Source organism: Acidovorax sp. (assembly GCF_046339755.1).
Classification (GTDB): Bacteria; Pseudomonadota; Gammaproteobacteria; order Burkholderiales; family Burkholderiaceae_C; genus Acidovorax.
The window spans coordinates 1-56152 of the sequence record NZ_JBKDTZ010000235.1; the positions used below are offsets into that span (position 1 = coordinate 1).

Annotated in this window: 50 protein-coding genes (1 of these 50 cut by a window edge); 20 read left to right on the top strand and 30 right to left on the bottom strand. The window is 69.3% G+C overall.

The annotated features are described in order from the left end of the window. The 3 genes from ACK59X_RS19820 to ACK59X_RS19830 all read left to right on the top strand — a co-directional run. Positions 1 to 830: LysR family transcriptional regulator (locus tag ACK59X_RS19820; protein WP_409960016.1), on the top strand; the 830-nt coding region annotated here is incomplete at its 5' end. A 371-nt stretch (positions 831 to 1201) separates the two neighbouring features. Continuing rightward, complete coding sequence (locus ACK59X_RS19825) at positions 1202 to 1663, top strand: Fur family transcriptional regulator (RefSeq protein WP_409960018.1); 462 nt, start codon at positions 1202 to 1204, stop codon at positions 1661 to 1663. Positions 1664 to 2226: 563 nt separating this feature from the next. After that, positions 2227 to 2952, top strand: a complete 726-nt coding sequence (locus ACK59X_RS19830) for a hypothetical protein (RefSeq protein WP_409960020.1) — start codon at positions 2227 to 2229, stop codon at positions 2950 to 2952. Positions 2953 to 3063: 111 nt separating this feature from the next. Here the strand turns inward: ACK59X_RS19830 and ACK59X_RS19835 are convergent, their stop codons facing one another. Next, entirely contained in the window at positions 3064 to 3546 is a 483-nt protein-coding gene (locus tag ACK59X_RS19835) for an HU family DNA-binding protein (RefSeq protein ID WP_409960022.1), read from the bottom strand. A gap of 170 nt (positions 3547 to 3716) precedes the next feature. After that, on the bottom strand, positions 3717 to 4481 hold the full coding sequence (locus tag ACK59X_RS19840) for an AraC family transcriptional regulator (RefSeq protein WP_409960024.1): 765 nt from the start codon (positions 4479 to 4481) through the stop codon (positions 3717 to 3719). A 110-nt stretch (positions 4482 to 4591) separates the two neighbouring features. On the opposite strand from ACK59X_RS19840, the gene ACK59X_RS19845 reads away from it, so the two are divergent. Further along, positions 4592 to 5422, top strand: coding sequence for a sulfite exporter TauE/SafE family protein (locus ACK59X_RS19845; RefSeq protein ID WP_409960026.1), 831 nt, complete (start codon positions 4592 to 4594; stop codon positions 5420 to 5422). Here the strand turns inward: ACK59X_RS19845 and ACK59X_RS19850 are convergent. From ACK59X_RS19850 to ACK59X_RS19865, 4 genes are read right to left on the bottom strand one after another with little or no spacing between them, the layout of a single operon-like run. Next, entirely contained in the window at positions 5412 to 7214 is a 1803-nt protein-coding gene (locus tag ACK59X_RS19850; protein ID WP_409960028.1) for a feruloyl-CoA synthase, read from the bottom strand. The two genes, ACK59X_RS19845 and ACK59X_RS19850, sit on opposite strands and share 11 nt — an antisense overlap. Positions 7215 to 7235: 21 nt before the next feature. Beyond that, on the bottom strand, positions 7236 to 8177 hold the full coding sequence (locus ACK59X_RS19855) for a 3-hydroxyacyl-CoA dehydrogenase NAD-binding domain-containing protein (protein ID WP_409960030.1): 942 nt from the start codon (positions 8175 to 8177) through the stop codon (positions 7236 to 7238). A 14-nt stretch (positions 8178 to 8191) separates the two neighbouring features. Next, positions 8192 to 9199 (bottom strand): Bug family tripartite tricarboxylate transporter substrate binding protein, encoded by a 1008-nt coding sequence (locus ACK59X_RS19860; protein ID WP_409960032.1) that lies wholly within the window; start codon positions 9197 to 9199, stop codon positions 8192 to 8194. A gap of 54 nt (positions 9200 to 9253) precedes the next feature. After that, positions 9254 to 10177, bottom strand: coding sequence for a 3-keto-5-aminohexanoate cleavage protein (locus tag ACK59X_RS19865; RefSeq protein WP_409960034.1), 924 nt, complete (start codon positions 10175 to 10177; stop codon positions 9254 to 9256). 130 nt (positions 10178 to 10307) lie between these two features. On the opposite strand from ACK59X_RS19865, the gene ACK59X_RS19870 reads away from it, so the two are divergent. Continuing rightward, the gene (locus tag ACK59X_RS19870) at positions 10308 to 11009 is read left to right on the top strand and encodes a Crp/Fnr family transcriptional regulator (RefSeq protein ID WP_409960036.1); all 702 of its coding nucleotides are present in this window, start codon (positions 10308 to 10310) and stop codon (positions 11007 to 11009) included. On the opposite strand, the gene ACK59X_RS19875 is transcribed toward ACK59X_RS19870, so the two are convergent. From ACK59X_RS19875 to ACK59X_RS19890, 4 genes are all read right to left on the bottom strand, one after another. Then, entirely contained in the window at positions 10990 to 11793 is an 804-nt protein-coding gene (locus ACK59X_RS19875; RefSeq protein WP_409960037.1) for an alpha/beta fold hydrolase, read from the bottom strand. The genes ACK59X_RS19870 and ACK59X_RS19875 overlap by 20 nt on opposite strands. Further along, positions 11790 to 13337: a benzoate-CoA ligase family protein gene (locus ACK59X_RS19880; protein ID WP_409960039.1), complete on the bottom strand. Its 1548-nt coding sequence runs from the start codon at positions 13335 to 13337 to the stop codon at positions 11790 to 11792. Before ACK59X_RS19880 ends, ACK59X_RS19875 begins: the two co-directional genes overlap by 4 nt. 69 nt (positions 13338 to 13406) lie before the next feature. Continuing rightward, positions 13407 to 14957, bottom strand: coding sequence for a 3,4-dehydroadipyl-CoA semialdehyde dehydrogenase (locus ACK59X_RS19885; RefSeq protein ID WP_409960041.1), 1551 nt, complete (start codon positions 14955 to 14957; stop codon positions 13407 to 13409). A 25-nt stretch (positions 14958 to 14982) separates the two neighbouring features. Beyond that, positions 14983 to 15471: a DUF4863 family protein gene (locus tag ACK59X_RS19890; protein ID WP_409960043.1), complete on the bottom strand. Its 489-nt coding sequence runs from the start codon at positions 15469 to 15471 to the stop codon at positions 14983 to 14985. A 205-nt stretch (positions 15472 to 15676) separates the two neighbouring features. On the opposite strand from ACK59X_RS19890, the gene ACK59X_RS19895 reads away from it, so the two are divergent. The 4 genes from ACK59X_RS19895 (at position 15677) to boxA (ending at position 21320) form a co-directional block, all read left to right on the top strand. Beyond that, positions 15677 to 16615: a helix-turn-helix transcriptional regulator gene (locus tag ACK59X_RS19895; protein WP_409960045.1), complete on the top strand. Its 939-nt coding sequence runs from the start codon at positions 15677 to 15679 to the stop codon at positions 16613 to 16615. Between the two features lie 178 nt (positions 16616 to 16793). Next, entirely contained in the window at positions 16794 to 18467 is a 1674-nt protein-coding gene (boxC, locus tag ACK59X_RS19900) for a 2,3-epoxybenzoyl-CoA dihydrolase (protein ID WP_409960047.1), read from the top strand. A 32-nt stretch (positions 18468 to 18499) separates the two neighbouring features. Beyond that, positions 18500 to 19927 (top strand): benzoyl-CoA 2,3-epoxidase subunit BoxB, encoded by a 1428-nt coding sequence (boxB, locus tag ACK59X_RS19905; protein WP_409960049.1) that lies wholly within the window; start codon positions 18500 to 18502, stop codon positions 19925 to 19927. Between the two features lie 118 nt (positions 19928 to 20045). Continuing rightward, complete coding sequence (boxA, locus tag ACK59X_RS19910; RefSeq protein WP_409960052.1) at positions 20046 to 21320, top strand: benzoyl-CoA 2,3-epoxidase subunit BoxA; 1275 nt, start codon at positions 20046 to 20048, stop codon at positions 21318 to 21320. Between the two features lie 3 nt (positions 21321 to 21323). On the opposite strand, the gene ACK59X_RS19915 is transcribed toward boxA, so the two are convergent. The 3 genes from ACK59X_RS19915 to ACK59X_RS19925 all read right to left on the bottom strand — a co-directional run bounded on the left by ACK59X_RS19915 (position 21324) and on the right by ACK59X_RS19925 (position 24682). Beyond that, a complete protein-coding gene (locus ACK59X_RS19915; RefSeq protein ID WP_409960054.1) occupies positions 21324 to 22079 on the bottom strand; it encodes an SGNH/GDSL hydrolase family protein in 756 nt (251 codons plus the stop codon). 124 nt (positions 22080 to 22203) lie between these two features. Next, positions 22204 to 23607 (bottom strand): SPOR domain-containing protein, encoded by a 1404-nt coding sequence (locus ACK59X_RS19920; protein ID WP_409960056.1) that lies wholly within the window; start codon positions 23605 to 23607, stop codon positions 22204 to 22206. A 73-nt stretch (positions 23608 to 23680) separates the two neighbouring features. Then, positions 23681 to 24682: a YcjF family protein gene (locus tag ACK59X_RS19925; RefSeq protein WP_409960058.1), complete on the bottom strand. Its 1002-nt coding sequence runs from the start codon at positions 24680 to 24682 to the stop codon at positions 23681 to 23683. A gap of 175 nt (positions 24683 to 24857) precedes the next feature. Here ACK59X_RS19925 and ACK59X_RS19930 point away from each other — a divergent pair, with 175 nt between their 5' ends. Further along, positions 24858 to 25511: a DsbA family oxidoreductase gene (locus tag ACK59X_RS19930; RefSeq protein ID WP_409960060.1), complete on the top strand. Its 654-nt coding sequence runs from the start codon at positions 24858 to 24860 to the stop codon at positions 25509 to 25511. Positions 25512 to 25542: 31 nt separating this feature from the next. Here the strand turns inward: ACK59X_RS19930 and ACK59X_RS19935 are convergent, their stop codons facing one another. The 3 genes from ACK59X_RS19935 to cphA (ACK59X_RS19945) form a co-directional block, all read right to left on the bottom strand. Beyond that, positions 25543 to 26031: a CreA family protein gene (locus ACK59X_RS19935; protein WP_409960062.1), complete on the bottom strand. Its 489-nt coding sequence runs from the start codon at positions 26029 to 26031 to the stop codon at positions 25543 to 25545. Continuing rightward, entirely contained in the window at positions 26028 to 28607 is a 2580-nt protein-coding gene (cphA, locus tag ACK59X_RS19940) for a cyanophycin synthetase (RefSeq protein ID WP_409960064.1), read from the bottom strand. The genes ACK59X_RS19935 and cphA (ACK59X_RS19940) overlap by 4 nt, the downstream gene beginning before the upstream one ends. Positions 28608 to 28687: 80 nt before the next feature. After that, positions 28688 to 30895: a cyanophycin synthetase gene (gene cphA, locus ACK59X_RS19945; protein ID WP_409960066.1), complete on the bottom strand. Its 2208-nt coding sequence runs from the start codon at positions 30893 to 30895 to the stop codon at positions 28688 to 28690. 231 nt (positions 30896 to 31126) lie between these two features. Between cphA (ACK59X_RS19945) and ACK59X_RS19950 the strand changes: the two genes are divergently transcribed. From ACK59X_RS19950 to ACK59X_RS19960, 3 genes are all read left to right on the top strand, one after another. Further along, complete coding sequence (locus tag ACK59X_RS19950; RefSeq protein ID WP_409960068.1) at positions 31127 to 33415, top strand: ABC transporter ATP-binding protein; 2289 nt, start codon at positions 31127 to 31129, stop codon at positions 33413 to 33415. Positions 33416 to 33436: 21 nt separating this feature from the next. Further along, positions 33437 to 33928, top strand: coding sequence for a DUF1854 domain-containing protein (locus tag ACK59X_RS19955; RefSeq protein WP_409960070.1), 492 nt, complete (start codon positions 33437 to 33439; stop codon positions 33926 to 33928). A gap of 202 nt (positions 33929 to 34130) precedes the next feature. Then, positions 34131 to 34562: a hypothetical protein gene (locus tag ACK59X_RS19960; protein WP_409960072.1), complete on the top strand. Its 432-nt coding sequence runs from the start codon at positions 34131 to 34133 to the stop codon at positions 34560 to 34562. A gap of 78 nt (positions 34563 to 34640) precedes the next feature. On the opposite strand, the gene ACK59X_RS19965 is transcribed toward ACK59X_RS19960, so the two are convergent. The 4 genes from ACK59X_RS19965 to ACK59X_RS19980 all read right to left on the bottom strand — a co-directional run bounded on the left by ACK59X_RS19965 (position 34641) and on the right by ACK59X_RS19980 (position 38452). Next, positions 34641 to 35000, bottom strand: a complete 360-nt coding sequence (locus tag ACK59X_RS19965; protein WP_409960073.1) for an EF-hand domain-containing protein — start codon at positions 34998 to 35000, stop codon at positions 34641 to 34643. Between the two features lie 128 nt (positions 35001 to 35128). After that, positions 35129 to 36046, bottom strand: a complete 918-nt coding sequence (locus tag ACK59X_RS19970; protein ID WP_409960075.1) for a 5'-nucleotidase — start codon at positions 36044 to 36046, stop codon at positions 35129 to 35131. A gap of 11 nt (positions 36047 to 36057) precedes the next feature. Continuing rightward, entirely contained in the window at positions 36058 to 37290 is a 1233-nt protein-coding gene (gspF, locus tag ACK59X_RS19975; RefSeq protein WP_409960077.1) for a type II secretion system inner membrane protein GspF, read from the bottom strand. 133 nt (positions 37291 to 37423) lie between these two features. After that, on the bottom strand, positions 37424 to 38452 hold the full coding sequence (locus tag ACK59X_RS19980) for an LLM class flavin-dependent oxidoreductase (protein WP_409960079.1): 1029 nt from the start codon (positions 38450 to 38452) through the stop codon (positions 37424 to 37426). Between the two features lie 201 nt (positions 38453 to 38653). Here ACK59X_RS19980 and ACK59X_RS19985 point away from each other — a divergent pair, with 201 nt between their 5' ends. Further along, on the top strand, positions 38654 to 39169 hold the full coding sequence (locus ACK59X_RS19985; RefSeq protein ID WP_409960081.1) for a CZB domain-containing protein: 516 nt from the start codon (positions 38654 to 38656) through the stop codon (positions 39167 to 39169). On the opposite strand, the gene ruvC is transcribed toward ACK59X_RS19985, so the two are convergent. Genes ruvC through ACK59X_RS20000 form a run of 3 tightly spaced genes read right to left on the bottom strand, consistent with a single transcriptional unit; the run spans position 39163 to position 41451 of the window. Beyond that, positions 39163 to 39711 carry a crossover junction endodeoxyribonuclease RuvC gene (ruvC, locus tag ACK59X_RS19990; RefSeq protein WP_409960083.1) on the bottom strand — a complete coding sequence of 183 codons (549 nt, stop codon included), beginning with the start codon at positions 39709 to 39711 and terminating at the stop codon, positions 39163 to 39165. The two genes, ACK59X_RS19985 and ruvC, sit on opposite strands and share 7 nt — an antisense overlap. Then, on the bottom strand, positions 39708 to 40700 hold the full coding sequence (locus tag ACK59X_RS19995) for a phosphatidate cytidylyltransferase (RefSeq protein ID WP_409960085.1): 993 nt from the start codon (positions 40698 to 40700) through the stop codon (positions 39708 to 39710). Before ACK59X_RS19995 ends, ruvC begins: the two co-directional genes overlap by 4 nt. A 1-nt stretch (position 40701) precedes the next feature. Next, positions 40702 to 41451 (bottom strand): lysophospholipid acyltransferase family protein, encoded by a 750-nt coding sequence (locus tag ACK59X_RS20000; RefSeq protein WP_409960087.1) that lies wholly within the window; start codon positions 41449 to 41451, stop codon positions 40702 to 40704. 94 nt (positions 41452 to 41545) lie between these two features. On the opposite strand from ACK59X_RS20000, the gene ACK59X_RS20005 reads away from it, so the two are divergent. The 3 genes from ACK59X_RS20005 (at position 41546) to ACK59X_RS20015 (ending at position 44954) form a co-directional block, all read left to right on the top strand. Continuing rightward, positions 41546 to 42547 carry a LacI family DNA-binding transcriptional regulator gene (locus ACK59X_RS20005; RefSeq protein WP_409960089.1) on the top strand — a complete coding sequence of 334 codons (1002 nt, stop codon included), beginning with the start codon at positions 41546 to 41548 and terminating at the stop codon, positions 42545 to 42547. A 356-nt stretch (positions 42548 to 42903) separates the two neighbouring features. After that, positions 42904 to 43764: an RNA ligase family protein gene (locus ACK59X_RS20010; protein ID WP_409960091.1), complete on the top strand. Its 861-nt coding sequence runs from the start codon at positions 42904 to 42906 to the stop codon at positions 43762 to 43764. 44 nt (positions 43765 to 43808) lie between these two features. Next, on the top strand, positions 43809 to 44954 hold the full coding sequence (locus ACK59X_RS20015) for an AAA family ATPase (RefSeq protein WP_409960126.1): 1146 nt from the start codon (positions 43809 to 43811) through the stop codon (positions 44952 to 44954). Here the strand turns inward: ACK59X_RS20015 and ACK59X_RS20020 are convergent. After that, positions 44936 to 45847, bottom strand: coding sequence for an AraC family transcriptional regulator (locus tag ACK59X_RS20020; protein ID WP_409960093.1), 912 nt, complete (start codon positions 45845 to 45847; stop codon positions 44936 to 44938). The genes ACK59X_RS20015 and ACK59X_RS20020 overlap by 19 nt on opposite strands. Positions 45848 to 45923: 76 nt before the next feature. Between ACK59X_RS20020 and ACK59X_RS20025 the strand changes: the two genes are divergently transcribed. Continuing rightward, positions 45924 to 47333 (top strand): cytochrome P450, encoded by a 1410-nt coding sequence (locus ACK59X_RS20025; protein WP_409960095.1) that lies wholly within the window; start codon positions 45924 to 45926, stop codon positions 47331 to 47333. A gap of 3 nt (positions 47334 to 47336) precedes the next feature. On the opposite strand, the gene mtgA is transcribed toward ACK59X_RS20025, so the two are convergent. The 5 genes from mtgA to ACK59X_RS20050 are packed head-to-tail and all read right to left on the bottom strand — an operon-like array spanning position 47337 to position 52630. Beyond that, positions 47337 to 48071, bottom strand: coding sequence for a monofunctional biosynthetic peptidoglycan transglycosylase (gene mtgA / locus ACK59X_RS20030; protein WP_409960097.1), 735 nt, complete (start codon positions 48069 to 48071; stop codon positions 47337 to 47339). A gap of 25 nt (positions 48072 to 48096) precedes the next feature. Continuing rightward, the gene (gene aroE, locus ACK59X_RS20035) at positions 48097 to 48951 is read right to left on the bottom strand and encodes a shikimate dehydrogenase (RefSeq protein ID WP_409960099.1); all 855 of its coding nucleotides are present in this window, start codon (positions 48949 to 48951) and stop codon (positions 48097 to 48099) included. A gap of 49 nt (positions 48952 to 49000) precedes the next feature. Further along, positions 49001 to 49861, bottom strand: coding sequence for an energy transducer TonB (locus ACK59X_RS20040; protein WP_409960101.1), 861 nt, complete (start codon positions 49859 to 49861; stop codon positions 49001 to 49003). Then, positions 49858 to 51930, bottom strand: a complete 2073-nt coding sequence (locus ACK59X_RS20045) for a ribonuclease catalytic domain-containing protein (RefSeq protein ID WP_409960103.1) — start codon at positions 51928 to 51930, stop codon at positions 49858 to 49860. The genes ACK59X_RS20040 and ACK59X_RS20045 overlap by 4 nt, the downstream gene beginning before the upstream one ends. A gap of 31 nt (positions 51931 to 51961) precedes the next feature. Beyond that, positions 51962 to 52630, bottom strand: a complete 669-nt coding sequence (locus ACK59X_RS20050) for a pilin (RefSeq protein WP_409960105.1) — start codon at positions 52628 to 52630, stop codon at positions 51962 to 51964. Positions 52631 to 52669: 39 nt separating this feature from the next. Here ACK59X_RS20050 and ACK59X_RS20055 point away from each other — a divergent pair, with 39 nt between their 5' ends. Continuing rightward, positions 52670 to 54256 carry a PglL family O-oligosaccharyltransferase gene (locus tag ACK59X_RS20055; protein ID WP_409960107.1) on the top strand — a complete coding sequence of 529 codons (1587 nt, stop codon included), beginning with the start codon at positions 52670 to 52672 and terminating at the stop codon, positions 54254 to 54256. Here the strand turns inward: ACK59X_RS20055 and ACK59X_RS20060 are convergent. Beyond that, positions 54239 to 54823, bottom strand: a complete 585-nt coding sequence (locus tag ACK59X_RS20060) for a YqiA/YcfP family alpha/beta fold hydrolase (protein WP_409960109.1) — start codon at positions 54821 to 54823, stop codon at positions 54239 to 54241. The genes ACK59X_RS20055 and ACK59X_RS20060 overlap by 18 nt on opposite strands. Before the next feature lie 125 nt (positions 54824 to 54948). Here ACK59X_RS20060 and ACK59X_RS20065 point away from each other — a divergent pair, with 125 nt between their 5' ends. Then, positions 54949 to 56152: the 5' portion of an HDOD domain-containing protein gene (locus ACK59X_RS20065; protein ID WP_409960110.1), read on the top strand. 1157 nt of this gene lie beyond the right edge of the window; 1204 of the gene's 2361 nt are visible here — the first part of the coding sequence; it begins with the start codon at positions 54949 to 54951; the stop codon falls past the right edge of the window.

Below are 56152 nucleotides of genomic sequence, written 5' to 3' on the forward strand. Positions count from 1 at the left end.
CCTTTGCCGAGGCCGCGCGCGTGCTGCACCTGGCCGCACCCACCGTGAGCCTGCACATGGCCGACCTGGAGGCCCAGGTGGGTGCGCCGCTGCTGCTGCGCAAGCGCGGCGAGGTGCGCGCCACGGGCGTGGGCGAGGCCCTGGTGGAGCGTGCGCGCCGCCTGCTGGCCGATGCCGACGAAACCCTGGCCGTGGTGCAGCGCCAGGTGCAAGGCCTGGCGGGGCGCGTGCGGCTGGGGGCGTCCACCGGCGCCATCGCCCACCTGCTGCCGCAGGCGCTTGAAGTGCTGGGCCAGCAGCACCCGGGCATCGACGTGCAGGTGGCGGTACTGACCTCGCAGGACACCATGGCGCGCCTGGCCGGCGGCACGCTGGACGTGGGCCTGGTGGCGCTGCCGCAGTCCGCCCGGCGGGGTGTACAGGTGGAGCCCTGGCGGCGCGACCCGGTCATGGCCTTTGTGCCCGCGCAGTGGCAGGCCCCGACGCGCGCCACGCCGCACTGGCTGGCGCGCCAGCCGCTCATCCTCAAAGACGAGTGCACCAGCCTGTCGCGCCTGACCGACGAATGGTTCGCAGCGGCAGGCGAGCAGCCCACGGCCCGCATCCAGCTCAACTACAACGACGCCATCAAGAGCCTGGTGGCCGCGGGCTACGGTGCCACGCTGCTGCCGCACGAGGCGGCGGGCAGCACGCCGCCCGACCCGCGCATCACCATGCTGGCACTGCGCCCCGCACTGTGGCGGCCCCTGGGCCTGGCCTACTGCACCGGGGCCCTTGAGAAAGCCACGCAGCACGTGCTGGAAGTCTTGCGAGAGCAGCGCCAGGCGTGAGTGCCCTTCGGCGGGCAGCGCTGGCATGCTTCGAGAGTAGAATTTGAAAGTACTACTGTGGGTGCCGGTATGTCGGAGGGCAAGAGGCGTTCAGGCATCGGAATCTGCTGCCGCAAGCCCCTCGATGGCGCGGAGTCGATGGCCCATGGTTAGGTTTGCCAACACCTGTCGATCTCTTTGCCGGGCCCATTCATGAACCTTGCCGCACCCCTTGCCATTGCCCTGCCCGAGCCTCTTGGCGCGGGAACCCGGGGGACTTGCGCGCCAGGCCGATGCCCCGATGGCGGGGGTGCCGGGGCTTGACTCCCACGACCCCACCCAAAGGCATTCCAGCCCGGACCCTGGGGGGCAGCGCAAGGCTGCGCAAGCCCTTGCACCCCGCTCCCGTGGCGCAGGCGGCCAATCCCCTGGAGGATGCGGCGGCAGAGCGGGCGCCGGTGCTGCAGCGCCTGCGCAAGGCGGGCCTGCGGCCCACGATCGCGCGCATCGGCATCTACCAGGTGATCGCCGGGGCCAAGCCCTTTGGCCTGTCGGCCGACGAGGTGTACCAACGGATGCTGCTGCGCGGCACCCATGCATCGGCGAGCACCGTCTACCGGGTGATCCGGGAGTTTGACGAGCATGGGCTCGTCTCCAGCGTGTGGGACGAGAGCAGAAAGGCCGTCTACCTGGTCAAGCCTGCCGAGCCCCAGTCCAGCGTGCTGCTCATCGGATGCTCGCGCACCGGCCAGTTGGTGGCCATCGATGACGCGGATCTCCATGCGCGCCTGGTTGCCGCTGCCCGGCGCTTCGGCCTGGAGATCGAAGGGCGCGAGCTGCTCGTGCGTGCGTGAGCAGCTGACCCGCTGGACCCTGTGCGATGCAGCACCGGGGAACCCGCCACAGCGTGTGAAGACGCTTACACCGGATTCGGCGCTGGCTGGACCCCGCTGGCAGGCAGGGCGCGCTGCTGGGCCAGGCACAGCAAGAGCCAGGCGGCTTCGGCCAGCACGGCGCCCAGCACATCCGGGGGGAGTGGACCCCCAAGTACACCCGGCTGGAGGCCACGCTGCACACCAGCGCCATGCCGCATGGCGCGTGCCCTGGAGCACGGCGTGCACCAACCATCCGGCCATCAAGGCGGCTGCGCCGGTGTGTCCGCCCGGGAATGGCGCTCTCGAGTTCGTCCAGGTCTCCATTGAATTCGTCAACGGCCCGGTCGATGATGGCCAGGAGATCCTTGTCGGTCATGGGGGGCAGGTCGGGGCGGGGTCGAGGGGCGCGCGGCGCCGTGTCGGCAGGCGGCTTGCGCAAGTGTCCCAATGGAACGCTGCAGGCAAGCGCCGATAATGAGACGCATCCTTAACCCCTACCGCCCGCCAGGCGTTCCATTCTTGTGTTCGATGCATTTGCGGTGATGCTCCGGGAGTCCGCCGAGCTGATTCTCATCCTGGCCTCGCTCGTGGCCTGCCTGCGCTCTGCCCGCGCCGGGCACCTGCTGCGCTGGACGGCGGCCGGTGCCGTGGCGGGCTGCACGCTCGGTGCCGGGCTCAGCCTGTGGCTCATTGCATCGGACATCGACGCGCGCTGGACTGCGGGCCTGACCTTCGTGCTGGCCGTTGGCGTGCTGCTGATGGTGAGCACCATGCTGGTCACCGCCACCTCCATTCGCTCGCGCACGCAGGCGCTGGTGGAGGTGTGGCTCGAACGTCCTTCGGCCCCGCTCGTGATCCTGGGCTTCGCCACCGTGGTGGCCTTTCGCGAGACGCTGGAGGTGGGGCTGTTCCTGCGATCGCAGTGGTTGCGCGCCGAGGGCTTGGACGTGCTCGCCGGCGCCGCGCTGGGCGTGCTCGGCGTGGTGTGCCTGGTCATCGCATCGCGCAAGATCAGCACCCGCATCGGCCTGCTGGCGGCCTTTCGGGTGTCGGCGCTGGTGCTGTCGCTGCTCTCCATCCAGATGATGCTCGGGGCACTGGCGGAGTTCGCGCATGAGTCGGTCGCCGCGGGCGCGGATGCACAACTGCTGGCCTGGGCCCAGCCGGCACTGCCCGAAGGCCGGTGGTACGGATGGATGTGCGCGGCGCTGATGTCCGTGCCCGTGGTCTGCGTGCTGCGCAGCTGGTGGCGAGAGACTTGCGCTTAGCGCAAAACGGAGCGGGCCGCTGCCCTCGCGGCCGTGCAGGCAGCGCGGCCAAAAATGAAACAGGGCCGGCGCTTGCGCGCACGGCCCTGTGTCAAGGGTGCAGGGTGGCGATCAGGCCGTTGCGTCCTTGAGCTTCTTCAGCGCGCGGGTCTTGATCTTCACGCTGGCGGGCTTGGCGGGGAACCAGCGCTCTTCACCGGTGAAGGGGTCCTTGCCGAAGCGCTTCTTCTTGGCGGCCACTTGCTGCAGGCCGATCTTCAACACGCCGGGCAGCGTGAATTCGCCGGAGCCCTTCTTGTGCACGGAGCCCAGGATGGCGGCTTCGAGCGCTGCCAGCACGGCCTTGGTTGCCTTGGGTTCCACGCCCGATTGCTCGGCCAGGTGGGCCACCAGGGTCGTCTTGTTGAAGGCGGCCTTGATGGGCTTGAGCGCTGCAGGCGTTGCTGCTGCGGCGGCGGGTGCAGCCTTCTTGGCTGCCGGTGCTGCGGCCTTCTTGGCAGCAGCAGGCGCTGCCTTCTTGGCCACGGGTGCTGCAGCCTTCTTCGCTGCGGGTGCTGCTGCCTTGGGCGCAGCGGTCTTCTTTGCAGTTGCCATGATGATGATTCTTTGTTTTCGAGAGTTGCAATGGGCCTCCTCGCATATGCAAGGAGGTGCGCGATTTTAGAAGCACTGCGCGCGCGAACGCTATAGGACAAGACCGCAAAACCCCAGCGGCCTTTGCTTGGCGTGATTTTTACAACGGCGGCAATGCGTTTTGTGCACTGTCAGGCGCGCAGAAATGCCGAAGGCGGAATGCCCAGGCGCTTCCTGAACATCGTGGAAAAAGCGCCAGGGCTTTCGTAGCCGAGGTCCAGCGCGACCGTGGTCACCGCATCGCCAAGCGACAGGCGCGACAGGGCCGCGAGCAGGCAGGCCTGCTGGCGCCACTCGCCGAACGACATGCCGGTCTGCAGGCGAAAGAAGCGCGTGAAGCCGCGCTCGCTCCTGTGCAGCTGTTGCGCCCAGTCGGCAGGTGACGCATGCACATCCGGCCGGTGCAGAAAGCGCGCGCACAGGGCCGCCAGCGCCGCGTCGCGCGGCATGGGCGCGAAGAAGGGCAGGGTCGGCGCACGCTGCAGTTCGTGCACGATGAGCTGCACCAGGGCGGCGTCGCGCCCCCGCCGCTCGTACTCGGCCGGCAGGCCGGCCGAGTCCAGCAGCAGCTGGCGCAGCAGGGGCGAGACCTGCCGCACCTCGCACTGCAGGGCCGCCCGCGGTGCGGCGCGCGGCTCGATGTACAGGCTGCGCGTGCTCACGCCCAGCATGCGCACGCGGTGCGGTTTGCCGGCCGGTATCCACACGCCGCAGCTCGGCGGCACGACCCAGGCGCCATCGTCCGTGCCGACTTCCATGCTGCCTGTGGCACCGTAGAGGAACTGCGCGCGCCGGTGGCTGTGCGTGTCGAGCAGGGTGCCCGCGGGGTAGTCGGTGGCAATGGCCAGCAGCGGCCGGTCCACGCCATCGACGGTGCTCAGGGGAATGTTGCGCATGGGCCTGGGCGAGTGGCTGAAATGCAAACATTATTGTCCTGGCTGCGAAAGCGGGCCAGGGCCTTGCGGGCTACGCTGGGGCCTGTGTCTTGTTGCCCTTGGATCTGCGCATGGAGTTCTACCTCGTCCTGGCCGTGTTCGGCACCCTGGCCGGTGTCACCACCGTGCTCTTCGGCTTTGGCGGTGGCTTCGTCGTCGTACCCGTGCTCTACCGCACCCTGGTGCATCTGCATGGTGCGGACAGTGCCGTCGGCCAGTCGGCCATGCAGGTCGCGGTGGCCACCTCCACCTGCGTGATGATCGTCGGCGCGGGCCTGGCCACGCGGCGCCACCACCGCGCCGGCAATGTGGACTGGGTGCAGGTGCGGCCGCTGCTGGCGGCCATTGCGGCGGGTGCGGTGGCGGGTGCAGCGGCCGCCACCGCGCTGCGCAGCGACTGGGTGCGCTGGGCCTTCGTTGCCTACCTGGCGCTCACCATCCTTGACGGCCTGCTGCGCCCGGGCTTCATCCGGCCGCGCGTTGCTGCAGCGGACCAGGCCGCCAAGCCACGGCCCTCCGGCCCGCTGACTGCCGTTCTGGGGCTGGTCATCGGTGCGGTGGCCGCGTTCCTGGGCGTGGGGGGCAGCGTGATGACGGTGCCGCTGATGCGCCGGCGCGGCGCGCCCATGGTGCAGGCCACGGCGGCGGCCAATCCCCTGTCGCTGCCGGTGGCACTGGCCGGCACCGCCACCTACGTGTTGCTGGCCTGGAACCAGTCCGTGCCGCTGGGCGCCTGGCATGCGGGCTTCGTGGACCTCAGGGCCTTTGCGGTGCTGGTCGTGGGCTCGTGGCTCGGCATCCGCCTGGGCGGGCGCTTCGTGGGGCGCCTGCCCGATGGCCTGCACGCCAAGGTCTACCTGGCGCTGCTGACCCTGGTGCTGCTGGCCATGCTCATGCGCTGACGATCACGTCCGCGCGCCGCGGGCTGGCGTGCAGGGCGTGTACGTCCTCCTCGCGGTGGGCGAGCACGGCGCTTTGGTTGATGTAACCCTTGTCGGTGATCTCGCCCGCATCTGCATCGGGCGGCGTGCGCAGCACCAGCGCCCGCGTGGGGCATTGCGACGAGCCCGCGCCTGCCTCGCGCCGCGCACGCATCACGCTGCGCAGGGCCTCTTCCAGCCGCGGCGCATCGCCCGCGCCAGCGGCCGAGGGAAAGACCAGCATGCCCACTTCGTCGCGGTTGTGCCCGGTGAGCACGATGTCCTGCACCAGCGGCGCCAGCTGCGAGACCAGCTCCACCCGCAGCGTGCCCACCGAGACCCAGCTGCCGGTGGACAGCTTGAAATCCTCGGCCACGCGGCCGTTGAACACCACGCCGCGCTCGGGCCGCCCGGCGTCGGCCAGATAGCCTGCGTCGCCGATGCGGTAAAAGCCCTCCTCGTCGAAAGCCGCCTCGGTTTCGCGCGGTGCATTGCGGTAGCCCGGGAACACCGACACGCCCTTGACCCGCATCTCCAGCTTGCCCCCGTTGGGCACCAGCTTGAGCGTGAGGCCCGGCAGCGGCGCGCCGATGCAGCCCGCACCCTGCATGCGCCAGTGGGCCGTGGTGATGGCGGGGGCGGTCTCGGTCGCGCCCCAGGAGGTGGTGAGCCACAGCGGCTGCGTGGGCCGGGCGCGCGCGGCCACGGCTTCGAGCCGCTGCCAGGTGGAGGGCGCGAGCGCCGCCGCTGCGTAGAAGGCCAGGCGCAGGCGCGAGAACACCTCGGCCGCCAGGGCCGGGTCGGATTCGAGCGCGGGCAGCAGCATGTCGAAGCCGCGCGGCACGTTGAACAGCAGCGTCGGCCGAACCTCGCGCAGGTTGCGCAGGGTCTTCTCGATCAGGCCGGGCGCGGGCCGGCCCTCGTCGACGTACAGCGCGCCGCCGTGGCACAGCACCATGTTCAGGTTGTGGTTGCCGCCAAAGGTGTGGCTCCAGGGCAGCCAGTCCACCAGCACGGGCTTTTCGTGGGCCAGGAAGCGCCAGATCTGCGCGATCATCTGCTGGTTGGCGCAGAGCATGCGGTGGGTGTTGATCACCACCTTGGGCTTGCCGGTGGAGCCCGATGTCAGCAGGTACTTGGCATGGGTGTCGGGCGTGATGGCCTCGAAGGCCTGCATCACCGCAGGCGTTTCCCGGCCCGCGAGCAACTGCTCAAAGCCGAGGGCGCCCAGGACTTCCTCTGCGTTGCGGCTGAATACCCGCACCGCGCTGCCGCCATAGCCTGCCAGGGCCGGCGCGTAGGCGCGGGCGTCCGATGCATAGACCAGGGCGGGGTCGAGCGCGGCCAGCATGCTGTGCAGCCGGCCCGGGTCGCGCGAGCGTGCATACGCACTCGACAGCGAGCATGGCGTGCGGCCGATGTGCATGGCGGCCAGCATCAGCACCGCATGGTCCACCGCGTTGTCCGAGAGGATGGCGATGGGGCGCCCTGCGGGCAGGTTCTGGTCCAGCAGCGACTGGGCCACCGCCCCCACGGCCTTGCGCAATTGGGCATAGGTCAACCGGCGCCAGTCCGCGCCATCGTCGGTGCGCTCGGCCAGGGCCAACGCGTCGGGGGTCTCTCGCGCCCAGTGCTCCAGCCACTCGCCCACGCAGCGGGCGTAGGGGCCCAGCGGCTCGGGCGAGTGCAGGGTGAAGGCGCCGCCAGGCAGCGGGGTGTGGACGGTGTTCGGGGGCGCCAGCTCGGCAGGGTCGTCGACGAAATCGGTGGGCATCGTGTTGTCTCTTGTTCTGTGTCAGTCGAGGTGGCCGGACGCCTGCTTGGCGCGCAACAGGTCCAGCAGCAACACGTCGCGCGTGCGCGCCAGGTCCTCGGTGGTGCGCGCGCCCAGTTCTTCGGCCACGCCCTGCGCCACATGCTGCTTCAGGGCATCGGTCATCGCGGGGGCGCCCAGGTCCTGCCACCAGCTTTCGATGGGGCCGCCCAGGTGCGCCAGCACATGGGCCACGCCGCCCGCACCACCTGAGAGGTGCAGGTTCATGAACGGGCCCATCAGCGCCCAGCGCAGGCCGGGGCCGTGGGCGATGGCGGTGTCGATGTCGGCCACCGTGGCCACGCCCTCGTTCACCAGGTGGAAGGCCTCGCGCCACAGCGCCGCCTGCAGCCGGTTGGCGATGTGGCCCTTGATCTCGCGGCGCACCTGGATGGGGCGCTTGCCGATGGCGGTGTAGAAGGCCATGGCGCGCGCAATGGCCTCGGGTGCCGTCTGCTCGCCCCCGCCCACCTCTACCAGCGGAATCAGGTGCGGCGGGTTGAACGGGTGGCCCAGCACCACGCGCCCAGGCGTGGCGCACAGCGCCTGCATGGCCGTGACCGACAGGCCCGAGGAACTCGATGCCAGCAGGGCATGGCCCGGGGCGGCGGCATCGATCTGGCGCAGCAGCTCGGCCTTGAAGTCGGCGCGCTCGGGGCCGCTTTCCTGCACGAAGTCGGCATTGGCCACCGCGTCCTCCAGCCGCTCGTGGAAGGCCAGGCGCGCCAGGCTGGCGCCCGGTGCCAGCCCCTGGCGCTCCAGCGTGGGCCAATGCGCGGCCACGGCCTCGCGCAGGCGCTCCTCGGCGCCGGGCGAGGGGTCGGTGGCGTCCACGTCCAGCCCGCGCGCCAGGAAGTAGGCGGCCCAGCTGGCGCCGATGACGCCGGTGGCCACCACGGCGACGCGCTTCACGGTCGAATCCATGCGGTGGGCTCCTTTCAGGATTCAGCGGTGAAGCCGATCTTCTTGACCAGGGGGCCCCAGCGGTCGAATTCCGCCTGCTGGGAGGCGGCCATCTCGGCGGCGGTGGAGCCCTGGGCGATCAGCCCCACCACGGCCAGGCTGTCGATGACGGACTTTTCCTTGATCGCCGCATTGATGGCGGCATTGGCCGCGGCCACCACCGGGGCGGGTGTCTTGGCCGGCGCATAGAAGCCGAACCATTCCTCGGTGGTCAGCTCGGGGAAGCCCTGCTCGGCAAAGGTCGCGACCTCGGGCGAGAACGGCGAGCGCGCCTTGCCCGAAGTGGCCAGCAGCCGCAGCTTGCCGGCCTTGTGGTTGGGGATGAAGTCGCCGCTCGGTGTCACCATCGCGGCGATCTGGCCGCCCACCACGTCGGTCACGCCGGGCACGGAGCCGCGGTAGGGCACATGCTTCAAGTCCACCCCGTGGTTGATGCCCAGCAGCGCGCCGATGAAGTGCGGCGTGGAGCCTGCGGCCGGCGAGCCGTAGTTGGCCTGGCCCGGGTTGGCCTTGGCCCAGGCGAGGAAGTCCTTTACGTTCTTCACCGAAGCCGGCACCAGCGGCCCCACGGCCAGGCCGTGGTGCATGATGGCTGCGATGGACACGGGCACGAAATCCTTGACCGGGTCGTAGCTGAGCTTGCTGTAGATGTGCGGGTAGATCGAAGTGCAGGAGAACGGCGACAGCGTGAGTACGCTGCCATCGGCTGTGGCCCCGCGCAGGGATTCGAGTGCGATGCGCCCGCCCGCGCCGGGCTTGTTCTCCACCACGCCGGCATTGCGTGTGTAGGCCGAGCCCGCGAGCTTCTCGCCCACGCGCCGGGCCACGCTGTCGCCCGAGCTGCCGGCCGGAAAGCCGTAGAAGATCTTCACCTGCTCGATACCCTGGGCGAAGGCCGCCAGGGGCGAGAGCGAGCCCAGCGCCGCGGCAGCGCCCAGGTGGCCCATGAAGTGGCGGCGGGTGGTGGTGTGGTGGGTCGTCATCGTCTTGTCTCCTCGTTGTGGTCTTGGGATGGTGGGTTCAGCGCGCCGGGTCGGTCAACCCGGGGCAAACTCGGGGCGTGGGCCGCCCTGGCGCGGCAGGCCCATCAGTGCGCGGGCTTCGGCCGGCGTGGCGGGCTCCATGTCCAGCTCGCGGATGATGCGCACGATGCGCTCGGTGAGCTGCACGTTGGTGGCCAGTTCGCCCTGGCGGAAGTACAGGTTGTCCTCCAGCCCCACGCGCGCATGCCCGCCCAGCAGCAGCGCGGCGACGTTGGCTTCGAGCTGCGAGGGGCCGATGCCGCTCACGCAGAACAGGCTGTTTTTGGGCAGCGTGTCCACCATCATCTGCAGGAAGCGTGGCGAGTAGGGCATGGCGTTCTGGAAAGCGCGGTGCACGTTCATCACCAGGTTGATGAAGTGCGGGCCGTCGCCGTCGTGCCCCTCCTCGATCAGCGTGGTGGTGTCCTGCAGGATGTGGGTGGGGCTGAACACCTCCCACTCGGGCTTGATGCCGCGCGCCTTCATGCTGGCGGCCAGCTCGCGGCCTCGGCTGAGCGGCGTGTCCATCAGGATCTCGCGGCCGTCGAAGCTCAGGTTCAGCGTGGTCGCGTCCAGCGTGCACATCTCGGCCCCGGCGTCCATGCCCTTGATGCGCTCTTCCCACGCGATCTCCCAGCGGCCGCCGGGCAGGGGCTTGACCATGTCGCCATGCACGCCACCGCCGGTGGAGTTGTTGAGCACGATGTCGCAGCCCTTGCCGCGGATGCGGCTGTTGATGTCGCGGTAGACGTTGGCATCGCAGGTGGCGCCGTCGTCGGGCCGGCGCGCGTGGATGGCGACCACGCTGGCGCCGGCGTTCCAGCAGCGCTCCACGTCGTCGGCAATCTCGGCCGGCTGGGTGGGCAGGTGGGGGTTTTGCGACTTGTGGGCCATGCCGCCCGTGGGGGCGATGGTGACTATGACTTTGCGCTTGCTCATCGGGGTCCTGGTGGAGAATTGCGGGGTGCTCCGCATTGTTTTTCTGGGCACCTTTCCACTCAGTCATCGCGATGACATTTGGGGGCAGGGTATACGCGGGGCCTGTGTTTTCTTCCGGGAGAAACCCACCTTGCCAGCCCCGTCGGCGCCACCTGCACGTCCTTCCACCACCAGCCTGCTGGCCGCATCGGCCTGGTTTCCCCTGCTCGAAGCGGCGGCGCAGCAGCGCGTGCTCGACGATGTGCGCGAGGTCGAGGTGCCTGCGGGCGGCGCGCTGTGCCGGCGCGGTGACATCCCCGTGCACTGGTTCGGTGCCATCGAAGGCCTGCTCAAGTGGTCCGTGACCTCGGACGACGGGCGCGCCGTGACCCTGGGCGGCCTGTCGGCCGGCAGCTGGTTCGGCGCGGGCACGCTGCTGCGCGCCCTGCCGCGCACGGCCGACATCATCGCCCTGCGCCCCAGCCGCGTGGCGGTGCTGCCGGTGGAGACCTTTGCGTGGCTGCACGCCACGCAGCGCAGCTTCGACCACTTTTTGCTGCGCCAGATCAACGAGCGCATGCACTGGTTCCTGGGCACCTTCACGGCCCACCACCTGCTCGATACCGACAGCCAGGTGGCGCGCGCGCTGGCCGGCCTGGCCCACCCCTTTCTCTACCCCGGCATGGACCGGCACCTGCAGATCTCGCAGGAGGAGATCGCCAACCTCACGGGTGTCTCGCGCCAGCGCTGCAACGCGGCTTTGAAGCGCCTGCAGGAGTCAGGCATCCTGCAGATCGAGTACGGCGGCATCACCGTGCTCGACCTGCCGGGGCTCAGGCGCTACGTCGAATAGACAGGAAGTCCGCAGCCGCCGCGATCACCGCCTCCGGCTGGTCGCGGTGCGGCGAGTGCCCGCACGCCGGCAGTTCCAGCAGCTGCGCACCCGGCACCTTGCGTGCGATGCCGCGGATCTGTTCCAGCGTGCCGTACTCGTCGTCCACCCCCTGGATGGCGAGCACCGGCGCTCGGATGGCGGCGATCTCGGCCTCGATGTTCCATTGCCGAAAGGGCGGGTGCAGCCAGATGCGGTTCCAGCCCCAGAAGGCCGAGTCCGCGTCATCGTGGTAACGGCCGAGCTTCGCGGGCAGGTCGGTGCGCTGGTAGGCATCTCGCGCGATCTCGATGTTGGCGATGGTCACGTCCTCGACGAAGATGTGCGGCGCCATCAGCACCAGGCCGCGCACCGCATCGGGGAAGCGGGCGGCGTACAGCAGCGCGATCGATCCACCGTCGCTGTGGCCCAGCAGCCAGGGCGCCTCGGTGAGGCCGACCGCATCGAAAAACGCCGGCAGCACCTCGTGCGCCTGGCGGTGCATGAAGTCCACGTCCCAGGTCTCATCGGCTTCCCGCGGGGTGGATCGGCCATAGGCCGGGCGCGAGAACACCAGGCCGCGCACGCCCGCCGCGTTGCACAGCCGCTCGGGGAAATCCTTCCACATCGCCACCGAGCCCAGGCCCTCGTGCAGGAAGACCAGCAGCGGGGCCGTGCTGCGCTCGGACGCGATCCACTGGTGCTCGATGCGCACCGTGCGGCCGCGCCAGGTGATGCTGGCGAATTCCGTGGGCCCCTGCGTCACGCGCGGGCCTCTTTCTCGCGCAGGCGAAAGCGCTGGATCTTGCCGGTGGCCGTCTTGGGCAGCTCCTCGATGAACTCGATGAAGCGCGGGTACTTGTAGGCCGCCAGGCGCTCCTTCACGAAAGCCTGCAGCGCCTGCGCGTCCACCTGCTGGCCCGGCTTGAGCACCACGTAGGCCTTGGTCTTGGTCAGGCCCTCGCCGTCCTGCACGCCGATCACGGCCGATTCGAGCACGGCAGGGTGCTGCATCAGGGTGGCCTCCACCTCGAAGGGCGAGACATAGATGCCGCTGACCTTGAGCATGTCGTCGCTGCGGCCGGCATAGGTGTAGTAGCCGTCGGCATCGCGCGTGTACTTGTCACCGCTCTTGGTCCAGCCGCCCTGGAAGGTCTCGCGCGACTTCTCGCGGTTGGCCCAGTACATCAGCGCCGCGCTCGGGCCGCGGATGTACAGGTCGCCCACCTCGCCGTCGGGCACGGGCCGGCCGTCCTCGCCTCGCAGCTCCACCTCGTAGCCCTGCACGGGCTTGCCGGTGGTGCCGTAGCGCACATCGCCCGGGCGGTTGGAGATGAAGATGTGCAGCATCTCGGTGGAGCCGATGCCGTCGATGATCTCGCAGCCGAAGCGCTCCTTGAAGCGCTGGGCGATCTCGCCCGGCAGGGCCTCGCCGGCCGAGGAGCACATGCGCAGCGCCACGGCGTCTCGCGCGGGCAGCGCGGGCGAGGCCAGCATGCCCGCAAAGCCCGTGGGCGCGCCGAAGAACACCGTGGGCCGGTGCTGCGTCCAGCGGCGGAAGGTGGCGTCGGGCGTGGGCCGCTCGGCCATCAGCACCACGGTGGCCCCCACCGAGAGCGGGAAGGTCAGCGCGTTCCCCAGGCCGTAGGCGAAGTACATCTTGGCGGCCGAGAAGCACACGTCGTCCTCGGTCAGGCCGAGCACCGGCTTGCCATAGAGCTCGGCCGTCCACCACAGGTTGGCGTGGGTGTGCACCGTGCCCTTGGGCTTGCCCGTGGAGCCCGAGGAATAGAGCCAGAAGCCCGGGTCGTCCGCCGCGGTACTGACCGGTGCGGCGAGTGGCGCAGCCTGCGCCAGCGCAGCCTCGAAGTCCTGCGCGCCCTCGGGCAGCGGCCCGGTGTGCTGCGAAACCAGCAGGGTGCGCACCTCGTGCGGGGTGCGGCCCATGGCGTCTTGCAGCACGGCCAGCAGCGCCCCCGAGACGATGGCTGCTTGTGCGCGGCTGTGGTCCAGCATGTAGGCGTAGTCGTCGGCCGTGAGCAGGGTGTTCACCGCCACCGGCACCACGCCCGCGTACAGGCAGCCCAGGAAGGCCGCGGGCCAGTCGCTGCTGTCGTGCAGGAGCAGCAGCACGCGCTCTTCGCGGTGCACGCCCGCGTGGGTGAGCGCCGCGGCCAGGCGCCGGGCGCGGTCTTCGAGCGCGCCGTAGGCCAGGCTGCCCCGGTCGTCGATGTAGGCGGTGCGCTGTGCGCGGCCCCGGTTCAGGTCGAACAGGTGCTGGGCAAAATTGAATCGTGGGGGCAGGCCCATGGTGTTGTCTCCTTTGGCCCTCTCGGGTCGGGTGCGCGCTTGGTGCCGCGTCTGTGGTGGTGTGTGGTGTCAGAGGCCCAGCGCCGCCAGCACGCCGGGGCTGGCCTGCACGGCCGTGCGCTGGTGGTAGAAGGCAAGGGCACGCAGACCACCCAGTTCGGCGCCACCGCCCGCGCGGCCCGGGCCGCCGTGCTGCGACATGGGCATCACATTGCCGTGGCCGGTGTGGGTCTGCGCCACATCGGGCGTGACCACATGCACGCGGCCATGGCTGGCGGCCACGGCCAGCGCGGTCTGTGCCAGCGCGGCCTCGTCGCCGCCATAGAGCGAGGTGACCAGCGAGCCCTGGCCGCGGTGTGCCAGCGCCACGGCATGGGCGCTGTCGCGGTAGGGCAGCAGCGTGGCCACGGGGCCGAAGACCTCCACGTCGTGCACCGCCTGCGCCGCATCGGCATCGCGTGCGCCCAGCAACACCGGGCCGATGCAGGCGGCCACGGCGGGGTCGGCATCCAACAGCGGGCGGTCGCGCCCGTCGTGCAGCACCGTGGCCTGCGCTTGCAGCGCGGCCAGGCCTTCGCGCACGGCAGCCAGCTGGGCCCGGCTGACCAGCGCGCCCATGCGCACACCGTCGTTGCGCGGGTTGCCCACGCTGATGCCGGCGAGCTTGGCGGCTATGGCTTCGGCAGCCGCGTCATACACCTCGGCCGGCACCAGAATGCGGCGGATCGCAGTGCATTTCTGGCCCGATTTCACGGTCATCTCGCGCACCACTTCGCGCACCAGCAGGTTGAAGGCCTCGCTGCCCGGCGCCTCACCCGGCAGCAGCAGGGCGCTGTTGAGGCTGTCGGCCTCGATGTTGGCGCGCACCGAGCGCTGGGCTACGGCAGGGTGGGCGCGGATCACGCCCGCCGTCTCGGCCGAGCCGGTGAACGACACCACGTCGAAGGGCTGCAGCTGGTCCATGAGGCCGGCCGAGCTGCCGGCGATGACCGACAGCGCGCCCGCGGGCAGCACACCTGCCTCCACCACATCCTTGACCATGCGCTGGGTGAGCCAGGCGGTGGCCGTGGCGGGCTTGGCGATGACCGGCACGCCCGAGAGCAGGGCGGGCGCGGCCTTTTCCCACAGGCCCCAGGAAGGGAAGTTGAAGGCATTGATGCACAGCGCCACGCCCTGCGTGGGCACCGACAGGTGCTGCGACTGGAATACCGGCTCTTTGCCCAGGCGCACGGCATCGCCGTCGCGCAGCGCGCGCACATCGCCCAGGACATCGCCCCACTTGGCGTACTGGCCCAGGGTGAAGATGGCACCGTCGATGTCCACGGCCGAATCGTTCTTCACCGTGCCGGCATTGGCGGTGGCGATCTCGTAGTAGGCATCGCGGTGGGCCTGCAGCACCTTCACGATGGCCCCCAGCAGCGCGGCGCGCTCGCGGTAGGTCAGCGCGCGCAGGGCAGCGCCCCCCTGCTGGCGCGCAAAGGTGAATGCCTCGGCCAGGTCGAGCCCGGTGGAATCCACGCGCACCAGTTCGTTGCCCAGCACGGGGTCGAACAGTGGGGTGCCCGCGCCCGTGCCGGTCTGCCAGCGGCCGGCGGCGTAGTTGGAGAGAAGTTCGGTCATACAGATAGAGAGATAAAAACGCGGGTCAGTTCTTCGTGAACTGGATCTGGCCCTCAGGAAGCAGGTAGAGCACCAGGGCACGGCCCTGGGCCACGGTGGGCCTGTGGGCGGTTCCCGGGCCATAGACGCACCAGCCCGCGGGCCGGCCATCGAAGGTGGCGCTGCTGCCTTCGATGGGCATGATCAGGTCGATCTCGCCATTCGGATGCGTGTGGTGCGGGCCGGCCAGGTCCTGCATGTCGACGACATCCACCGAGAAGCGGTGCAGCGCGTCCTCGGCCTTGAAGACCCGGCCGTACTTGATGCCGCCGCCCTCGCGCTCGCACAGCCAGCCTTCGGCCACGCCGGTCTGGCAGGCGCTGCGCAGCTGTTCATAGGTGGTGCTGCCTGCGCCGTGGGCGGCGTTGAGCCACTGGTCCAGCGCCGCGTCGAGCGGGCGGCCGTCGATCTGCGCGGTGAGGTCGGCGATCAGGGCGTGGAAGGCTTGTTGGCTGGCGGGGCGGGTCGTCGTCATCGTGGCGGGCTCTCTTGGAAGCTGGCTGGGGCCGGGACATGTGCACGGCCGTTGGCCATTGATGGCCTTGCGGTATCGCATAACGTGCAGTATCTTGCGTGCGACTGAACGATAAACTTCGATGTGACGTTCGTCAAGCACTATAGTGCATATATTTAGGTGGCGCCTCGGAGGGCACAATCCGGTGGTGTGAACAAGGACGCGCATGAATGAGCAAGATGACGCAGTGCTGGCCACTGCGCCCACCGACGGCAATGGCGCTGCCGCGCCAGGCGGTGAGGCCCGCAACCCGCTGCTGACGGCGCTGGGTGAGCGCGTGCGCAACCTGCGCGCGCAGCGTGGGCTCACGCGCAAGGCCGTGGCCCTTGCGGCCGACGTGTCCGAGCGCCACCTGGCCAACCTGGAGTACGGCACGGGCAATGCCTCCATCCTGGTGCTGCAGCAGGTGGCGGGTGCACTCCACTGCTCCCTGGCCGAACTGGTGGGCGACGTCACCACCAGTTCGCCCGAATGGCTGCTGATCCGCGAACTGCTGGAGAACCGCAGCGAGGCCGACCTGCGCCGCGTGCGCATTGCCCTGGGCGAACTGCTGGGCACGGCTTCGGTGGATCCGGCGCGGCACACGCGCATCGCCCTGATCGGCCTGCGCGGCGCGGGCAAATCCACCCTGGGCCAGATGCTGGCGGACGACCTGGAACTGCCCTTCGTGGAACTGAGCCGCGAGATCGAGAAGCTTGCGGGCTGCAGCGTGCGCGAGATCCACGACCTCTATGGCACCAACGCCTACCGCCGCTACGAGCGCCGCGCGCTGGAGGAAACCATCCAGATCTACAGCGAGGTGGTGATCGCCACGCCCGGCGGCATCGTCTCCGACCCCGCCACCTTCAACGAGCTTTTGGCCCACTGCACCACCGTGTGGCTGCAGGCCGCCCCCGAGGAGCACATGGGCCGCGTGGCTGCGCAGGGCGATACCCGCCCCATGGCCGCCAGCAAGGAAGCCATGGACGACCTGCGGCGCATTCTCAACGGGCGCGCGGCCTTCTATTCCAAGGCCGATCTCTCGGTGGACACCAGCGGCAGGAGCCTGACGCAGGCCTTCAATGGATTGCGCACTGTCGCTCGCCAGTCCATGAGCGCATCGTGAGCGCCTGACCCCGCCATCTGCGGGGCAAAGCAGACACACCTTTCGCAACGAAAAAAGCAGTCCAGGCATTGACGCGCCCGTAAACATGCATCATGATGCATGTCATTGAAATCAAAAGCTGCATTATTTTTCTTGTTCTGAGGTTTGCAACCGCCCCCGGCACCACAGGAGACATGCCATGACCGCCACCACCACCAGCGCCCCGGCGCGCGTCGACTACCGCACCGAACCCGGCCAGTTCCGGCACTGGTCGCTCAGCGTCGAGGGCGCCATCGCGCGCCTGTCGCTCAACATCGCCGAAGACGGCGGCATCCGACCCGGCTACACGCTCAAGCTCACCAGCTACGACCTGGGTGTGGACATCGAGCTCAACGACGCGCTCAACCGCGTGCGTTTCGAGCACCCCGGGGTGCGCACCGTGGTCGTCACCAGCGGCAAGGACCGCATCTTCTGCTCGGGCGCCAACATCTTCATGCTGGGCCTGTCCAGCCACGCCTGGAAGGTGAACTTCTGCAAGTTCACCAACGAGACGCGCAACGGCATCGAGGACTCGTCGAAGCACTCGGGCCTCAAGTTCCTCGCCGCCGTCAACGGCGCCTGTGCCGGCGGTGGCTACGAGCTGGCCCTGGCCTGCGACGAGATCCTGCTGGTGGACGACCGCTCGTCCGCCGTCTCCCTGCCCGAGGTACCCCTCTTGGGCGTCCTGCCCGGCACCGGCGGCCTGACCCGCGTGACCGACAAGCGCCATGTGCGGCACGACCTGGCCGACATCTTCTGCACCAGCGTGGAAGGCGTGCGCGGCCAGCGCGCAGTGGAATGGCGCCTGGTGGACGCCGTGGCCAAGCCGGCCCAGTTCGCCGCCGCCGTGCAGGACCGCGCCGTGCAGCTCGCCGCGGGCAGCGACCGCCCGGCCGGCGCCAAGGGCGTGGCCCTGACCCGCCTGGAGCGCGAGGACGGCGCCGACAGCCTGGGCTACTCGCACGTGCAGGTGCAGATCGACCGCGCCAAGCGCACTGCGACGATCACCGTGAAGGCCCCCACGGGCGCACAGCCCGCGGACATCGCCGCCATCGAGGCGGCCGGCACGGCCTGGTGGCCGCTGGCCCTGGCGCGCGAACTGGACGACGCCATCCTCAACCTGCGCACCAACGAGCTCGACATCGGCACCTGGCTGCTCAAGACCGAGGGCGATGCCAAGGCCGTGCTCGCTTCCGACGCCGTGATGCTGGCGCACAAGGACCACTGGCTGGTCCGCGAAACCATCGGCGCGCTGCGCCGCGCACTGGCGCGGCTCGATGTGTCCTCGCGCACGTTGTTCGCCGTGGTGCAGGAGGGTTCGTGCTTCGCCGGCACCCTGGCCGAGCTGGCCTTCGCCGCCGACCGCAGCTACATGCTGGCCCTGCCCGACGATGCCGAGCGCGCGCCGAAACTGGTGCTCAACGAATTCAACTTCGGCTTCTTACCCATGGTCAACGACCAGAGCCGCCTGCAGCGCCGCTTCTACGAAGAGGCCGCGCCGCTCGACGCCGCACGCGCTGCGGCGGGCAAGCCGCTCGACGCCGACGAGGCCCTGGCCCTGGGTCTGGTCACCGCCGCACCCGACGACATCGACTGGGACGACGAGCTGCGCATGGCCACCGAGGAGCGCGCCGCCATGTCGCCCGACGCCCTGACCGGCCTGGAAGCCAACCTGCGCTTTGCCAGCAAGGAGAACATGGCCACGCGCATCTTCGGCCGGCTCACCGCCTGGCAGACCTGGATCTTCAACCGCCCCAACGCCGTGGGCGACAAGGGCGCGCTCAAGGTCTACGGCACCGGTGAAAAAGCTGGCTTTGACCTGAACCGCGTCTGATCCCGCCGCCCGAACCATCCAAGGAGACCTCCATGAGCACGATCAACTACAGCGAGAAGATCCCCAACAACGTCAACCTCGGCGAAGACCGCACGCTGCAGCGCGCGCTCGAAGGCTGGCAGCCCAACTTCATCAACTGGTGGGACGACGTGGGCCCCGAGGGCTCGACCAACCACGAGGTCTACCTGCGCACCGCCGTGAGCGTGGATCCGCAGGGCTGGGCCCAGTTCGGCCATGTGAAGATGCGCGACTACCGCTGGGGCATCTTCCTGAACCCGGGCGATGCCAACCGCGAGATCCACTTCGGCGACCACAAGGGCGAGAAGGCCTGGCAGGACGTGCCCGGCGAGCACCGCGCCAACCTGCGCCGCATCATCGTCACGCAGGGCGACACCGAGCCCGCCTCGGTCGAGCAGCAGCGCCACCTGGGCCTCACGGCGCCCAGCATGTACGACCTGCGCAACCTGTTCCAGATCAACGTGGAAGAGGGCCGCCACCTCTGGGCCATGGTCTACCTGCTGCACAAGCACTTCGGCCGCGACGGCCGCGAAGAGGCCGAGGCCCTGCTGCAGCGCACCTCGGGCGACGAGAACAACCCGCGCATCCTGGGGGCCTTCAACGAGGCCACACCCGACTGGCTGGCGTTCTTCATGTTCACCTATTTCACGGACCGCGACGGCAAGTTCCAGCTCTCGGCCCTGGCCGAAAGCGCCTTCGACCCGCTGGCGCGCACCACCAAGTTCATGCTGACGGAAGAGGCGCACCACATGTTCGTGGGCGAGAGCGGCGTCTCGCGCGTGCTCACGCGCACCGCCCAGGTCATGAACGAGCTCAAGACCGACGACCCGCAGAAGATCCGCGCCGCTGGCGCCATCGACCTGGGCACGGTGCAGCGCTACCTGAACTTCCACTACAGCGTCACCATCGACCTGTTCGGTGCCGACCAGTCGAGCAACGCCGCCATCTTCTACAGCTCGGGCCTCAAGGGCCGCTACGAGGAAGGCAAGCGCACCGACGACCATGTGCTCAAGGGCCAGACCTACAAGGTGCTGGAGGTCCGTGACGGCCAGCTCGTCGAGAAGGAAGTGCCCATGCTCAACGCCCTGAACGAGGTGCTGCGCGACGACTTCATCAAAGACTCCGTCGCCGGCGTGGGCCGCTGGAACAAGGTGCTGGAGAAGGCCGGCATCCCTACCCGCCTGGTGGTGCCGCACAAGGCCTTCAACCGCCAGATCGGCGCGCTCGCCGGCATCAAGATGTCGCCCGAAGGCCGCGTGGTCAACGAGATGGAGTGGGCCGCCAAGAAGGACGAATGGCTGCCCAGCGCCGAGGACTTCGCCTTTGTCGCATCGCTGATGGGCCGCGTGGTCGAGCCCGGAAAGTTCGCCGGCTGGATCGCCCCGCCGGTGATGGGCATCAACCGCCAGCCGGTCGACTTCGAGTACGTGCGTTTCGGCTGATGGACAAAGCAGTGCCCTCGGCGTATGAACGAGGGCAGCAGGGATGGCGGCCGGCCCCACGAGCATTGCAGGCCCCATCCCGCCCCCCGCACCTGCGGGGGTGACACAGGAGAACAATATGGACATGGCCGTTGAAGCCGGGGTCATCAAGCAGCATTTGATCGACCCGGAAATCTGCATCCGCTGCAACACCTGCGAGGCGACCTGCCCCGTCAACGCGATCACGCACGACGACAACAACTACGTCGTGCGAGCCGACGTCTGCAATGGCTGCATGGCCTGCATCTCGCCGTGCCCCACCGGCTCCATCGATAACTGGCGCACCATGCCGCTGGTGCGCGCCTATTCGATCGAAGAGCAGCTGACCTGGGAGTCGCTGCCCGCCGAGCTCAGCCCAGAGGAGCTGGCTGCGGCAGGCACCGATGCCGGGGAAGGGGACGCACCTGCAGCGGCACCTGTGGCCGTAGCCACCGCCGAACCCGGGGTGCAGCCACAGCCGCCCCTGCACCGCGGTGCCACCGTGCCGCCCTGGTCGGCGGCGCATGCCTACACCAACCTCTACCCGCCCAAGTCACCCACCACGGCCACGGTGGTCGGCAACTTCAACTGCACCGAGGCGGGTTTCGAAAGCGAGACCCACCACGTGGTGCTGGACTTCGGCAGCCTGCCTTTCCCCGTGCTGGAGGGGCAGTCCATCGGCATCATTCCCCCGGGCACCGACGCCCTGGGCAAGCGCCACCATGCGCGCCAGTACTCGATCGCCAGCGCGCGCAACGGCGAGCGGCCGGGCTACAACAACCTGGCGCTCACGGTGAAGCGCGTCACCTCCGACCACGAGGGCAATGCCGTGCGCGGCGTGGCGTCCAACTACGTCTGCGACCTCCAGGTGGGCGACAAGGTCGAGGTCGTGGGCCCGTTCGGCCACTCGTTCCTGATGCCCAACCACCCGAAGTCGCACGTGGTGATGATCTGTACCGGCACCGGCAGCGCCCCGATGCGCGCCATGACCGAATGGCGCCGCCGCCTGCGCAAGAGCGGCAAGTTCGAGGGCGGCAAGCTGATGCTGTTCTTCGGTGCGCGCACCCAGCAGGAGCTGCCGTACTTCGGCCCGCTGCAAAGCCTGCCCAAGGACTTCATCGACATCAACCTGGCGTTCTCGCGCACCCCGGGCCAGCCCCGGCGCTACGTGCAGGACCTGATGCGCGAACGCGCGCCCGACCTGGCCGCACTGCTGCGCGACGGCAACAGCCATTTCTATGTCTGCGGCTTGAAGAGCATGGAGGAGGGCGTGCTGATCGCACTGCGCGACGTGGCGGCCGACGCGGGTCTGGACTGGGACGCCCTGTCGGCCACCCTGGCGCGCGAAGGGCGCCTGCACCTGGAGACCTATTGAGGCTTATGGGCCTGTCAAGCTGGCCAGGCCCTCCTGCCGCACCAGCTCCTCGTACCACTGCTGGTAGCCCGCGCTGCTCGGGTGCAGGCCATCGGCCGCATGCAGCTCGTCGGCGCGTTGCACGAACGGGTCCAGCGCGCGAGGCTTGAGCAGGCGAACATAGCGCACGCCGCTGTCGAGGGCCACCGTCTGCGCGGTGGCGTGCAGGCGCTTGGAGCGGCTCTCCATGAACCACGAGACCGGGGGCACGAAGAGTGGTGCATGGCCGACATTGCCGCAGGGCATCAGCACCACCTGCTTGCCGCGCGCCTTGGCAGTGCGGATGACCTGTTCCATGTGGTCGTGCAAATGCTGTTCCGACGTCAGCCGGATCACGTCGTTGCCGCCGGCCAGCACCAGCACCAGGTCATAACCCGTGCCGGCACGCTCGAGCTGGGCCTGCACGTCCTCGAACTTGGCACCATTGGAGGCCAGGTTGTCGATCTGCCAGCGCGGATGGGCGCTGCCGATGCGCCCCACCAGGCTGTCCTCGGGGCGGGCCGCGCCGGTACCCACGGCAGTGCTGTCGCCCACCACGAGGATGCGCCGCTCGGGCTGGGACGGCTGGGCGGTGTAGGGGCGCGATGCCTTGGCCAGGTCCGATGCCGTCATCAGGCGCCAGGGGGCGCAGCCGGTGAGCAGCAGGGCACCTGCCGCGACGGCGGCCAGGGCCCACCAGCGCGGTAGCGGGGCGTGAAAGTGGCGGGCAGGGTGGGGCATGGGGCGGTGGTGCAGATGACAGGGGTCGATACTGCAGAGTACGCACCGAAACCGGACCTGGATGTCGGATGCCTCGATGCCCGCGCGTAGGACGCCGGGCCACGCCTGCGCGCTCCGCTGGGCCCTACTTCTTGAACACCACGGCTTCCAGGCCCATGCCGCGGATGGTCTGCGCGGCCGTGTCGGCCTCGGACTTGCTGGCGAAGGGGCCCACGCGCACTCGGATGCGCGGGCCTTTGGCGCTTTCCAGCGGCTGGCGGAAGGCCGGCAGGCCCTCGTTGAGCAGGCGCGACTGCGTCTTGCGCGCATTGGCCTCTTCGGCGAACAGGCCCACGTTGATGTAGAAGCCCGATGCGCTGCCCACCATGGCGAGCTCGGGGTCGCTGGCGGCCGAAGCTGCGGGGCTGGCCGGTGCGGGAGCGGGCGCTGGCCGGGCGGGTTTGCTGGCGGCCGGGGTGCTGGCCGTGGCCTTGGATGCGGGAGCGGCTGGGGCACTGGCCCGGGTTTTGGCAGGGGCGGGGGCCTGCGGTGCCGCGGCAGGTACCGGGGCCGGCTTGCTGGCGGCCGCCGCGGGAGTGCTTGCCCTGGGTGCCGCGGGCGCGGGCGCCTTGGCCAAGACCGGCGCGGGTGCGCTGCCTGCGGCGGCTGCCGTGGGGGCGCTGGACGGCTGGCTGCGCGCGGCGGGCGCCGAGGCCAACTGCGGCGCGGCAGCCGGCACGGGGACTGGTGCAGGGGCAGGGGCAGGTGGGGATGCCGAGGGTGCGGCGTTTTCCGCGCTGGCTGGCGGGGCGGTCTCGGAGGCCGCGCCGATGCTTCCCGAGGCGCTGGGCGCGGCAGGTGGGGCGGCGGCGCCGCGCAGTACCGACACGGCCGCCAGGCCCGAGGTTGGAAGCGGCGCGGAGGCCGCAACCGCAGGGGCTGGGGCACCGGTGGCCACAGCGCTGCTGGCTTCGGGCGCGCTGCCGGGCGGGAACAGCATGTAGGCCAGCAGGGCCGTTGCCACCACGATCACATGCCCGATCACCACGGTGCTCAGCCGCTGGCGCGAACTGGCCTGGCGCTCCAGCAGCGCGGCGGCCTCGGGCAGCGTGCGCGAGGCCGACAGCGCGCGCGCGATGCGCTTGCGGATCTCGGTGTGCAGCACGGCATTGGCAAACAGGCCCGGCAGGGCGCAACTTAACAGCACGATGGCCGCCAGGAGGCCCCACTCCACCTGCTGCGGCAGGTGCAGGAACTGCCGGCCCAGGCCGAAGACCAGCAGCGCCAGCCCCTCGGCCGCAGCCACGTAGACCAGGGCCGCGCCCCAGAGCTGGCGGAACACCAGCCAGCTCAGCGTGAACAGCGCGGCCGGCCAGTTCCAGGTGGTGGTGGTGCGCCCTGCATCGTCGAAGCGCGCGAAGATGGGCAGGTAGTGGTCTGCGTTCACCGGGCCCAGGGCGACCCGGTACAGCGCCGTCATCGTGTTGTCCGACGGGGAGTCCAGCGACATGGGTGCGATGGCGTTGGCAGGGTCCAGTGTCAGGGGCATGCCCGATTCTGGCACGGGCCATGGCCCTCGTAAAAGAGGGAAGTGGCCGGCAGGCGCCCCCTTCCCGCTGCGATCAGACGCCGCCGCGGACCATGGACATGACCTTGGCAGCGTCCAGGGTCGAGGCCTTTTCGCGGATCTGCGGCAGGTACTGGGCCTGCAGGTCCTTGGCCGGGCCCAGCAGGTTCTGGAAGCTTTCGCGCAGCACGGCGGTGCTCATCACGCGCCCGCCTGCGTAGTAGCGCTTGGCCACCTGGCCCAGCGCATAGGTGGTGGCGAACGAGAAAGCCACGCCCGTGGCTGTCTGGCCGATGCCGCCGATGGTGCGGCCCGCCACCTTGCCCAGCAGGCCGCCGAGCAGCTTGCGGCCGAACTGCTCGATGTACTGCGAGGCCATGCCCACGCCGGCCGCCGCGATGAAATCCTTGATGTGGCCCTGGTCCAGCTCCACGCCATGCGCCTTTCCCACGGCGTAGACCATCTTGACCTGCATGGGGATGATGGCCATGGAGGCCCAGGACTGCGGCAGCAGCTCCAGCGCGCCGCACAGCAGCGCGTAGTTGAGGATGCTCTTGTCCAGCTCGGCATCGGGCACCTGCGGCACATTGCGAACGGGCAGGGCCGCCGCTGCGGCTGCGGCCACCGTGCCCGCGGCCACAGGCGCCAGACCCCGGGCAATGGGGGCGGCACGCTCGGCCACTTCCACCAGCGCATCAGCCTGCTGCTCGAAGGCCGCGGTGTCGCCGTCGCCGAGCTGCAGCCAGCCCTTGAGCTGCGCCAGGAAGGCGCGCTCGGTCTCGGTCTGGCGCCCATCCACGTCGCAGACGCAGACCGCCATCTCGTAGGCCAGCTGGCGCAGGCCCGGCTCGGTCAGCGCGGTGGCGGCGGCCTGGGCGCTGGTGCGCTGCAGCAGCACATCCTGAACCAGGCGCGGCAGGTCGATGGCCGGCGCGTCCTGCGCCAGAGACTGGGCGATGCGCCGGATCTCCTCGCGCTCGCTGTCGCCCTTGTGGCCATCGGCGAAGGCGGCGAACAGGGCGATGGTGAGAATGGCTTGTTGCTGGTCGAGTTGCATGGTGGCGTGGCTCCTGAGGAAGCCGTGGATGGCAGGACAGGGGTGCAGTGTGGCAAACCCAGGCTTTTCCATCACTGCGGTGGGGGCTTGCAGGGGGGGCAATGGCCGTACCGCTGCAAGGACGTGCCAATCGTCCTAGGATATTGGCCGACCCATCTGACCTCCTGGTGACCGCATGACCACAGCCCTCAAGATCGATTTCGTCTCCGACGTTTCCTGCCCCTGGTGCATCATCGGCCTCAAGTCGCTGGAACAGGCGGCCGAGCGCCTCAAGGGCGAGGTCGCGCTCGACCTGCACTTCCAACCCTTCGAGCTCAACCCGCAGATGGTGCCCGAAGGCCAGGACATCGCCGAGCACCTGCACGAGAAATACGGCGCCACGCCCGAGCAAAGCCAGAAGAACCGCGACGCCATCGCCGCGCGCGGTGCGGCCCTGGGCTTCACCTTCAACATGGCGCAGCGCAGCCGCATCTACAACACCTTCGACGCGCACCGCCTGCTGCACTGGGCCGAGGAAGAGAGCGACAAGCAGCCCGCGCTGAAGCACGCGCTGTTCAAGGCCTACTTCACCGATGGCCAGAGCCCCGGCGACCACGAGGTGCTGGCCCGCGTGGCTGGCGAGGTGGGGCTCGACGAGGCCGAGGCCCGTGCCTTGCTGGCGTCGGACCGCTACGCGCAGGAGGTGCGCGAGCGCGAGCAGTTCTACCTGCAGCAGGGCATCCACTCGGTGCCGGCCATCATCATCAACGACCGCCACCTGATCTCGGGCGGCCAGCCGCCCGAGGTGTTCGAGCAGGCCCTGCGCCAGATCGCATCCGGCAAGGTCTGAACAACAGAAAAGGGCGCCTCGGCGCCCTTTGTCATTTCAGCGGAATCGGGGTGGCCCGGTCCACCGGCACGGCCGTCACGCTGTTCTGCGGCGAGCCGTCCACCAGTTTTTCGGAATAGGTCAGGTAGACCAGCGTGTTGCGCGCCGGGTCCACCATGCGCACCACGCGCAGGCGCTTGAACAGGATGGACAGGCGTTCGCTGAACACTTCTTCCTGCTTGCGCAGCGGCGCGGGAAAACTCACCGGCCCGGTCTGTCGGCAGGCGATGGAGGCTTCGGAGCGGTCCTCTGCCAGGCCCAGCGATCCCTTGATGCCGCCCGTGCGGGCGCGCGAGACATAGCAGGTCACACCCGCCACGCCCGGGTCGGCGTATGCCTCGACGATGATGTCGTGGTCGCGGCCCAGCAGCTTGAAGGCCGTGTCCACCGTGCCGATCTTGTCGGGCGCGGCGCTGGCGGCGCCTGCTGCCAACAGCGTGAAGGCAGCCAGGGCCGCCGTGTGCAGGGCAGCGCGCGTCATGCCGCGGTCCCGGCTTCGGCGCAGCGCTTGGCCAGGTGGGCCAGGGCTTCCTCGACCTGGTCCACCAGCACCAGGCACAGGTCGCCCGGCTGCAGGCGGCCGAGGGCCGTGTCGATGGCGATGAACTCGCCGCGGATCTCTTCCACCTGCGTGGTGCGCGCCGCGCCGGCCAGGCCTTCGCGCAGCAGTGCCATCACCTCGCCGTCGCCGCGGCCACGCTGGGCCGCGTCCTGGTACAGGATCACGTCGTCGAAGGCGGCGCCAAGGATCACGGTCTGTTCGCGGATGTCCTCGTCGCGGCGGTCGCCGGCGCCGCTGATGACCACGCTGCGGCGCTTGCCGGGCAGGGCATCCACGGCAGCCACCAGGGCGCGCATGGCGTCGGGGTTGTGGCCGTAGTCGGCGATCACCGTGGCGCCGTTGTGGTCCATGATGTTGAAGCGGCCGGGGGCGTTGTCGCTGTCGTTCACGAAGCCCGACAGCCCGCGGCGGATGGTCTGCCAGGGCAGTCCGGCGCCCCAGGCGGCGGCCACCGAGGCCATGACGTTCTCCACCTGGAAGCCGATGCGGCCGTTGCGCGTGATCGGCACGTCGCGCAGGTGGATGGTCTCGCGCCAGGAGCCTTCGGAGGCGACGATGGAGTCGCCATCCACGTACACCGTGCGGTTGCCCTGGGCGCGGTGCGTGGCCATCACCGGGTTGTGGCGGTCGCTGGCGAAGTAGATGATCTTGCCGGGGCAGACCGGCGCCATGGCCGCCACGATGGGGTCGGCCGCGTTGAGCACGCCATAGCCGTCGGGTGCCACGTTCTGCACGATCACGCGCTTGAGCACGGCCAGGTCTTCCACCGTGGTGATGTAGTTCAGGCCCAGGTGGTCGCCCGCGCCAATGTTGGTCACCACAGCAACCTGGCAGCGGTCGAAGCCCAGGCCCTCGCGCAGGATGCCGCCGCGCGCGGTCTCGAACACGGCCGCGTCCACCTCGGGGTGCAGCAGCACATTGCGTGCGCTCTTGGGGCCGCTGCAGTCGCCGCTGTCGATCTGGCGGCCGTTCACGTACACGCCATCGGTGTTGGTCATGCCCACACGCAGGCCCTGGGCCGTGAACAGGTGGGCGATCAGGCGCGCCGTGGTGGTCTTGCCGTTGGTGCCGGTCACGGCCACGGTGGGGATGCGGCCGTCATCGCCGTGGGCATAGAGCTTGTCCACCATGGCCTGGCCCACATTGCGCGGCTTGCCGTACGACGGTGCCAGGTGCATGCGCAGGCCGGGCGCGGCATTCACCTCGACGAAGCCGCCGCCTTGTTCTTCCAGCGGGCGCAGCACGGTCTCGGCGACCATGTCCACGCCGCAGATGTGCAGGCCCACCATCTGGGCTGCCGCGATGGCGCGGGCCGCCACCTCGGGGTGCACGTCGTCCGTCACGTCGGTGGCGGTGCCGCCGGTGGACAGGTTGGCGTTGTTGCGCAGGATCACGCGCTGCCCCTTGGGTGGTACGGAGTCGGGCGTCAGGTCCTGGGCCGCCAGGCGGGCCACGGCGATGTCGTCCAGGCGGATCTTGGTCAGCGAGGTGGCATGGCCTTCACCGCGGCGTGGGTCCAGGTTGACCTGCTCGACCAGTTCGCGCACCGTGTGCTGGCCGTCGCCCAGCACCTGGGGCGGCTCGCGGCGCGCAGCGGCCACGAGTTGGTCGCCCACCACGAGCAGGCGAAAATCGTGGCCGGGCAAAAAGCGCTCGACCATCACGGTGCCGTATTCCTCGGCGTTCTTGTAGGCGGCTTCGAGCTGAGCGCGGTCGGTAATGTTCACCGTGACGCCCTTGCCCTGGTTACCGTCCTGCGGCTTGACCACCACGGGCAGGCCTACCTTCTGGGCCACTTCCCAGGCTTCGTCGACGCTCTCGACGGGCTTGCCCAGCGGCACGGGCACGCCGGCGGCATGCAGCAGGCGCTTGGTCAGATCCTTGTCCTGGCCGATGGACTCGGCCACGGCGCTGGTGGAGTCCACCTCGGCGGCCTGGATGCGGCGCTGCTTGGAACCCCAGCCGAACTGCACCAGGCTGCCGCGCGTGAGGCGGCGGTAGGGAATGCCGCGGGCTACGGCGGCGTCCACGATGGAGCCGGTGCTCGGGCCCAGGCGCTCGTCCTCGTCGAGCTCGCGCAGGTCGGCTACGGCCTTTTCGGCATCGAAGCTGCCCTTGCCCAGCGCGGCCTGGATCAGCTTTTGCGCGTCCTCGAAGGCCTGGCGGCCCACAGCCTCTTCGCTGTACTCCACCACCACCTGGTACACGCCGGCATCGGTGGTGGCCGTGGTGCGCGCAAAGGTCACACGGCAGCCGGCCTGGGCCTGCAGCGCCAGCGCGGCGGTCTGCAGCACGTGGGCCAGCGAGATGTCGCCGTCGCCGCCCTCGGGGTGCAGTGCGCCGATGGCGGGGAACAGGGCGCGCAGGCGCGCCTCGAACCCGTCCATCTGGCGGATGGCGCGTTCGTTCTCATCGCAGGCCACGACGGCCTCGATGGCCATGTGGCGGCTCCACAGGTTGGGGCCGCGCAGGGCCCGGGTGCGGGATACATCCATGGAAATTCTCTTTCAGTGTCCATTGGGGCGGGCAGGCCCCGGAGTCATCGCAGTGTTCGGTCTATCGGGCGCGCAGGGGCTCAGGTGCGCAAACCTGGGGGCGGTGGCAGGTCGGGCTCGAAGGTCTTGATGCCGGCACCGATCAGATCGGGCGCAATGTCCATGGCCCAGGCGGCGCCTGCGGCGGCCAGCAGGGCATCGGTGTCGGGCACCACGGCATTGCGGCCAAAGGTCAGCTCGGCCAGCGTGCCCAGCACATGCTCGGCACTGCCCGTGGCCAGCACCACGCGGCCGTTCTTCACCACCACGGCCCGGCCGTTGTCCTTGGCACGGTGTTCGACGATGGCCGGCAGCGTGTGGTCCTGCGCATACAGCACCACGTCGCCATCGCACAGGCGGGCCAGGTCGACCACCTGTTCCTCGGCGGCGTTGAGCACGGCGGCGCCGTCGGCCAGCACCACGTCGACCTGGGTGCGCAGCACCTTGGTCATCTGGTCCTGTTCGTGCACGTCGAATTCGGCCAGGGTGCCGGCGCCGTCCATGTCGGTCACCACGCCCACCTTGCAGCGGTCATACGCCAGGCCGTCGCGCAGGATGGTGCGGGCGTCGTTCTCGATCACCGCGGCCTGCACCATCTGGTTCATCAGCAGGCGGTGGGCGGCTTCCCAGTGGGCGCTGTCGGTGGCGTCCACGTGGCGGCGGTCCAGGAACAGGCCGTCACGGCAGGCCACTCCGGTGTGGCGGCCGCTCAGGTGCAGCAGCCAGGCCACCAGGCGCGAGATGGTCGCGGTGTTGCGCGTACCGGCGACGCCCACCACGGGGATGCGGCCGGCCGTGCCCTCGGCATGGTCCTCGGTCGGGAACAGGTGCTCCACGATGGCCTGGCCCACGGGGCGGGGCGCGCCCACGGCGGGTTTCAGGTGCATCAGCAGGCCGGGGCCGGCGTTCACCTCGACGATGGCGCCACCCTGGGTGTGCAGGGGCTTGGAGATGTCCTGCGCCACCATGTCGATGCCCGCGATATCCAGGCCCACGACCTTGGCTGCGAGCTGGGCGATGTAGGCCACCTCGGGGTGCACGTCGTCCGTGCAGTCCACGGCCACGTTGCCGTTGCGCTGCACCACGATGACCCGGCCGGCAGCGGGCACGGAGCCGGCATCCAGGTCCTGGCGCTTGAGTTCCAGCTGCACCTTGGTGTCGGTGGCCAGGTCGATGATTTCCAGCGGGTATTCCTCTTCGTAGCCGCGGCGCGGGTCGGAGTTGAGCTGGCTGTCGATCAGCTCCTTGACGGTGGAGCGGCCGTTGCCGGTGATGCTCACCACCTCGCCGCGTGCGGCGGCCACCACCTTGCCGCCCACCACCAGCAGGCGGTGCTCGTCGCCGGGGATGAAGCGCTCGACCATCACGTCGCTGCCCTCGGGGTAGGCCACGTGGTAGGCAGCCTCGATGTCTTCCCGCTTGCGCAGGTCCAGGGTCACGCCGCGGCCGTGGTTGCCGTCCGAGGGCTTGACCACCACGGGCAGGCCGATGTCCTCGGCCGCTTCCCAGGCTTCCTCGGGGCTGTTGACCACCTGGCCTTCGGGAATCGGCACGCCGCAGGCCTTGAGCAGGCCCTTGGTCAGGTCCTTGTCGCTGGCGATGCCTTCGGCGATGGCGCTGGTGAATTCGGTCTCGGCGGTCCAGATGCGGCGCTGGCTGGCGCCGTAGCCCAGCTGCACCAGGTTGCCATCGTTCAGGCGGATGTGCGGGATGCTGCGGTCGGTGGCGGCCGTGACGATGCAGGCCGTGCTGGGGCCCAGGTACTGGTCGTCCACCTCGGTGCGCACGCGCGCCACGGCGGCGGCCACGTCGAAGGGCTCGTCGTTGATGGCCGACATCAAGAGCCGGTGGCCCTGGGCCAGGGCCACGCGCGCCACCTGTTCGTCACGCGCGCGGAACACCATGCGGTATACGCCGCGCTGCGAGGTGCTGCGCGTCTGGCCAAAGCCCGTGGGCATGCCGGCCAGGTTGAGCAGCTCGATCACGATGTGCTCCAGCACGTGGCCGCTCCATGTGCCTTCCTCCAGGCGCTGCAGGAAGCCGCCGCGCTCGCCCACACCGCAGTGGTGCTCGATCAGCGCGGGCAGCCAGGCCGTCAGGCGATCGTTCAGGCCGGGCAGGGTGTGGGAGGGGTGGTCCTCCAGCACACCCAGGTCCAGCCAGACTTCCAGCACGGGCCGGTAGGTCCAGATGTTGGGTCCACGCAGGTAATTGATGCGGAGCAGTTGGATGTCGTTGAATTTCGCCATGGGTTGCAGCGGGTAGGGGTTCCGGCCTTTCGGGGCTATGCGGGGGAGGACAACGAGAATATGGGGGAATATTGTGCTCCACCCGGACGGCAGCAGCGGCTGTCAGCCGGGGAGCCGTCGCAGACGTTACAGGTGGATGCCTTGGCGTTCCTGCCCGCAGTATCGGGGAGAATTCGCGCTGCGGCGCAATCGGTGACCGCTGGCTGCCAGGGGCGCAAATACCAATCCAACATGCAACATCACCATTCTGTGGACGCCTCCGGTGTCTTTTCCGGCCCCCTGGGTGCCGACCTGCGGGCCATGCTCGCTTCCCAAGAGAACGTGCTGGCCACGTTACAGGTTGACCTGAGTGGCGAACTGCGCTTCGCCACGGGCTGGGTGGTGGTGACTTCCGAGCGCCTGCTGGCCTGCGAGCCCGGTACCAGTGCCTGGCGGGCCTGGCCGCGCAGCCCCGCCCTGGAACTGCGCATGCACGACCACGGGGGCATCGGCGCGCTGGAGCTGCACGATGCCGACGCGCGCCTGGCGCTCTGGCGCTTCACCCTGGGCCAACATGCCCAGGCGCTGCGCCTGGTGCAGCGCTTCGAGCAGCCCGCTGGCGCCAGCGAGGCGGAGGAAGCCACCTGCCCCCAGTGCCACACCCCCCTGCCACCCGATACCGAAGAGTGCCCGGCCTGCGCACGCGCCCAGCCGCCGCAGACCTCCACCTGGGTGCTGCTGCGCCTGTGGCGCTTTGCCCGCCCCTACCGCAAGCAATTGGCGGCCGGCTTCGCGCTGACCCTGGCCTCCACGGCGGCCACCCTGGTGCCGCCCTACCTGACCATCCCGCTGATGGACGACATCCTGATCCCGTTCCAGAACGGGCAGAAGATCGAGCCCGGCCTGGTCATGCTGTACCTGAGCGGGCTGCTGCTGTCGGCCCTGGCGGCCTGGGGCCTGTCCTGGGCGCGCACCTACATCCTGGCGCTGGTGTCCGAGCGCATCGGCGCCGACCTGCGCACCACCACCTACGAGCACCTGCTGCGCTTGTCGCTCGACTATTTCGGCGGCAAGCGCACGGGCGACCTCATGGCGCGCATCGGCTCGGAGACGGACCGCATCAACGTTTTCCTTTCCTTGCATGCCCTGGATTTCGTGACCGACGTGCTCATGATCATGATGACGGCGGCCATCCTGTTTTCCATCAACCCCTGGCTGGCCCTGGTCACCTTGGTGCCGCTGCCCTTCATCGCCTGGATGATCCACACCGTGCGCGACCGCCTGCGCACCGGCTTCGAGAAGATCGACCGCGTCTGGTCCGAGGTGACCAACGTGCTGGCCGACACCATCCCCGGCATCCGCGTGGTCAAGGCCTTCGCCCAGGAAAAGCGCGAGGCCCAGCGCTTTCGCGATGCCAACCAGCACAACCTGGAGGTCAACGACAAGCTCAACAAGACCTGGTCGCTGTTCACCCCCACGGTGTCGCTGCTGACCGAAATCGGCCTGCTCGTGGTCTGGGCCTTCGGCATCTGGCTGGTGTCGCGCAACCAGATCACGGTGGGGGTGCTCACGGCCTTCATCGCCTACATCGGGCGCTTCTACAGCCGGCTCGACTCCATGAGCCGCATCGTCTCGGTCACGCACAAGTCGGCGTCCGCCGCCAAGCGCATCTTCGACATCCTGGACCACGTGAGCAACGTGCCCGATCCGGCCCAACCGGTGAAGGTGGACAAGGTGCAGGGCGCCATCGCCATGCGCAACGTGGGTTTCCGCTACGGCAGCCGGGCCGTCATCAAGGGGCTGGAGCTGGATATCCGCCCTGGAGAGATGATCGGCCTGGTGGGCCACAGCGGCTCGGGCAAGAGCACTCTGGTCAACCTGATCAGCCGCTTCTACGACGTGACCGACGGCTCCATCCAGGTCGATGGCGTGGACATCCGCCGTTTTGCCGTGGCCGACTACCGGCGCCACATCGGCCTGGTGCTGCAGGAGCCCTTCCTGTTCTTCGGCACCATTGCCGAGAACATCGCCTACGGCAAACCCGAGGCCACGCGCCAGGAGATCGTGGCCGCAGCCCGTGCGGCCAACGCGCACGAATTCATCCTGCGCCTGCCGCACGGCTACGATTCGCTGGTGGGCGAGCGCGGCCAGGGCCTGTCGGGCGGCGAGCGCCAGCGCATCAGCATCGCGCGGGCTCTGCTGATCGACCCGCGCATCCTGATCCTGGACGAGGCCACCTCGGCCGTGGACACCGAGACCGAGAAGGAGATCCAGAAGGCGCTGGACAACCTGGTCCAGGGCCGCACCACCATCGCTATCGCCCACCGCCTGTCCACCCTGCGCAAGGCCGACCGCCTGGTGGTGATGGACCGCGGCGAGGTCGTGGAAGTAGGCCCGCACGACGAACTCATGGAGAAACAGGGCGCCTACTGGCGCCTGTATGAAGCCCAGGCCCGCCGTGCCGAAGAGGATGCCCAGGCCGCCGGCGTGATCATCGACAGCAGCCTGCTGCACCCGGCCCACCCTGCGGGCAACGCCTGAGACAGGGGCACAGGAATCACCATGACCGAATTGAACATGTCCCCGACCCAGCCGGTGCAACTGCACCGCGACCTCCACGGGCGCCTGGTGCTCACCCTGCCCGACGGCACCGTGCACCAGGGCGTGGTGCCCGTGCGCGCCTTTCCCATCGCAGCGCCCGCCGAGGGCCTGTCCCTGGTGGGCAGCGATGGCCATGAACTGCTGTGGCTGGACCGCTTCGACCAGCTACCCCCGGCCGGGCGTGCCCTGGTCGAGGAAGAGCTGGCGGTGCGGGAGTTTGTGCCCACTATCGAAAAAATAGCCGCAGTATCGAGTTTTTCGACGCCCAGCACCTGGGATGTGGAAACCGACCGGGGCCCCGCACGCCTGGTGCTCAAGGCCGAGGAAGACATCCGCCGGCTCGGCGGACGCACCCGCTTGCTGATTGCCGCAGGCGAGGGTGTGCAGTTCAAGGTGCCCGATACCACGCAGCTGGACCGGCACTCGCGGCGCCTGCTCGAACGCTTTCTCTGACGCCTGGCCCACCCCCGCCCGCCCCGGCTTGATGCAGGGGCGGGTTTTTTTCGCCCTTTCATGGCTTAAAAACTAGGGGTAAACCCCTAATTTTGGGCTTAAAGGCAAAAAAGACCTCAATTTCCCCTTTTGTTTGCCGTTATGAATGTACGAAGAGTCCGGAAGTGCCTCTGTCCATTCCATCCACCACCTGGGGCCCGCCATGCAAATGCCACCTGTTGATCGATCGCCGACCTGGCGTCCTCCGGGCGCCGATTTGTATTCCACCGGCGCCTCGGGGGCGCCGCCGATACGCCCTGTGAACGCGCCACTGCCCGTCGAGTCCATGGACCGGCTGGGGGAGGGGGCTATCGTGCGCGAGCCCGACAAGCCCTCGGCGCCCGAGGCGCCGAACCGCGACTGGACCGAGGTGAAGAAGAAGGAAACGGTGGAGGAGCCGCCCGAGCCGCCGCCGGAGCCCATCTACAAGCAGTTGCTCGAACTCATACAGTCCATGTGGCGTGCCAGCGGCAGCGCCGTGGAGGTGGCGCAGGACATCAACAAGGTGACCCAGCAGGAGCGCCTGGCCCAGCAGGTCAAGAACGAACCGCTGACCTACTCGGATCCCAAGGTCAAGCGCACGGCCGGGCTGTGAACCGGTAGCCAGGATGGGGCGCTGCGGCGGCGCCGGACAGGGTGGGTTTTTTCGCTATCGAAGCGATAGCAATTGAGGTCAGGGAGCGCTGGCTGCAGGAGCGGGAGCGGCAGGCGCCTGCTGTTGTTTGGCGCGATCCCGTTCGGCGCGGTACTTGGCCGCAAAAACGCGCACCTCTTCGTACGAGACAAAGCCATCGCGGTCGGTATCGGCCTCGTCGAAGGCATTGGCCAGGCGCGGGAACAGTTTCACTTCGGTCCGGCTGAGCTTGCCGTCACCGTTGAAGTCCAGCATCTTGAATTCGCGGATGGCCTTGGCCTCACCCTTGGACAGGCCTTCGGTATCGGCGGGCGGCGGAGCGACCGGCGCCTGTGCGGACGCCAGGCTGCACGCCATCAGGGCCGCGGCGCCCCATGCCAGAAAAATCGTCTTCTTCATGCGCTCAAATCCTTGTGATGGGCCATGGTCCCACAGATGCAGCCCGCCGGTGCCCTTTGCAATCGGTCAGAGGCCGTCTTTCACCACAAGTTGCAAACCATTGCACAAACTTGCGCGCGGGTTGCCCTTCAATCCGCCAGCAGCGTGACCGGGTTGGACACCCCGCTGTTCACATGCCCGGCCGGAACATGCAGCGATGCCGAGGTGACGTGTCCGGTCTGGTCGTCGAAGAAGAAGTCGGGCTCGAACTCGCGCAGGAACTCACCCTTGGGCAGCCCGCCGAGGAACATGGCCTCGTCCACGGCGATGTCCCAGTCCATCAGCGTGCGGATGGCGCGTTCGTGCGCGGGCGCGCTGCGCGCCGTGACCAGCGCGGTACGGATGCGCATGCCCGTGCCGCCCGCGTGCTGCAGCCGGTGCAGGGCGGCCAGCAGGGGTTTGAACGGGCCATCGGGCAGGGGCTGCGCCGCCTTGTCGGTCTCGTGCCGCTGGAAGGCGGCCAGCCCTTCGGCCTGGTAGACGCGTTCGGCCTCGTCCGAGAACAGCACGGCATCGCCGTCGAAGGCAATGCGCACCTCGTGCGGGTTGGTGTCGCCCGCGCGCACGGATTCGGTCAGCACCCGCGCCGCCGGGTAGCCCAGGTGCAGGGCCTGGCGTACGTCGGCCTCGTTGGCCGACAGGAACAGGTGCGCCCCCAGCGGGCGCAGGTAGCGGAACGGGTCGCGGCCCTGGGTGAACACGCCGCGCTGCACCATGGGCAGGCCGTGGGCGAGGCAAGAGCGGAACACACGCATGCCGCTCACCGGGTCGTTGCGCGAGAGCAGCACCACCTCCACCCGCTGGTGCTCGGTGGTGTTGAAGGCCAGCAGCTTGCGCACCAGCGAAAAGGCCACGCCCGGCGCGGCCGGCACGTCCAGGCGCTGGCGCTGCATCTCCACGTAGGCGCGGTCGTCCGTGTCGTCGAAGACGCGGTTTTCTTCCTCGAAATTGAACAGCGCCCGCGAGGAGATCGCGACCACCAGCTTGTCGTCCAGGGTGACGGCCATGGCGTGTCTACCTACTTGACGAACTGGTTGAGCTGGATGATGGGCAGCATCACGGCAAGCACGATGGCCATCACCACCAGCCCCATGGCCACGATCAGCAGGGGCTCCAGGATGGTGGCCAGCTGCATGGCGCGGCGCTGCACCTCGACCGACAGCTGCGTGGCGGCGCGCTGCAGCATCACCGGCAACTGGCCTGTCTGCTCGCCCAGGCGCGCGAACATCGACAGCAGGCCCGGAAAGCGCTTCTTCTGCGCCAGGGCCGAGGCCAGGGGCGCGCCCTCGCGCACCAGCACCAGGGCATCGAGCGCATCGGCACGCAGGGCGCGGTTGTTCAGGGTTTCGGCGGCGGCCTGCAGGGCGCGCAGGATGGGCACGCCGGCACTGGCCAGCATGGCCAGCGTGCTGGCAAAGCGCGCCGCGTTGTAGCCGCGTGCGAGCTTGCCTACCAGGGGCAGGTTGAGCCAGGCGGCATCGAAGCGTTCACGCACGCTCTCGGACTTCAGCGACCAGCGCAGGCCCAGTGCGCCGAGGACCAGCACACCGAAGATCGCCAGCCCATAGTTGCGCACCAGGGCGCTGATGCCCAGCATCACCGTGGTGATGAAAGGCAGGGCGCGCTTGGAACCCGCGAACACGCTGGCCACCTGGGGCACCACATAGCCCAGCAGGAACATCACGAGGGCGATCGCCACCAGGGTCACGATGGCCGGGTAGAGCGCGGCGCCCACCAGCTTGGCCTTGAGCGCCTGGCGGTCTTCGAGGTCATCGGCCAGGCGTTCGAGCACCAGGCCCAGGTTGCCGCTGTGCTCGCCGGCACCGATCACCGCGCAGTAGATGTCGGAGAACTCGCGCGGGTGCTGGCCCAGCGCACGGGCGAAGGTGGCGCCGGCATTCACCTCGGCGCGCAGCGCGGCCACCAGGTGGCGCTGGCGGTCGTCGTCGGCCTCGTCCGAAAGCGCGCTCAGGGCGCGCTCCAGCGGCAGGCCCGAACTCACCAGACCGGCGATCTGCCGCGTCCAGATGGCCAGGCCGGTGGCGTTGAACACCGGGCGGGTGAACAGGCTGCGGTTCCAGCCCTGGCCGGAGCCGTCGCGGGACTGCCCGGTCTGCACCTGCTCCACTGCAATCGGCACCAGGGCCTGCGCACGCAACTGGGTGCGGGCGGACTTGGCGGTGTCGGCCTCCATCAGGCCTTTGCGGGTCTGGCCCTGGGCGTCCAGGGCTTCAAAGGAAAAAGCGGGCATGCAGCAGGTGGTGGGTGGGCGGTTGCGAAGTGCACAAATGCACTGTCATCAGCCCGATGGTAGCGGCAACCGGCACCCGATACCGTGACGCACCACCCCCGCAGGTGACAAGCCGGCTACCCCAGCCGATTTCTCAGGCCGCCACGGGGCTGCCCAGGGCCGCATGGGCCTGCGCCGCGATCTCCAGCGAACGCAGCCGCAATGCGGGGTCGTAGACATCGCTCACCAGCATCAGCTCGTTGGCACCGGTCTCGCGCACCAGGTCGGCTAGACCAGCCTGCACGGTCTCGGGCCCGCCGATCACGGCCGCTGCCAGGAAGTCGCCGATGGCCGCGCGCTCCTGCGGCTGCAGGCGCGCCGCAAAATTCTCCACGGGTGGCAGCAGCAGGCGCCGGTCGCCGGTGAGGATGCCCAGCACGCGCTGGTAGGTGCTGCTGGCCAGGAACTCGGCCTCCTCGTCGGTAGGCGCCGCGATCAACGGCACGCCGATGGCCAGGTAGGGCTTGGGCCAGGCGGCCGAGGGGCGGTACAGGTTGCGGTACAGGTCGATGGCCTGGTGCAGCAGGCGCGGCGCGAAATGCGAGGCAAAGGCATAGGGCAGGCCGCGCTCGGCTGCCAACTGGGCCGAGAACAGGCTCGAACCCAGCAGCCAGATGGGCACATTGGTGCCGGCACCGGGCGTGGCCACCAGGCGCTGGCCCGGCTCCGGTGCGGCCAGCAGGCGCTGCAGCTCGGCCACATCCTGCGGAAAGTCGTCGGCCGTCTCCACGCGGCTGCGGCGCAGCGCGCGCATGGTGGCAGGGTCGGTGCCGGGCGCGCGGCCCAGCCCCAGGTCGATGCGGCCGGGGTAGAGCTCGGCCAGCGTGCCGAAGGCCTCGGCCACCACCAGCGGCGCATGGTTGGGCAGCATCACCCCGCCCGAGCCCACGCGGATGCGCGAGGTGCCGCCCGCGATGTGCCCCACCAGCACGGCCGTGGCCGAGCTGGCGATGCCGGCCATGTTGTGGTGCTCGGCCAGCCAGTAGCGGGCAAAACCGAGCTTTTCGGCATGCTGGGCGGTGCGCAGGGCGATCTGCAGGGCCTCGGCCACGGTGCCGCCATCGCGGACGGCCACCAGGTCCAGCATGGAAAGGGCGGTGCGGGGGGAAACAGGTTCAGTCATGTGCGCATTGTGGTCCGGCCCGGCCGGCAGCGCTTGCATGGCGACCAAGAGCCGAGGCTGGCAGCAGGGGCGCAGTGCACACGCCGGCAGGGGTATGGCATTTTTTGGTAGCCAAAATCCAAAACGCTACACAAAATGTTTCAAATGGGTGGCGGCATCCCGTGCGCGGGGGCCCGCCCGCATACCAACACGGGGTCGCACATGGGTTTTTTCAGCCGACTGTTCAAGATGCGGGAGCAAGACCCGAGCAGCCCCGACACGACCTGGGCCATGGAAGACAACGGCAGCGAACTGGTGCTGGACGCCGAGTACGCCACCATGCTCATGACCGAGATCGACATCGATGCGGCCATCGCCAGCCATGAGCGCTGGCGCCTGCAGTTGCAGGACATGGTCAATGGCGTGAGCAACGAGGTGATGCGGCCCGAACGCATCTGCCAGGACGACCGCTGCGACCTGGGCCGCTGGCTCTACGGCACGGGCCGCGTGCGCCTGGGGCACTACCCGGCCTTCGGCATGCTGGTGGCACGGCACAAGTACTTCCACCAGCAGGCTGCCGCTGTGGTCACCTTGTTCCATGCGGGGCAAAAGCCGCAGGCGGTGCAATTGCTCAACAGCAGCTGCCGCCACGCGTCCAATCAGGTGCTGCTCTTGCTCAAGGAACTCAAGCGCGGGCTGGGCAGCGCCGGACCTGCAGCCCCCGATGCTCCTCAGTAACTTCTGCCGCCCTTGTACATGGCGTGTTGGCGCCTTTGCAGCGTACTGGCTTCGCCCAGACGGGCCATGGCGGCGCCCGCATGCGCATGGGTGATGGCCATGCCCAGGCCGTCGGCGGCGTCGGTTCCCGGCAGGCCGGGCAGGGAAAGCAGGCGGCGCACCATCTCCTGCACCTGGCTCTTGGCGGCGCGGCCATGGCCGACCACGGCTTTCTTCATCTGCAGCGCGGTGTACTCGGCCACGGGCAGGTCGCTGGCCACCAGGGCCGTGATGCAGGCGCCGCGCGCCTGGCCCAGCAGCAGGGTGGACTGCGGGTTGACGTTGACGAAGACGATCTCGACCGACGAGGTGTCGGGCTCATAGCGCGCCACCACCTCGGTGATGCCGTCGAACAGCATCTTCAGCCGCCCCGGCAGGTCGCCCAGGGCCAGCGTGGTCGTGCGGATGGTGCCGCTGGCCACGTAGCTCAATTGGTGGCCGTCCACATCCACCACGCCGAAGCCCGTGGTCTGCAGGCCGGGGTCGATGCCCAGGATCCTCATAGCCCGAAGTACCAGCGCACCGAATGGAAGAACACCGGCGCCGCAAAGCACAGGGCGTCCACCCGGTCGAGCAGGCCGCCGGCGCCGGTGACCGACATGCCCTGCATGCCCCAGCTGGTGATGCCGCGGTCGCGCTTGAGCGCCTTCATCACCAGGTGGCCCAGGCTGCCGGCCACGCAGGCCAACAGGGCCATGCCCAGCGCCTGGCCAGGCTTGAACGGGGTGATGAAGGTCAAGAGGCCGCCCACCAGGCCCCCCACGGCCACGCCGGCCAGCCAGCTCACCCACTGGAAGCTCTGGCTCACCTGGGGCGCCACGGGCTTGTGTGGAAAGCGCCGGCCCAGCAGGTGCTGCACCACCATGCAGGTCTGCACCACGAACACCAGGAAGAACACCAGGAAGGCGCCCTTGTCCTTGTAGCCCGGAAAGTCGAGCAGCAGCAATGCCGGCACATGGCTCATGCCGTACACGCAGACCATGATGCCCCACTGCAGCTTGGCATTGCGTTCCAGGAAGCGCTGCGGGTCATTGGCCAGCGCGCTCACCACGGGCAGCGCCAGGAACACATAGACCGGGATGAACACCGTGAACAGGTCGAAGTGCCGGCTGCCCACGATCCAGAACTGCAGCGGCAGCACCACGAAGAAGGCCAGCACCAGGCTGCGGTGGTCGCCCCGGCGCGTGGGCGAGAGCGTGATGAACTCGCGCAGCGCGAAAAAGCCCACGATGGCGAACAGCACCGTGGCCACGGTGTCACCCAGCGCCCAGCCGACCCAGAACACGGTGGCCATGGCCCAGGAGGTCTTGAGCAGGCCCCAGAAGCGTTTGGCCTCCAGCGCGTCGGCCTCGGCCATCGGGTCGTCGGCCTGCTGCTCGCGCAGCATGCGCACATAGGCCCAGATGGTGGTGATCGACAGGATGCCGAAAACCACGAGGAACAGGGCACCGATCTGCTGGGTGGCCGTGAGGCTGCGCAGGAAGTTGTTCACGTCACACCTCCCGGAGCGCAATGACGGCGCGGCGTGCGCGGTCGAGGAAGGGGCGGCGCTCCTCGTCCGGCGCCAATTCGATCGGTGCGCCGAAGGTCACCGAGCAGAGGATGGGCACGGGCACCACTTCGCCCTTGGGCATCACGCGCTGCACGTTGTTGATCCAGGCCGGCACCAGCACCACCTGCGGGAACATCTGCGCCAGCTTGTACAGCCCCGACTTGAAGGCCTGGGGCTCCTCGCCATGGCCGCGCGTGCCTTCGGGAAAGATCACGATGGAGTCACCACTCTGCAAGGCCTTCACCAGCGGCGCCAGCGGGTCGCCCTCGGGCAGCGCCGCGCGCAGTTCCTCGGGCGTGGGTTTTTTGGGCGGCATCTCGGGGGAGGGGTCCGGCCCACCGGCAGAGGCGGTTTCCGCCTCGGGCTGCATGGCGGCGGCCAGCGGCTCCGCAGGGGCGGGCCGTGCCGGCGTGGCCTGGCGGTCCACGTACACCGCATTGAACACGGCGGTGGTGATCCACTGGCGAAACGGCGTCTTGGTCCAGTAGTCCTTGGCGGCGATCGGGCGGGTGATGCTGCGCAATTCCTCGGGCAGGGCCGCCCAGATCAGCACCATGTCGGCATGGCTCTGGTGGTTGGCGAAATAGATGCGCTGCTCCGCCTTGGGCGGGCAGCCATACCAGCGGTCCTGGGAGCCGGTCCGAAACCGCACGATTCCCAGCCGGAGGAGACTCATCAACTTGGCAAGCATGGCGCGATGTTACTGGCGAATCGTGGCGCCCGTGCCAGGCCGGCGCCGCAGGCGGTGCGGTGCCCGACAGTATCATCCGGGTCCGCCCTGCCCCATGAAAAAGTCCCCAGCCTTCACCGTCCACGATGTGGCCCGCCTGGCCGGCGTGTCCGCCATGACGGTGTCGCGCGCATTGAACCACCCCGAGCGCGTAGCTCCGGGCACGCTGCACAAGGTGCGCGAGGTGGTCAGCCAGACGGGCTTCGTGCCCAACGGCATGGCGGGGGGCCTGCGCTCCTCGCGCGCCCGGCTGGTGGCCGCGGTGCTGCCGACGCTGACGGGCCCGGTGTTCCAGGAGATGGTGCGTTCGCTGAACCAGGCGCTGGACGAGCGCGGCTACCAGCTGATGATTGGCCAGAGCGGCTACGACGCTTCGCGCGAGGACGCGCTGCTCGACGCCATCATCCGGCGCCGGCCCGATGGCATCGTGCTCACCGGCATCATGCATTCGGTGGAAGGCCGGCGCCAGTTGCGGGCTGCGGGCATCCCGGTGGTCGAGACCTGGGATCTGACGCCCACCCCCATCGACATGCTGGTGGGCTTCTCCCACGAGCGCATTGGTGAATCCGTCTGCCAGTTCCTGCACCAGCGCGGCTACCGGCGGCCCTTGCTGCTGGGCGCCAACGATGACCGGGCGCGCCTGCGCATGGGCGGGTTCCGGCGCGCGGCGCGGGATTTGGGCCTGGCGGACGAGGTGCCTGCCGTGCTGGTGCCGGCGCCCACCACCCTGGGTTCGGGGCGCAGCGGTCTGGTGGAGGCGATGGCCAACCACCCCGGGACCGATGCCGTCTTCTGCAGCTCCGACATGCTGGCCCTGGGGGTGCTCATCGAGGCGCAGGCGCGCGGCCTGTCGGTGCCCGGGCAACTGGCCGTCGTGGGCCTGGGCGACCTGGAATTCGCGGCCAGCCTGCAGCCGGCGCTGACCACGGTGCGCATCGACGGCACCCGCATCGGCCGCACGGCGGCGCAGTTCATTGACGACCGCGCAGAGGGCCGCACGGTCGAGCAGCCGATCCTGGACATCGGCTTCGAGATCGTCTCGCGCGCCAGTGCCTGAGCACAGTCTGTGGCAATAAAACACCAGCGCCGCACGCCGTGCTTGAAAGCACCGGCGCTCACCCGTAGCATTCGCCCTCTTTCAAAAACCTTCACCTCGCGAGACCCACATGCCCCGCACCCCCCGTTCCTGCTGAACGACACGCCACACGAAGCCCGCGGCCTCAAGCCCCGGGTTATGCCGCTCGTGTGGGCCTGTGGACAAGCCAGAGTGTTCCCCTGCCGCGCTACCGCGGTCGCGCCGTGAGCCTCCTGCCTTGATCCCGCCATTCCCGGTCCCCTGCTGACCGCCTGCGTCGTCTTCGGCCCCTGTCCCAGGCCTTTTGCTGCCTGGTTCCCTGCCTGCCGGAGACTTCCATGACGCAACCCTCTTTGCACAACCGCGAACTCGCGAAATACCCCCGTACGCCCCACCTGCAGGGCTCCCGCTACCAGCCCGGCGACAAGGGCGACCCCGTGCCGTATGCCGAACTGCTGGGCAAGACCCTCGTGGTGGAGGAGAAGCTCGATGCCGCGAATGCCGGCCTGAGCTTCGACGCCGCGGGCCAGTTGCTGCTGCAGTCGCGCGGGCACTACCTCGACGTGGACCGCCTGGGCGGGCGCGAGCGCCAGTTCAACCCGTTCAAGCAATGGGCCCGTGCGCACGAGGGCCGGCTGCTCGACGTGCTCGAAGACCGCTACGTGATGTACGGCGAGTTCATGCACGCCAAGCACTCGGTCTACTACGACGCGCTGCCGCACCTGTTCTGCGAGTTCGACATCTGGGACCGCCAGGCAGAGGCCTTTCTCGACACACCCGCCCGGCACGCCCTGCTGGCCGGGGTGCCCGTGGTGTCCGTGCCGGTGCTCTACGCCGGGCTCGCGCCGCCACGCATGCAGGCGCTGCAGGCCCTGGTGGGCCCGTCGCTGGCCCGCACGGGGCAGTGGCGTGCCGCGTTCGAGGACGAGGTGGCGCGCCAGGGCCTCGACCGGGCCCTGTGCTGGCAGCAGACCGACCGGTCCGAGCTGGCCGAGGGCCTGTACATCAAGGTGGAGGAGGGCGGCCGCACCGTGGGGCGCTTCAAGCTCGTGCGGCCGGACTTCATCCAGACCATTCTGGATTCGCAGTCGCACCACAGCGAGCGCCCGGTGGTTCCCAACCGCCTGCGCGCGGGCGTGGATCTGTTCGGCCCTGAGGTCGACAAGCGCTGGCCCATCGCGGGCGGTGGCCGGCTCTGAACACGATGGCGGGCCATGGCCCGTCCAAGGAGAATTTCATGACCATGTTCCAATGGAAAGACGTGCAGGGCCTGGTCCCTGCCGCAGGTGGCACGCCCGATCTGGCCGCCTGCCTGGAGGCCTTCCCGCAGCTGCGGCTGGCTGCCACCACGCCGCAGGACCCGGTGTTCCATGCGGAGGGGGACGTGTGGACCCACACGGCCATGGTGCTGCGCTGCCTGCTGGACAGTGCGGACTATGCGGCGCTGGCGCGGGCCGACCAGGAGGTCGTGTTCCTCGCCGCGCTGCTGCACGACGTGGCCAAGTGCAGCACCACCGTGGTGGACGAGGCCACGGGCCGCATCTCGCAGCCCGGGCACTCGCGCAAGGGCGCCATCGACGCGCGCATCGCGCTGTGGGATGCGGGTGCACCGCTGGCCGAGCGCGAGGCCATCTGCCGGCTCATCGCCGTGCACCAGGTGCCCTTCTTCGCGCTGGAGACTTCGCGCAAGGGGGTGTCTCCCGAGTTCACTGTGCGCCATCTGTCCTGGCAGGTGGACCTGCACCTGCTGGCGATGCTGGCCGAGGCGGACATGCGCGGGCGCATCTGCCCGGACCCGCAGCGCACGCTCGATGCCATCGAGCTGTTCCGCGAACTGGCGCGCGAGGAGGGCTGCTATGGCCAGCCGCGCGCCTTTGCCGACGCGCACACGGCGCTCAGCTACTTCCGCGGCGCCAATGTGCACCCGGACTATGCGCTGTACCAGGAGCCGGGCTCGCACGTGCTGGTGATGTGCGGCCTGCCCGCATCGGGCAAGGACACCTGGGTCGCCACCCACCACCCGCGGCTGCCCGTGGTGTCGTTCGACGATGCGCGCGCGCAGTTGGGCCTGCGCCACGGCAAGAACGAAGGCCTGGTGGCCCACCACGCGGTGGACCAGGCCAAGGCCTTGCTGCGCACGCACGCGCCCTTTGTGTGGAACGCAACGCACCTGTCGGACCAGATGCGGTCCAAGACGCTGGATCTGTGCCTGGCCTACCACGCCGAGGTGGAGATCGTTTACCTGGAGCAGCCGCGCGCAGCCCTGCTGGCGCGCAACCAGCGGCGCGACTCCTCGCTGCCGAACAAGCGCCTGCTGGAGATGCTGCTGCGCTGGGAGGTGCCACTGCCGACCGAGGCACACTGGGTGGCTTACACCCAGATCCGGTAGGCCCAGAAGGCCTCGTCGCTGCGGATGCCCTCGTACAGGGCCTGCGGTGCGTAGCCCGTGATGCGGCGCGTGACGCGGCTCAGGTGGGACTGGTCCGAAAAGCCCGCGCCCGCGGCCACCTCGGCCCAGCGCACGGGCGCTTGGGCTGCGTCCGCAGCAATGGTGTCGAAGAAGGCCTGCTCGGCCTTGCCAAAGCCGCGCAGCTCGCGCAGCGGCAGCCCGGCCCAGCGCTTGATGCGCCGCTCCAGCTGGCGCAGGCTGCGGCCCGGGGCCGAAAGCGCGGCGCGCTGGGCCAGATGGGCCGCCCAGTCGCCATAGCGCTGCGACAACGTGGCCGCACCAGGCCGGCAGGCCTGCCAGCGCGGCAGCAAAAACTGCTCCAGGCACTCCATGCGGGCCGCATCGTCGGCCTGCTGCTGCACCGCCTCGCACATGGCCAGCCAGTCGCGCGGCAGCAGCGTGGCGGCGTCCACCGTGCGGTCGGCCAGGTCCCCAGGCGCCAGGCCGGTGAGCAGGTGCAGTGCATCGGGCATGAACATCACCATCATGGCGTGCGTGGGCTCGGGGCACCAACTGGTCGAGGGCCGGGTCTGCGGGCCCGCCAGCACCCAGCGCCCCGAGAAGGGCTCGCGCGGGCTGTCCAGGCCCGGCATGGTGTCGGGCCTCTCGGGCACCAGGCGCTCGCTGCGGCCCGTGAACCACCAGCTCAGGCTGCACAGCGGCGCGGCGGGAAAGCGGTTGATGCGCTGTGCGTCGCTCAGCGCATGCCCCACGGTGCTGCGCACGATGGTGGCGCGCAGGCAGGCCGACAGGCTGGCATGCGGCAGCCACAGCTGGCCCGAGGGGATCAGTCCCTCGGGTTGCCGGGTGGGCGAGGCGGCGAGAAAGGCCATGGGGCGCGAGTGTAGGCCAGCGGCCATGTCGCAATCGTTCAATACGCCGGTGCCTGCCCACCGCACCATGCACGGCATGAACACGAGTTTGTCCCCTGAACTGACCCCTGCCGCAGCCCCCACCCTGCCGCATCCGTCGGGTCCTGCGTCCCGCTGGTGGGGCCTGCCGCTGCTGCGCGCGATGCGCGCCGACTACCTGGGCTTCGTCACGCGGCTGCAGCGCGAGCATGGCGACCTCACGCGCATGCGGCTGGGCTACGAGGATGCCTGGGACCTGCTGTCGCCCGAGCTGGTGCGCGAAGCCCTGGTCACCCATGCCGAGCACCTGGTGCGCTGGGAGCGTGGCATCGAGGTGTTCGAGCAGGTCTTCGGCCAGAGCGTGCTGGTCACCGAACACGCCACCTGGCAGCGCCAGCGCCGCATGCTGATGCCGGCCTTCGCACCCAAAAGAGTCGCGGGTTATGCGCAGCTGATGACCGATGCGGCTCAGGCTGCACTGGACGCGGCCGTGCCACCCGGCCAGGCCGAGGCCCTGGTGGCGATGGACGGGTTGTGGAGCGGCGTGGCCATGGACGTGATCCTGCGCACCCTGTTCGGGGAGTCGGCACAGGACGATGCGCGCGATGCCGCCTGGGCCACGCAGATCCTGTCGGCCATGGCGTTCTCGGACATGTTCCTGCCCTTCTCCCTGCCCGACTGGCTGCCCTTGCCCGGCAAGGCCGCCAAGCGCCGTGCGCTGCGCCTGCTGCGCGGGCTGGTGCAGCGCCACATCGACCAGCGGCATGCGCAAGCAAGGGAGCCGGCGCCGCGCACCGATCTGCTGCAGATGCTGCTGGACCTGCGTGACGAGGCCACGGGCGAGGCCCTGTCGCCGCAGGAGGTGTTCGACCAGTGCATGGTCAGCTTCCAGGCCGGGCACGAGACCAGCGCCACGGCCCTCTTGTGGTGGAGCCGGCTCATGGCCGAGCACCCCGAAGCCGCACAGCGCGCCCAGGCCGAGGTCGATGCCGCCCTGCGGGGCCGCGTGCCGGGCCCGCAGGACATGGCGCAACTGCCCTGGCTCACGGCCACCCTGAAGGAGGCCATGCGCCTGTACCCGCCCGTGGCCGCGGTGATGAGCCGGCGCACCACGGCGCCCATCACCCTGGGCGGCGTGGCCGTACCGCGGGGCGCGCTGCTGCGTATCACCCCCTGGGTGCTGCACCGCGACGCGCGCTGGTTTGCCGAGCCCGAGCGCTTTCGGCCCGAGCGCTTTATGGACGGTGCACCGGAAATCCCCCGTGGCGCGTTCATGCCTTTCGGCCTGGGCCCGCGCGTCTGCATCGGCCAGCACTTCGCGATGCTGGAGATGCAATTGCTGGCCGCCATGCTGCTGCAGCGCTACACCTTGCAGGTGCCCGAGGGGGCCGCGCCGCTGCGGCCCCAGCTGCATGTCACCCTGCGGCCGGGGCAACCGGTGCAGTTGCTGCTCAGCCAGCGCGCCTGAAGCTCACGGCAGCTCCGCGCTGCCCATGCGCGCCAGGATGGTGCGCGTGCGCCCGGCCAGGTAGGCGGACCCCGGTGCCTTCTCGAAGCGCTTGGGGGCCGGCAGCATCACGGCCAGGCGGGCCGCCTCGCTGGGGCTCAGGCGGCTCGCGTTCTTGCGGAAGTAGTGCTGCGCCGCGGCCTCGGCGCCGAACACGCCCTCGCCCCATTCCACGCTGTTGAGGTAGATCTCCAGGATGCGCTCCTTGCTCAGCAGTTGCTCCAGCAGCAGCGTGAGCACGAACTCCTGGCCCTTGCGCAAGAGCGTGCGCTCGCCCGAGAGCAGGAGGTTCTTGGCCAGCTGCTGGGTGATGGTGGAGCCGCCGCGGATCTTGGGGGCGCGCTGCGGGCGGTCGGGGACGCGGGCCTGGGTCTTGGCGGCCTGGGCCTCGGCCTTGGCGTTGCGCTCCCAGGCCTTCTCGATGGCGGCCCAGTCCACGCCGTCGTGGTTGGCAAAGCCATCGTCCTCCGAGGCGATCACGGCGCGCTTCAAGTGCTCCGAGATCTCGCCATAGGGCATCCATTCCTGGCGCCAGCGCACCTTGCCGCTGGCGGCCACCTGCACCCAGGCTTCGGAACGCTGGAAGCTCGTCGACTCGGGGTTGACCACTACCATGGCCGCGATACGCAGCACGAAGAACAGCTGCAGCGCCAGGAAGGCGAACACCAGCAGGCCCAGCCAGCGCAGCACGGCTTTCATGGTCTGGGGTTCTTCCTTGCGGCGATCAGTGGGTCTGCAGCGCCAGCTGCGCCTGCAGTTCGGCCAGCACCTGGGCCGAGGGGGGGCGCACACCGCGCCAGAAGGCGAAGGCCTCGGCCGCCTGCTCCACCAGCATGCCCAGGCCGTCGCGCGGCACGGCGCCATGGGCGGCCGCCCAGTCGAGGAAGCCCTGGGCCGCGGGGCCGTACATCATGTCGTAGGCCAGGCCGCCCGAGCGCAGCACGCTGGCCGCCACGGGCACGGCATCGCCGGCCAGGCTGCTGGCTGTCGCGTTGACGACCACGTCGAACGCGCCCTCCACACCGGCCAGGGTGCTCGCTGCCAGCTGCGCGCCCCGTTGCGTGGCCAGGGGCCGGTGCGACTGCACCAGCGCCTGGGCCTTGGCCTCGGTGCGGTTGGCGATGGTGACGTGGCGGGCTCCCGCCTGCAGCAGCGGGCCCAGCACGCCGGCCGCGGCACCGCCGGCACCGACCAGCAGCACGCTGGCTCCCTGCAGGGCCACGCCCGCATTGCGCGTGATGTCGGCCACCAGGCCTAGGCCATCGGTGTTGTCGCAGTGGATGCTGCCGTCCGCGCGGAAGGCCAGGGTATTGGCTGCGCCGGCCAGTTGCACGCGCTCGCTGCAGTGTGTGGCGAGCGCGGGGGCCTCGGTCTTGAACGGCACGGTGACATTGCAGCCGCGCCCGCCCTGGGCCGCGAAATCGCGCACGCCCTCTGCAAACCCATCCAGCGCCACCAGGCGCCGCTCGTAGGCCAGCACCTCGCCGGTCAGCTCGGCAAAGCGCGCATGGATGGCGGGCGAGCGGCTGTGCGCCACCGGGTTGCCCATCACGCAATACAGGTCGGTGGCTTGGCTCATCTCAAAACAGCAATTCCGCAAGGTCGGCAGGGCCGGGGGAGGGGCCGCGCTAGCGGACGGTGGTTTCCAGGGTCTGGTCGCGGGTGAAGCGAAAGCGCGCCACCATGGCGATCTGGTCGGCCTTGGCGCGCATTTCCTGACTGAAGGCGCCAAACGGTCCGGCGGCCCGGGCAATGGCCTCGGCGCGGCGGTCCAGCGTGGCGTTGCCCGACCCCTGCACGACCTCGGTCTCGAGCACGCGGCCGTCGTGGTTGACGGTGACGATCATGGTCAGCTCGCCATAGAGCTTGCGGCCGGCCTGCTCGGGGAAGTTCTCGGTGCCCTTGTCCTCGACCTTGCGGCGCAGCGCATCGTAGTAGATCGCATAGGCCTCTTCGCGCGTGGCGGGGCTGATGTAGCGCTTTTTGGGGCGCGAGTTCTCTTCGTTGATGCGCTTTTCGATCTCGGCCAGCAGCTTGACCAACTGGCGGCGCTTCTCGTCCTGCGCCGACTGTTCGGCACTTTGGCTGGGTTTGCGCGGGTCGGGCGGGGGCATGGTGGCCAGCTGCTTGCGCAGCTGCGTGAGCAACTGTGTTTGCTGCTCCTGCATCGCATCCATCCTGCGCTGGGCTTCCTCGAAATCGTCGCCCATGGCGGTCAGCGCCGAGTAGGGCAGGGGGCTCGTCGCCCGGCCCTTCTCCGCATCGCCGCCGCCCGCCAGGTTGGACTGGGCGATGGCCTGTGCCTTCTCGGGCCGCTCGTTGGACTTGGCATTGACCAGGATGACTTCCAGCGGCGTGTCCTGGAACACGCGGTTGAAGCCCTCCGGGTCGATGAAGCGCACGGTGATGAGCGCCGCATGCACGGCAATCGAGATGCCGAGCGCAAGCTGCAGCGTGCTGAAGGTGCGGAGGAAGGCAGGCAGTTTCACGGCGTCAGATTATCAGCGCTGGCGGGTGCGTCGGCTTCATTCACGTCCACCGCGATGGCAATCGGGCCGGCCACGGTGTCTTCATCCTCCTCCGCCGCCTCGTCGGCACCGGCCTCGGCTTCGTCGCTGTCCAGGCGTTCCAGCACCGTGCCATGGATGTCCAGCGTGATCTCATCGATCTCGCCGAGCTTGACGCGCAGGCGCGCGCCGCGCGGCAGGTTCTGGGCGCCGAGCACCGGGAACACCAGCGGAAGGTCGTCTGCCCGCACCAGGAAGCTGCCGCCCGGGCCTTCCTTGAAGACGGTGGCGGTCAGCTCGGTCAGCCCGTGCTGCTGCACGTACTTCAGCGTCCAGAAGCGCTCCATGCCGGCCTGGTAGCCGTTGTAGGCGCTGTAGGCCCCATCGAAGCTGCTGATGATGGAGAACAGGTCCGCATCCTTGGGCTTGAACGGTGCGGCCAGGGCTGCGGTCTTGCCATGGCGCGCGCAGGCGATGATCTGCCACTGGTTCACCAGGTCGGTGTAGCGGCGCAGCGGCGAGGTCGCCCACGAATAGCATTTGACCCCGATGCCGGCATGCGGCAGCGCCTTGGTGCCCATGCGCACCTTCACGCCCGGGGCCATGCTGGCCTGGCTGCGGTAGATGCCGGGCACGCCCAGCTCGGCCATCCAGGCGCCCCAGGTGCTGTTGGCCACGATGGCGGCTTCGGCCACGATCAGGTCCAGCGGCGCGCCGCGGCGGCGCGTGGTGATCTGCACCTGCTCCGAGCCATTGGGTTCGCCCCGGTCGTTGCCCACCAGGCGGAAGTTGTAGTCCGGCCGGTTGAAGTTCTCGGGCTTGCCGCGCACGATCTCGCGCTGTGCCTTGAGGCTTTGCGCCAGGCGGAACAAAAAGGACAGCTCGCCGCGCCGCACGGCCAGTTCCGCGGGCGTGCCATCCACCTGCACGGTGGGATCGGTCAGCCAGGCCTCGGTCACGATGTGGTCGAGCTGATCGTGGCGCAGGTTGGCTGCCACCGGCACGCGCTCCAGGCGGGTTTCGGTGGACAGGATCTCCAGAGTGCCTTCATTGATCGTCACGTACAGCGACACCGCCGGGTTGGCGCGGCCTTCGTCCAGCGTGTAGATCTGCACCACCTCGTCGGGCAGCATGGTGATCTTGTAGCCCGGCATGTAGACCGTGGACAGGCGCGCGCGGCCCACCTGGTCGATGGCGCTGCCCGGCTGCACGGCCAGGCCGGGCGCGGCGATGTGGATGCCCAGCACCACCGTGCCGGTGCCCAGGCCCTGGACCGACAGCGCATCGTCGATTTCCGTGGTCTGCGAATCGTCGATGGAATAGGCCTGCACGTTGGCCAGGGGCAGGTCGTCCGGCGGCTGGGGCGCGGCCAGGTTGGGAAAGCCCGTGCCCTTGGGGAAGTTCTCGAACAGGAAACGCTTCCAGTGGAACTGGTAGGCCGAGTCGATGGCGCCGGCTTTCTGCAACAGGTCCAGCGGGGCGGTGTGCGTGGCGCGGCTGGCGTCGACCACGGCCTTGTACTCGGGCGCGTTCTTGTCGGGCTTGAACAGTATCTTGTAGAGTTGGTCGCGGATGGGCTGGGGGCACTCGCCCCGGGCCAGGGCCGCGGCCCACTCGTCGATCTGGGCCAGCACGGCCTTTTTCTTTTCGATGGCGGCCAGCGCCTGCTGCAGGATCTCGGCCGGGGCCTTCTTGAAGCGGCCCTTGCCCGCGCGGCGGAAGTAGTGTGGCGCTTCGTACAGGCGGAACAGCGCGCCGGCCTGCTGGACCAGCGTGGCGTTCTCCGAGAAATAGTCGCGCGCCAGGTCGGCAAAGCCGAAATCCTCCTCGGGCGCGAATTCCCAGGCCAGGTCCAGCTCGATGGTCTGGGCCACGGTCTGAGCCTGGGCCACCAGCTCGGCCGGGGCGGGTTTTTCGAACTTCAGGAGGACGTTGGCGGCCTTGACCTTGACCCGCTTGCCCGAATCGAGCTCGATCTGGGCCGAACTCTCGGCTTCCGACAGGATACGGCCGGCCATGAACTTGCCGGCTTCTTCAAACAATGCATGCATGGGCGGCATTCTCCCATGGGGCGCCAGCCCTTCAGGATTTCACCGGGCCCATGCAGTCCAGGGGGGTGGCCATCACCGGGATGCTGGTGGCATCCGTTCCCTGGGCGATCATCCTGTCTGGTACCTTGGCCTTGCCGCAGACCCAGGCAATGGGCACCTGGGGGAAATCCGGCACGATGGCCGGCCGCAGGGTCAGGACTTTGCCCGCGATGGCCTTGTTGGCCTTGTTGCCGTAGACGATGTTCACCGCCCCGCCGGTCACGGTGACCTTGGCCACGTTGGTGCTGACGATGCGGTCCTCGGGCGGCAGGCCGGCGGCGGCATTGTCGGCGGGCAGGGTCTTCTTGAGCGCGTAGTGCACGGCCACGGCCTGCTTGACGAACTCCACCATGGCCTGGCCCTCCTTGACCTGGGTGCGCAGCACCCGGTCCTGGTAGGAGGGCAGGGCGATCAAGGCCAGCACGGCGATGACCACCAGGACCATCATCATCTCGATCATCGTGAAGCCCTGTGCGCGAAGGCGGGGCAAAAGGGCTGTGCGCTGCGGGTGGATCATGTCGGTGGTGCACGCCGGTGAGGGCGGGTGCTGCAGGAGGCATCGATGGGGCTGAATATAAGGGCTGGCGCCCCGGCCCCCGGGGCGGCGCCCCGCGCGTGGCCGGCGCGCCACGGTGCGGGGCTCTATGATTCGCGGTTTCATTCTTCTTCATCGCGCAATCCGCCCCCGCCCGCCTCCCCGATGCCGATCGCTGCCATTGCCGCACCGCTGACTTTGCTGGCAGTGGCCCTGCCCTTCCTGTTCTCCGTCACCAGCCCCCCGTCCACCAATGTCTGGCCGCTGCTGACCTCGTGGTCGTGCATCACGCTGCTGGCGGCGCTGGCATGGCTGCGCGCGCTGCGCTCGCGCCGCCACCCGGAGCTGTGCGATGGCGGCACCACGGCGGCGACCTGGCTGGCGCTGGGCCTGCTGCTGGCTGCGGTCGTGGGGAGCGTGGTCTGCCTGGTGCAGTATTTCGGCGGCGATGTGGGCCTGGCGCCCTGGATCCATGCCTCCACCCCCGGCCAGGCGGTGGGCAACCTGCGCCAGCGCAACCAGCAGGCCACGCTGGTGGCGCTGGGGGCCTGGGCGCTGGCCTGGTCGGTGGCGCAATGGCAGGCCCGTGGGGCCGGCGGCGCTCGGCACCCGCGCGTGCCCGAGAGCCTGGCGGGCCTGGCCTTCGGCATGGCCCTGACCGTGCTGGCCCTGGCCAGCGCCGCCACGTCTTCGCGCACGGGTGCCGTCCAGTGGCTGGTCATCGTGGTGCTGCTGCTGTGGTGGCGCCGCTCCCTGGGGCGCATGGCGCTTGGGGTGGCGCTGGGCGGGGTGGTGCTCTACATCGCGGCGGCCTGGCTGCTGCCGCTGGCACTGCACGGATTCAGCGGCGTGCAGGCCGAGGGGCTGTTCAACCGCTTCTCCGGCGACTCCCACCAATGCACCAGCCGCCGCGTGCTCTGGTCCAACGTGCTCACCCTGATCGCGCAGAAACCCTGGACCGGCTGGGGCTGGAACGAACTCGATTACGCGCACTACAGCACCTTGTTCCCCGGTGAGCGCTTCTGCGTGCTGCTGGACAACGCCCACAACCTGCCCCTGCACCTGGCCGTGGAGCTGGGCCTGCCGGCCGCCGTGCTGCTGTGTGGTGCGGCGCTGTGGTTCACGCTGCAGGCGCGCCCCTGGCGCGAGACCGACCCCGTGCGCCAGTTGGCCTGGGGCGTGCTGGCGCTGATCGGCGCGCACAGCATGCTGGAATTTCCGCTCTGGTACGGGCCGTTCCAGCTGGCGGCCCTGGGGGCGGTGGCGCTGCTGTGGCCGCGCCGCAGGATGCCACGCCCGCCCTCCGCGATGCTGCTGGCGGCCACAGGTGTCGCGCTGGTGGCGGGCACCGTGTTCCTGGCCTGGGTGGCACACGACTACCACCGCATCAGCCAGCTCTACAAGGTGCCCGACAAGCGCGATCCGGCCTACCGTGACATGGCGCCGGCCACGACGGCGCCTTCCCTGCTATTCGAGGACCAGGTGGACTTCGCCCTCCTGCCCTCCATCGCACTCACCCCGGCCACGGCGCAGCAGGTGTTCGATCTGTCCGGCCAACTGCTGCACTACTCGCCCGAACCCCGTGTGATCGAGCGGCGCATCGACAGCGCGGTCATGCTCGGCCGGGACGATGAAGCCGCCTACCACCTGCTGCGCTACCGCATCGCCTACCCCAAGGACCATGCGCGCTGGCTGAACAAGAAGGCGCCGCCGGCCCCGCGGGCACCGGCATCATCAAAGACGCAGGAATGAGGCCACCCGGGGCAGGTGCGCCTCGAAGCCGGTCAGCGCATGGTCGCCGCCTTCCAGCACCTCCTGCTGGGCGGCCGGGTAGCGTGCCACCATTTCGCGCCAGTCCAGCACCTCGTCGCCCTTGGCGATGATGGCCAGCTCGGGCCCCGCCGGGGGCTGGCCGCGCACGTCCAGCGCCTGCAGTTCGCCGATGTACTCGGGCAGAAAGAAAAAGCGCTCGGCCGGCTCGTGCCAACTGGTCTGCTCGCCGATGTAGCGCGCCAGGTCGCGTGCGGGATCCACCGCGGGGTTGAGCATCACGCTGGGGCAGGAGAGCTGCTGCGCCACCCAGCTGGCATAGAAGCCGCCCAGCGAGGAACCGATCACCGCGCTCGATGCCCGGGGCCAGTGCGCCACTGTCCCTGCCACCAGGGCCATGGCGTGGCGGGGCGAAGGCGGCAACTGCGGGCACCAGAAATGCACGCCGGGGTGCTGCGCCGCCACATGGGCAGCCGTCTGCCGCGCCTTGGCCGACTGGGGGGAGGAGCGGAAACCGTGCAGGTACAGAAGGTGGGTGGTGCGGTTCATGGAAAAGGCGCAACAGGCATGGGGGCAGGGGAATCACTGCCTTGACAGGCCTTGTACAGGCATAAGATGTTGCAAAGTGTATGCCGCAGCATGCGGCACCACGCCTGCCCCCGAGCCGCCCCGCCATGACCGATTCTGCGCCGCTTTCCCCCGCCCGCCGCTCCGCCTGGGTGGTCGGGGACCGGGTGCCTGCGCCCCAGGGGCGGTTCGAGCTGCAGCAGGTGCTGGTGGCCAACGGCGAGTTCACCCAGTGGCGTGCGCTGGACCGGCGCGGCCAGCGCCCGGTCACGATCCGGCAGTGGGCGGTGGCACCGCCGCAGGCAACGGCGGCACTGGAGCGCTGGCTCGAAGCTGCCGAACGGGCCACCCAGCTTCACCATGCCTTCGTCGCCCCCGTGCTGGCGGCCGATGTCCTGGCGCGCCAGCCCAGCATCGTGCACGAGCAGATGCATGGCCCCACGTTGGCCGAGCACCTGGCCCGCCAGGGCCGCTGCACGCCGCACGATGCCGTGGCGCTGGTGGTGGATCTGCTCGATGCGCTGGAGGCGGTGCATGCGGTGGGCCTGGTGCACGGCCGGGTGGACCTGGACCATGTCGCCATGGACCCGCAGCGCCACGCCCGGCTGCTGGGCCTGGGCTGGCATGCGCCGGCCTTCGTTTCCGGGGAGGAGGATTCGGCCAGCGCCGCTGGCGATGTGCGATCGGCCGCCCAGGTGCTGGTGCATCTGCTCACCGGCAGCCCCTGGGTGGGGGCCGCGGCGGCGGGGCGCAGCCTGCCCGCCGTGCTGGCCGAGGCCCTGGACGAAGGCCTGCGCACCCTGCTGCAGCGCGCCCTGGGCCAGGACGGAGCGGACCCCTTCGCGGGCGCGGGCGGGTTGCGCGATGCCCTGCGCGCCTGGGCTGCGCCGGTGAGCGCGCCGACCGCTGCCAGCAACGCCACGCTGGATTTCCTGCTGCGGCGCATGCGCCACAAGAGCGATTTCCCGGCCCTGTCCGACTCGGTGACCCGGATCCAGCGCGTGGCGCATTCCGAGGACGACAGCATCAGCGACCTCACGCACGAGATCCTCAAGGACGTGGCGCTCACCCACAAGCTGCTGCGCTTGGTCAACAGCGTGCACTACGCCCATGCAGGGCGCGGCACCATCAGCACGGTCTCGCGCGCGGTCAGCCTGGTTGGCTTCAATGCCGTGCGCAACATGGCCATGAGCCTGGTGCTGCTGGACCACATGCAGGACAAGGCCCATGCCGAGCAGATGCGCGAGGAGTTCCTGCGCTCCATGATGGCCGGTTCGGTGGCGGCCGAGCTGTGCGGGCCCGGGCAGGGGG

Bases quoted from the DNA above. Each gene is read 5' to 3' on its own strand.
- ACK59X_RS19925 (WP_409960058.1), bottom strand. From the start codon at position 24,682: ATGCAACTCGACCAGCAACAAGCCATTCTCACCATCGCCCTGTTCGCC.
- ACK59X_RS20060 (WP_409960109.1), bottom strand. From the start codon at position 54,823: ATGAACCGCACCACCCACCTTCTGTACCTGCACGGTTTCCGCTCCTCC.
- ACK59X_RS20015 (WP_409960126.1), top strand. From the start codon at position 43,809: ATGTTCCAATGGAAAGACGTGCAGGGCCTGGTCCCTGCCGCAGGTGGC.
- ACK59X_RS19950 (WP_409960068.1), top strand. From the start codon at position 31,127: ATGCAACATCACCATTCTGTGGACGCCTCCGGTGTCTTTTCCGGCCCC.
- ACK59X_RS19835 (WP_409960022.1), bottom strand. From the start codon at position 3,546: ATGGCAACTGCAAAGAAGACCGCTGCGCCCAAGGCAGCAGCACCCGCA.
- ACK59X_RS20050 (WP_409960105.1), bottom strand. From the start codon at position 52,630: ATGAAACCGCGAATCATAGAGCCCCGCACCGTGGCGCGCCGGCCACGC.
- ACK59X_RS19830 (WP_409960020.1), top strand. From the start codon at position 2,227: ATGCTCCGGGAGTCCGCCGAGCTGATTCTCATCCTGGCCTCGCTCGTG.
- boxA (WP_409960052.1), top strand. From the start codon at position 20,046: ATGGACATGGCCGTTGAAGCCGGGGTCATCAAGCAGCATTTGATCGAC.
- ACK59X_RS19985 (WP_409960081.1), top strand. From the start codon at position 38,654: ATGGGTTTTTTCAGCCGACTGTTCAAGATGCGGGAGCAAGACCCGAGC.
- ACK59X_RS19850 (WP_409960028.1), bottom strand. From the start codon at position 7,214: ATGCCCACCGATTTCGTCGACGACCCTGCCGAGCTGGCGCCCCCGAAC.
- boxB (WP_409960049.1), top strand. From the start codon at position 18,500: ATGAGCACGATCAACTACAGCGAGAAGATCCCCAACAACGTCAACCTC.
- ACK59X_RS19915 (WP_409960054.1), bottom strand. From the start codon at position 22,079: ATGCCCCACCCTGCCCGCCACTTTCACGCCCCGCTACCGCGCTGGTGG.
- ACK59X_RS19840 (WP_409960024.1), bottom strand. From the start codon at position 4,481: ATGCGCAACATTCCCCTGAGCACCGTCGATGGCGTGGACCGGCCGCTG.
- ACK59X_RS19895 (WP_409960045.1), top strand. From the start codon at position 15,677: ATGAATGAGCAAGATGACGCAGTGCTGGCCACTGCGCCCACCGACGGC.
- ACK59X_RS20010 (WP_409960091.1), top strand. From the start codon at position 42,904: ATGACGCAACCCTCTTTGCACAACCGCGAACTCGCGAAATACCCCCGT.
- mtgA (WP_409960097.1), bottom strand. From the start codon at position 48,071: ATGAAAGCCGTGCTGCGCTGGCTGGGCCTGCTGGTGTTCGCCTTCCTG.
- ACK59X_RS19865 (WP_409960034.1), bottom strand. From the start codon at position 10,177: ATGAGCAAGCGCAAAGTCATAGTCACCATCGCCCCCACGGGCGGCATG.
- cphA (WP_409960064.1), bottom strand. From the start codon at position 28,607: ATGGATGTATCCCGCACCCGGGCCCTGCGCGGCCCCAACCTGTGGAGC.
- boxC (WP_409960047.1), top strand. From the start codon at position 16,794: ATGACCGCCACCACCACCAGCGCCCCGGCGCGCGTCGACTACCGCACC.
- ACK59X_RS19880 (WP_409960039.1), bottom strand. From the start codon at position 13,337: ATGGGCCTGCCCCCACGATTCAATTTTGCCCAGCACCTGTTCGACCTG.
- ACK59X_RS20025 (WP_409960095.1), top strand. From the start codon at position 45,924: ATGAACACGAGTTTGTCCCCTGAACTGACCCCTGCCGCAGCCCCCACC.
- ACK59X_RS19890 (WP_409960043.1), bottom strand. From the start codon at position 15,471: ATGACGACGACCCGCCCCGCCAGCCAACAAGCCTTCCACGCCCTGATC.
- ACK59X_RS19855 (WP_409960030.1), bottom strand. From the start codon at position 8,177: ATGGATTCGACCGTGAAGCGCGTCGCCGTGGTGGCCACCGGCGTCATC.
- ACK59X_RS19885 (WP_409960041.1), bottom strand. From the start codon at position 14,957: ATGACCGAACTTCTCTCCAACTACGCCGCCGGCCGCTGGCAGACCGGC.
- ACK59X_RS20020 (WP_409960093.1), bottom strand. From the start codon at position 45,847: ATGGCCTTTCTCGCCGCCTCGCCCACCCGGCAACCCGAGGGACTGATC.
- ACK59X_RS19955 (WP_409960070.1), top strand. From the start codon at position 33,437: ATGACCGAATTGAACATGTCCCCGACCCAGCCGGTGCAACTGCACCGC.
- cphA (WP_409960066.1), bottom strand. From the start codon at position 30,895: ATGGCGAAATTCAACGACATCCAACTGCTCCGCATCAATTACCTGCGT.
- ACK59X_RS19860 (WP_409960032.1), bottom strand. From the start codon at position 9,199: ATGACGACCCACCACACCACCACCCGCCGCCACTTCATGGGCCACCTG.
- ruvC (WP_409960083.1), bottom strand. From the start codon at position 39,711: ATGAGGATCCTGGGCATCGACCCCGGCCTGCAGACCACGGGCTTCGGC.
- ACK59X_RS20045 (WP_409960103.1), bottom strand. From the start codon at position 51,930: ATGCATGCATTGTTTGAAGAAGCCGGCAAGTTCATGGCCGGCCGTATC.
- ACK59X_RS19930 (WP_409960060.1), top strand. From the start codon at position 24,858: ATGACCACAGCCCTCAAGATCGATTTCGTCTCCGACGTTTCCTGCCCC.
- ACK59X_RS19960 (WP_409960072.1), top strand. From the start codon at position 34,131: ATGCAAATGCCACCTGTTGATCGATCGCCGACCTGGCGTCCTCCGGGC.
- ACK59X_RS19845 (WP_409960026.1), top strand. From the start codon at position 4,592: ATGGAGTTCTACCTCGTCCTGGCCGTGTTCGGCACCCTGGCCGGTGTC.
- ACK59X_RS19965 (WP_409960073.1), bottom strand. From the start codon at position 35,000: ATGAAGAAGACGATTTTTCTGGCATGGGGCGCCGCGGCCCTGATGGCG.
- ACK59X_RS19935 (WP_409960062.1), bottom strand. From the start codon at position 26,031: ATGACGCGCGCTGCCCTGCACACGGCGGCCCTGGCTGCCTTCACGCTG.
- aroE (WP_409960099.1), bottom strand. From the start codon at position 48,951: ATGAGCCAAGCCACCGACCTGTATTGCGTGATGGGCAACCCGGTGGCG.
- ACK59X_RS19970 (WP_409960075.1), bottom strand. From the start codon at position 36,046: ATGGCCGTCACCCTGGACGACAAGCTGGTGGTCGCGATCTCCTCGCGG.
- gspF (WP_409960077.1), bottom strand. From the start codon at position 37,290: ATGCCCGCTTTTTCCTTTGAAGCCCTGGACGCCCAGGGCCAGACCCGC.
- ACK59X_RS20055 (WP_409960107.1), top strand. From the start codon at position 52,670: ATGCCGATCGCTGCCATTGCCGCACCGCTGACTTTGCTGGCAGTGGCC.
- ACK59X_RS19920 (WP_409960056.1), bottom strand. From the start codon at position 23,607: ATGCCCCTGACACTGGACCCTGCCAACGCCATCGCACCCATGTCGCTG.
- ACK59X_RS19980 (WP_409960079.1), bottom strand. From the start codon at position 38,452: ATGACTGAACCTGTTTCCCCCCGCACCGCCCTTTCCATGCTGGACCTG.
- ACK59X_RS20005 (WP_409960089.1), top strand. From the start codon at position 41,546: ATGAAAAAGTCCCCAGCCTTCACCGTCCACGATGTGGCCCGCCTGGCC.
- ACK59X_RS20000 (WP_409960087.1), bottom strand. From the start codon at position 41,451: ATGCTTGCCAAGTTGATGAGTCTCCTCCGGCTGGGAATCGTGCGGTTT.